Annotated in this window: 57 protein-coding genes and 1 riboswitch (2 of these 58 running past the window's edge); of the genes, 23 read left to right on the forward strand and 34 right to left on the reverse strand. The window is 56.4% G+C overall.

The window, feature by feature from the left end:
* Positions 1–1,310 carry the 3' portion of a tRNA 5-hydroxyuridine modification protein YegQ gene (gene yegQ, locus ACFIOZ_RS01100; protein WP_386081640.1) on the forward strand. Its footprint begins 82 nt before the window's first position, so only the last 1,310 of its 1,392 coding nucleotides appear in the window; the start codon falls outside the window, past its left edge; the stop codon is at positions 1,308–1,310.
* Here yegQ and ACFIOZ_RS01105 read toward each other — a convergent pair.
* The 6 genes from ACFIOZ_RS01105 to ACFIOZ_RS01130 form a co-directional block, all read right to left on the reverse strand.
* Positions 1,303–2,040, reverse strand: coding sequence for a DODA-type extradiol aromatic ring-opening family dioxygenase (locus ACFIOZ_RS01105; protein WP_386081642.1), 738 nt, complete (start codon positions 2,038–2,040; stop codon positions 1,303–1,305). The genes yegQ and ACFIOZ_RS01105 overlap by 8 nt on opposite strands.
* A gap of 156 nt (positions 2,041–2,196) precedes the next feature.
* On the reverse strand, positions 2,197–2,625 hold the full coding sequence (locus tag ACFIOZ_RS01110) for a DoxX family protein (protein ID WP_386081644.1): 429 nt from the start codon (positions 2,623–2,625) through the stop codon (positions 2,197–2,199).
* Positions 2,626–2,688: 63 nt separating this feature from the next.
* On the reverse strand, positions 2,689–3,609 hold the full coding sequence (locus ACFIOZ_RS01115) for a LysR family transcriptional regulator (RefSeq protein WP_386081645.1): 921 nt from the start codon (positions 3,607–3,609) through the stop codon (positions 2,689–2,691).
* Positions 3,606–4,238, reverse strand: coding sequence for a thiamine phosphate synthase (gene thiE, locus ACFIOZ_RS01120; protein WP_386081647.1), 633 nt, complete (start codon positions 4,236–4,238; stop codon positions 3,606–3,608). The genes ACFIOZ_RS01115 and thiE overlap by 4 nt, the downstream gene beginning before the upstream one ends.
* A complete protein-coding gene (gene thiM / locus ACFIOZ_RS01125; protein ID WP_386081649.1) occupies positions 4,228–5,037 on the reverse strand; it encodes a hydroxyethylthiazole kinase in 810 nt (269 codons plus the stop codon). Before thiM ends, thiE begins: the two co-directional genes overlap by 11 nt.
* 23 nt (positions 5,038–5,060) lie before the next feature.
* Positions 5,061–5,159, reverse strand: a riboswitch (TPP riboswitch).
* A gap of 53 nt (positions 5,160–5,212) precedes the next feature.
* Positions 5,213–5,557 carry a hypothetical protein gene (locus ACFIOZ_RS01130; protein WP_386081650.1) on the reverse strand — a complete coding sequence of 115 codons (345 nt, stop codon included), beginning with the start codon at positions 5,555–5,557 and terminating at the stop codon, positions 5,213–5,215.
* Between the two features lie 243 nt (positions 5,558–5,800).
* On the opposite strand from ACFIOZ_RS01130, the gene gloA reads away from it, so the two are divergent.
* Positions 5,801–6,337: a lactoylglutathione lyase gene (gene gloA, locus ACFIOZ_RS01135; protein ID WP_386081651.1), complete on the forward strand. Its 537-nt coding sequence runs from the start codon at positions 5,801–5,803 to the stop codon at positions 6,335–6,337.
* Between the two features lie 9 nt (positions 6,338–6,346).
* The gene (locus ACFIOZ_RS01140) at positions 6,347–6,715 is read left to right on the forward strand and encodes a DUF6164 family protein (RefSeq protein WP_227404105.1); all 369 of its coding nucleotides are present in this window, start codon (positions 6,347–6,349) and stop codon (positions 6,713–6,715) included.
* A gap of 16 nt (positions 6,716–6,731) precedes the next feature.
* Here the strand turns inward: ACFIOZ_RS01140 and ACFIOZ_RS01145 are convergent, their stop codons facing one another.
* Positions 6,732–7,397, reverse strand: coding sequence for a cupin domain-containing protein (locus ACFIOZ_RS01145; protein ID WP_386081653.1), 666 nt, complete (start codon positions 7,395–7,397; stop codon positions 6,732–6,734).
* 154 nt (positions 7,398–7,551) lie between these two features.
* Positions 7,552–8,721 carry a class C beta-lactamase gene (gene ampC / locus ACFIOZ_RS01150; RefSeq protein WP_386081655.1) on the reverse strand — a complete coding sequence of 390 codons (1,170 nt, stop codon included), beginning with the start codon at positions 8,719–8,721 and terminating at the stop codon, positions 7,552–7,554.
* Between the two features lie 148 nt (positions 8,722–8,869).
* Between ampC and ACFIOZ_RS01155 the strand changes: the two genes are divergently transcribed.
* On the forward strand, positions 8,870–9,745 hold the full coding sequence (locus tag ACFIOZ_RS01155; RefSeq protein WP_386081657.1) for a LysR family transcriptional regulator: 876 nt from the start codon (positions 8,870–8,872) through the stop codon (positions 9,743–9,745).
* A 21-nt stretch (positions 9,746–9,766) separates the two neighbouring features.
* Here the strand turns inward: ACFIOZ_RS01155 and ACFIOZ_RS01160 are convergent, their stop codons facing one another.
* From ACFIOZ_RS01160 to ACFIOZ_RS01190, 7 genes are all read right to left on the reverse strand, one after another.
* Entirely contained in the window at positions 9,767–10,897 is a 1,131-nt protein-coding gene (locus ACFIOZ_RS01160) for a metal ABC transporter solute-binding protein, Zn/Mn family (protein WP_386081658.1), read from the reverse strand.
* 35 nt (positions 10,898–10,932) lie between these two features.
* Positions 10,933–11,823 carry a metal ABC transporter permease gene (locus ACFIOZ_RS01165; RefSeq protein ID WP_386081660.1) on the reverse strand — a complete coding sequence of 297 codons (891 nt, stop codon included), beginning with the start codon at positions 11,821–11,823 and terminating at the stop codon, positions 10,933–10,935.
* Positions 11,807–12,541 (reverse strand): metal ABC transporter ATP-binding protein, encoded by a 735-nt coding sequence (locus ACFIOZ_RS01170; protein ID WP_386081662.1) that lies wholly within the window; start codon positions 12,539–12,541, stop codon positions 11,807–11,809. Before ACFIOZ_RS01170 ends, ACFIOZ_RS01165 begins: the two co-directional genes overlap by 17 nt.
* Positions 12,538–12,687 (reverse strand): hypothetical protein, encoded by a 150-nt coding sequence (locus ACFIOZ_RS01175; RefSeq protein WP_170938615.1) that lies wholly within the window; start codon positions 12,685–12,687, stop codon positions 12,538–12,540. The genes ACFIOZ_RS01170 and ACFIOZ_RS01175 overlap by 4 nt, the downstream gene beginning before the upstream one ends.
* Before the next feature lie 178 nt (positions 12,688–12,865).
* Positions 12,866–13,543: a hypothetical protein gene (locus tag ACFIOZ_RS01180; protein ID WP_386081663.1), complete on the reverse strand. Its 678-nt coding sequence runs from the start codon at positions 13,541–13,543 to the stop codon at positions 12,866–12,868.
* 438 nt (positions 13,544–13,981) lie between these two features.
* The gene (locus tag ACFIOZ_RS01185) at positions 13,982–14,284 is read right to left on the reverse strand and encodes a hypothetical protein (RefSeq protein WP_386081664.1); all 303 of its coding nucleotides are present in this window, start codon (positions 14,282–14,284) and stop codon (positions 13,982–13,984) included.
* Positions 14,285–14,341: 57 nt separating this feature from the next.
* Positions 14,342–15,307, reverse strand: a complete 966-nt coding sequence (locus tag ACFIOZ_RS01190; RefSeq protein WP_386081666.1) for an alpha/beta hydrolase — start codon at positions 15,305–15,307, stop codon at positions 14,342–14,344.
* 152 nt (positions 15,308–15,459) lie between these two features.
* Between ACFIOZ_RS01190 and ACFIOZ_RS01195 the strand changes: the two genes are divergently transcribed.
* Positions 15,460–16,491, forward strand: a complete 1,032-nt coding sequence (locus tag ACFIOZ_RS01195; RefSeq protein WP_386081668.1) for an acyltransferase family protein — start codon at positions 15,460–15,462, stop codon at positions 16,489–16,491.
* 63 nt (positions 16,492–16,554) lie between these two features.
* Here the strand turns inward: ACFIOZ_RS01195 and ACFIOZ_RS01200 are convergent, their stop codons facing one another.
* Positions 16,555–17,178, reverse strand: a complete 624-nt coding sequence (locus tag ACFIOZ_RS01200; RefSeq protein ID WP_386081670.1) for a glycosyltransferase family A protein — start codon at positions 17,176–17,178, stop codon at positions 16,555–16,557.
* A 532-nt stretch (positions 17,179–17,710) separates the two neighbouring features.
* Between ACFIOZ_RS01200 and glnA the strand changes: the two genes are divergently transcribed.
* The 3 genes from glnA to ntrC all read left to right on the forward strand — a co-directional run bounded on the left by glnA (position 17,711) and on the right by ntrC (position 22,123).
* Entirely contained in the window at positions 17,711–19,117 is a 1,407-nt protein-coding gene (gene glnA, locus ACFIOZ_RS01205) for a glutamate--ammonia ligase (RefSeq protein WP_088702103.1), read from the forward strand.
* Positions 19,118–19,640: 523 nt separating this feature from the next.
* Positions 19,641–20,699, forward strand: coding sequence for a nitrogen regulation protein NR(II) (glnL, locus tag ACFIOZ_RS01210; RefSeq protein WP_386081674.1), 1,059 nt, complete (start codon positions 19,641–19,643; stop codon positions 20,697–20,699).
* Positions 20,696–22,123: a nitrogen regulation protein NR(I) gene (gene ntrC / locus ACFIOZ_RS01215; protein ID WP_386081675.1), complete on the forward strand. Its 1,428-nt coding sequence runs from the start codon at positions 20,696–20,698 to the stop codon at positions 22,121–22,123. Before glnL ends, ntrC begins: the two co-directional genes overlap by 4 nt.
* A gap of 80 nt (positions 22,124–22,203) precedes the next feature.
* Here the strand turns inward: ntrC and ACFIOZ_RS01220 are convergent, their stop codons facing one another.
* The 7 genes from ACFIOZ_RS01220 to ACFIOZ_RS01250 form a co-directional block, all read right to left on the reverse strand.
* Complete coding sequence (locus ACFIOZ_RS01220; RefSeq protein ID WP_386081677.1) at positions 22,204–23,076, reverse strand: ChaN family lipoprotein; 873 nt, start codon at positions 23,074–23,076, stop codon at positions 22,204–22,206.
* Positions 23,060–23,233: a DUF6435 family protein gene (locus ACFIOZ_RS01225; RefSeq protein WP_007111925.1), complete on the reverse strand. Its 174-nt coding sequence runs from the start codon at positions 23,231–23,233 to the stop codon at positions 23,060–23,062. Before ACFIOZ_RS01225 ends, ACFIOZ_RS01220 begins: the two co-directional genes overlap by 17 nt.
* Positions 23,234–23,322: 89 nt before the next feature.
* Positions 23,323–23,850 carry a YqiA/YcfP family alpha/beta fold hydrolase gene (locus ACFIOZ_RS01230; protein ID WP_386081679.1) on the reverse strand — a complete coding sequence of 176 codons (528 nt, stop codon included), beginning with the start codon at positions 23,848–23,850 and terminating at the stop codon, positions 23,323–23,325.
* A gap of 5 nt (positions 23,851–23,855) precedes the next feature.
* Positions 23,856–23,987 (reverse strand): entericidin A/B family lipoprotein, encoded by a 132-nt coding sequence (locus tag ACFIOZ_RS01235; protein WP_088702107.1) that lies wholly within the window; start codon positions 23,985–23,987, stop codon positions 23,856–23,858.
* Between the two features lie 917 nt (positions 23,988–24,904).
* Positions 24,905–26,359, reverse strand: coding sequence for a sodium/glutamate symporter (locus tag ACFIOZ_RS01240; RefSeq protein ID WP_386081682.1), 1,455 nt, complete (start codon positions 26,357–26,359; stop codon positions 24,905–24,907).
* Positions 26,360–26,474: 115 nt separating this feature from the next.
* Positions 26,475–27,014, reverse strand: a complete 540-nt coding sequence (locus tag ACFIOZ_RS01245; RefSeq protein ID WP_386081685.1) for a phosphatase PAP2 family protein — start codon at positions 27,012–27,014, stop codon at positions 26,475–26,477.
* Entirely contained in the window at positions 26,977–28,140 is a 1,164-nt protein-coding gene (locus ACFIOZ_RS01250) for a glycosyltransferase family 4 protein (protein WP_386081687.1), read from the reverse strand. Before ACFIOZ_RS01250 ends, ACFIOZ_RS01245 begins: the two co-directional genes overlap by 38 nt.
* A gap of 320 nt (positions 28,141–28,460) precedes the next feature.
* Between ACFIOZ_RS01250 and ACFIOZ_RS01255 the strand changes: the two genes are divergently transcribed.
* Positions 28,461–29,465 carry a porin gene (locus ACFIOZ_RS01255; RefSeq protein ID WP_386081689.1) on the forward strand — a complete coding sequence of 335 codons (1,005 nt, stop codon included), beginning with the start codon at positions 28,461–28,463 and terminating at the stop codon, positions 29,463–29,465.
* Between the two features lie 304 nt (positions 29,466–29,769).
* Complete coding sequence (locus ACFIOZ_RS01260; RefSeq protein ID WP_386081691.1) at positions 29,770–31,428, forward strand: bifunctional metallophosphatase/5'-nucleotidase; 1,659 nt, start codon at positions 29,770–29,772, stop codon at positions 31,426–31,428.
* 24 nt (positions 31,429–31,452) lie between these two features.
* Here the strand turns inward: ACFIOZ_RS01260 and ACFIOZ_RS01265 are convergent, their stop codons facing one another.
* The 8 genes from ACFIOZ_RS01265 to ugpB all read right to left on the reverse strand — a co-directional run bounded on the left by ACFIOZ_RS01265 (position 31,453) and on the right by ugpB (position 38,736).
* Entirely contained in the window at positions 31,453–31,821 is a 369-nt protein-coding gene (locus ACFIOZ_RS01265; RefSeq protein WP_386081693.1) for a DUF1428 domain-containing protein, read from the reverse strand.
* Positions 31,818–32,207, reverse strand: coding sequence for a YciI family protein (locus ACFIOZ_RS01270; RefSeq protein WP_386081694.1), 390 nt, complete (start codon positions 32,205–32,207; stop codon positions 31,818–31,820). The genes ACFIOZ_RS01265 and ACFIOZ_RS01270 overlap by 4 nt, the downstream gene beginning before the upstream one ends.
* Complete coding sequence (locus tag ACFIOZ_RS01275; protein WP_386081696.1) at positions 32,204–33,049, reverse strand: YciI family protein; 846 nt, start codon at positions 33,047–33,049, stop codon at positions 32,204–32,206. Before ACFIOZ_RS01275 ends, ACFIOZ_RS01270 begins: the two co-directional genes overlap by 4 nt.
* 95 nt (positions 33,050–33,144) lie before the next feature.
* Entirely contained in the window at positions 33,145–34,389 is a 1,245-nt protein-coding gene (locus ACFIOZ_RS01280; RefSeq protein ID WP_386081698.1) for an RNA polymerase sigma factor, read from the reverse strand.
* A 132-nt stretch (positions 34,390–34,521) separates the two neighbouring features.
* Entirely contained in the window at positions 34,522–35,577 is a 1,056-nt protein-coding gene (locus ACFIOZ_RS01285; RefSeq protein WP_386081701.1) for a sn-glycerol-3-phosphate import ATP-binding protein UgpC, read from the reverse strand.
* A gap of 1 nt (position 35,578) precedes the next feature.
* Complete coding sequence (ugpE, locus tag ACFIOZ_RS01290) at positions 35,579–36,421, reverse strand: sn-glycerol-3-phosphate ABC transporter permease UgpE (RefSeq protein ID WP_386081702.1); 843 nt, start codon at positions 36,419–36,421, stop codon at positions 35,579–35,581.
* Positions 36,422–36,439: 18 nt separating this feature from the next.
* On the reverse strand, positions 36,440–37,324 hold the full coding sequence (gene ugpA / locus ACFIOZ_RS01295) for a sn-glycerol-3-phosphate ABC transporter permease UgpA (RefSeq protein WP_386081704.1): 885 nt from the start codon (positions 37,322–37,324) through the stop codon (positions 36,440–36,442).
* 86 nt (positions 37,325–37,410) lie between these two features.
* Entirely contained in the window at positions 37,411–38,736 is a 1,326-nt protein-coding gene (gene ugpB, locus ACFIOZ_RS01300; protein ID WP_386081705.1) for a sn-glycerol-3-phosphate ABC transporter substrate-binding protein UgpB, read from the reverse strand.
* Positions 38,737–38,968: 232 nt separating this feature from the next.
* On the opposite strand from ugpB, the gene argE reads away from it, so the two are divergent.
* Positions 38,969–40,132, forward strand: coding sequence for an acetylornithine deacetylase (argE, locus tag ACFIOZ_RS01305; protein ID WP_386081707.1), 1,164 nt, complete (start codon positions 38,969–38,971; stop codon positions 40,130–40,132).
* 88 nt (positions 40,133–40,220) lie between these two features.
* Here the strand turns inward: argE and ACFIOZ_RS01310 are convergent, their stop codons facing one another.
* Positions 40,221–40,532: a hypothetical protein gene (locus tag ACFIOZ_RS01310; RefSeq protein WP_144813993.1), complete on the reverse strand. Its 312-nt coding sequence runs from the start codon at positions 40,530–40,532 to the stop codon at positions 40,221–40,223.
* 185 nt (positions 40,533–40,717) lie between these two features.
* Here ACFIOZ_RS01310 and ACFIOZ_RS01315 point away from each other — a divergent pair, with 185 nt between their 5' ends.
* From ACFIOZ_RS01315 to ACFIOZ_RS01370, 12 genes are all read left to right on the forward strand, one after another.
* Entirely contained in the window at positions 40,718–41,191 is a 474-nt protein-coding gene (locus ACFIOZ_RS01315; protein WP_386081709.1) for a YchJ family protein, read from the forward strand.
* Positions 41,184–41,483, forward strand: a complete 300-nt coding sequence (locus ACFIOZ_RS01320; protein ID WP_386081711.1) for a GIY-YIG nuclease family protein — start codon at positions 41,184–41,186, stop codon at positions 41,481–41,483. Before ACFIOZ_RS01315 ends, ACFIOZ_RS01320 begins: the two co-directional genes overlap by 8 nt.
* A gap of 9 nt (positions 41,484–41,492) precedes the next feature.
* On the forward strand, positions 41,493–42,521 hold the full coding sequence (locus ACFIOZ_RS01325; RefSeq protein WP_386081712.1) for a histone deacetylase family protein: 1,029 nt from the start codon (positions 41,493–41,495) through the stop codon (positions 42,519–42,521).
* 84 nt (positions 42,522–42,605) lie between these two features.
* The gene (locus ACFIOZ_RS01330; protein ID WP_386081714.1) at positions 42,606–42,941 is read left to right on the forward strand and encodes a hypothetical protein; all 336 of its coding nucleotides are present in this window, start codon (positions 42,606–42,608) and stop codon (positions 42,939–42,941) included.
* 231 nt (positions 42,942–43,172) lie between these two features.
* Complete coding sequence (locus ACFIOZ_RS01335; RefSeq protein ID WP_386081717.1) at positions 43,173–45,029, forward strand: dipeptide ABC transporter ATP-binding protein; 1,857 nt, start codon at positions 43,173–43,175, stop codon at positions 45,027–45,029.
* 50 nt (positions 45,030–45,079) lie between these two features.
* Positions 45,080–46,609 (forward strand): ABC transporter substrate-binding protein, encoded by a 1,530-nt coding sequence (locus tag ACFIOZ_RS01340; protein WP_386081718.1) that lies wholly within the window; start codon positions 45,080–45,082, stop codon positions 46,607–46,609.
* A 93-nt stretch (positions 46,610–46,702) separates the two neighbouring features.
* Positions 46,703–47,626, forward strand: coding sequence for an ABC transporter permease (locus tag ACFIOZ_RS01345; protein ID WP_386081720.1), 924 nt, complete (start codon positions 46,703–46,705; stop codon positions 47,624–47,626).
* Between the two features lie 2 nt (positions 47,627–47,628).
* The gene (locus ACFIOZ_RS01350; RefSeq protein ID WP_386081722.1) at positions 47,629–48,483 is read left to right on the forward strand and encodes an ABC transporter permease; all 855 of its coding nucleotides are present in this window, start codon (positions 47,629–47,631) and stop codon (positions 48,481–48,483) included.
* A complete protein-coding gene (locus tag ACFIOZ_RS01355) occupies positions 48,480–50,255 on the forward strand; it encodes a peptidase M14 (protein WP_386081724.1) in 1,776 nt (591 codons plus the stop codon). The genes ACFIOZ_RS01350 and ACFIOZ_RS01355 overlap by 4 nt, the downstream gene beginning before the upstream one ends.
* Before the next feature lie 52 nt (positions 50,256–50,307).
* Entirely contained in the window at positions 50,308–51,999 is a 1,692-nt protein-coding gene (locus ACFIOZ_RS01360; RefSeq protein WP_386081725.1) for a VRR-NUC domain-containing protein, read from the forward strand.
* Positions 51,996–54,281, forward strand: coding sequence for an ATP-dependent DNA helicase (locus ACFIOZ_RS01365; protein ID WP_386081727.1), 2,286 nt, complete (start codon positions 51,996–51,998; stop codon positions 54,279–54,281). The genes ACFIOZ_RS01360 and ACFIOZ_RS01365 overlap by 4 nt, the downstream gene beginning before the upstream one ends.
* A 136-nt stretch (positions 54,282–54,417) precedes the next feature.
* Positions 54,418–55,605: a glycosyl transferase gene (locus ACFIOZ_RS01370; protein WP_386081729.1), complete on the forward strand. Its 1,188-nt coding sequence runs from the start codon at positions 54,418–54,420 to the stop codon at positions 55,603–55,605.
* On the opposite strand, the gene ACFIOZ_RS01375 is transcribed toward ACFIOZ_RS01370, so the two are convergent.
* Positions 55,596–56,471, reverse strand: a complete 876-nt coding sequence (locus ACFIOZ_RS01375; RefSeq protein WP_386081731.1) for a glycosyltransferase family 2 protein — start codon at positions 56,469–56,471, stop codon at positions 55,596–55,598. The genes ACFIOZ_RS01370 and ACFIOZ_RS01375 overlap by 10 nt on opposite strands.
* On the reverse strand, positions 56,468–56,606 hold the end of the coding sequence (locus ACFIOZ_RS01380; protein ID WP_386081733.1) for an HAD-IIB family hydrolase. The gene runs 1,946 nt beyond the window's last position; 139 of the gene's 2,085 nt are visible here — the last part of the coding sequence; its start codon lies off the right edge, out of view — the gene reads right to left on this strand; the stop codon is at positions 56,468–56,470. The genes ACFIOZ_RS01375 and ACFIOZ_RS01380 overlap by 4 nt, the downstream gene beginning before the upstream one ends.

The raw sequence follows: 56,606 nt of genomic DNA on the forward strand, positions 1-56,606 counted from the left end.
CCTATGGGGCCGATGCGGTTTACGCGGGGCAGCCGCGCTACTCTCTACGGGTGCGCAACAACGATTTTAAAATTGATAACTTACATCGTGGTATCGAGTACGCCCATGCCCGAGGCAAGCAGTTTTACGTCGCTTCCAACATTGCCCCTCATAACAGCAAGCTGAAAACCTACCTACAGGATATGGCGCCGGTGATCGAGGCAGGGCCCGATGCGCTGATTATGTCGGATCCCGGTTTGATTATGATGGTGCGTGATCGCTGGCCCGATCAACCCATCCACCTCTCGGTGCAATCGAACGTCGTCAACTGGGCTGCCGCCCAATTCTGGCAGCGGCAGGGTATTAGCCGCATCATTCTATCTCGTGAGTTGTCACTGGAAGAGATCGGCGAAATACGTGACAAGTGCCCAGGCTTAGAGATCGAAACCTTTGTTCACGGCGCGCTCTGTATCGCCTACTCCGGCCGCTGCCTGCTATCAGGCTACTTCAATCATCGCGACCCTAACCAAGGCACCTGTACCAACGCGTGTCGCTGGAAATACAACACCATAGCGGCAAGCCAAGATGATAAAGGCGACTTGATCGCCGTCCAGGGAGTTGGCACCGCAACAGCCGACAACCAGGACGAGTTCTCGGCGCTGATTGAGGACGTTTCCCGCCCCGGCAAGCTGATGCCTGTCTATGAAGATGAGCACGGCACCTACATTATGAACTCCAAGGATCTGCGCGCGGTGCAGCATGTCGCTCGGTTGACGCAAATGGGCGTGGCATCGCTAAAGATCGAGGGGCGCACCAAGTCCCATTATTACGTCGCGCGTACAGCGCAAGTCTATCGGCAAGCTATTGATGACGCCGTCGCTGGGCGACCCTTTAATAAACGGCTAATGGATGAGCTGGAAAACTTGGCGAATAGAGGCTACACCGAAGGCTTCTATCAGCGCCATGTCCACGGTGAGTTCCAACGCTATGAGCAGGGGCACTCCATTGGCGTTCACCAACAGTTCGTCGGTGAAGTACTGGGGTTTGACCCGGCTCGTGGCACCTTGGAAGTCGAGGTGAAAAATCGCTTTGAAGTGGGGGATGGCATGGAGCTTATGCTGCCAGGTGGCAATCACCGCTTCGTGCTCGAACATATCGAGAACTTACAAGGCGAAGCGCAGAGTGCAGCCCCTGGCTCGGGGCATCGCGTACGAATCCCCCTCCCCAAGGTCAGCATTAGCCCTGAACAGCTTGAGTTTGCGCTGTTGATGCGTGATCTCGCGCCTTCCAAAGCAGCACAGCCTGAATCGTTAGGGGTAGCGATCAGCTAAACGCATAAACGTCCATGGCAAGCACCCCGTGCTCCACGCTGTGGTGCAGCTGACTAGCTTCGCCTCCTGCCCCCATGGCCACCAGCAGCGGCTGGAAATGCTCTGGGGTTGGATGGTTCTTCTGGGCGTTGGGAGCGCGCTCCCAGCTAAGCAGTGCCTCGCGATCATTGGCGATAAGGCGTTCGCTTACCCAAGTGGCGAACTCATCGACCCAGGCGGGCATGGGGCTCGCCTGGGGCATGAGTTCATGCAGGTTATGGGTCAAGCTGCCCGAGCCGATAACTAATACTCCTTCTCCCCGCAGTGCCGACAGGCGCTCGCCCAGTGCGACCAGATCCTGATTGCTCCAGCGTACCGGTAGCGACAGGGAAACAACGGGCACATTGGCATCAGGAAACATCAACGAAAGGGGCACCCAGGCGCCGTGGTCAAGGCCTCGCTCTACTCGCTCGGCGCCCAGTAACATGGCCAACCGTTCAGCCAGTTCCGGTTCACCAGGAACAGGATACTGGCACTCGAAAAGCGCCTGTGGGAAGCCGCCAAAGTCGTGGATGGTCTCCGGCTTAGCGCTGGTGCTGACCTTGAGCGTTAGGCTCTCCCAGTGTGCTGAGACCACGATCACCGCTTTGGGCGAAAGCTGCCTGCCCAGTTCGCGTAGAAAGGCGTGAGCAGGAGTTTTAGTGAGCGCCAGCATGGGCGAGCCATGGGAGATAAACAGGCTAGGTAACATGGGGTGAGTCTCCTCAGCAGCATTGCCAACGCTGGCGGTGAGGCGAGCGCTGGCGATAGGATGTGTTAGGTGTTAGGTGTTAGGTGTTAGGTGTTAGGTGTTAGGTGTTAGGTGTTAGGTGTTAGGTGTTAGGTGTTAGGTGTTAGGTGTTAGGTGTTAGGCTAGGCGAGGGCTTAGCACCCAGCGGCCGCTGCCCAGGCCCGCTTGAACTATTAGCGCCACTGTCCAGAACACCGGGAATTCCCAACCGCCGCCGGCATTGGAGAACATCCAGCCGTTGCCAAGATGCACCCAGGCAGCGCCAAGCAGCACCGGCACCAGTGCCAAACTCACCCAGCGGGTATAAACCCCCAGAATCAGGGCGGCTCCACCGACTACTTCGGCAGCAATGGTCAAGTAAGCCAGAAAACCGGGTAAGCCCAGTGATTCAAAATAACCGACGGTGCCCGGCAGGGTAAACACAAACACCTTGAGTAAACCGTGGGCAAGGGCCATCACACCCAGTGCAATACGCAGTAGCGAAATGGCATGGGGCTGTAAAGAGGGGGTGGAGTGAGTATGCGTTGTCATCGTAGTAGCTTCCATCGAGTGGTTGATGGCGCTACTTTACAGCTGGATCAGATCGAGATAATCAGCTTATTTAGCACATCACTGTTGCGTAATAGGCGACAATCCAATGCTCTGCTCCCAAGCTGGCGGATCGCCCCACGCCTCGGTGAGCAGGTCGATAAAGCGTTCCACCTTGGCGGGCAGGTAGCGTCGGGCGGGGTAGAGCGCGTGGACATCGAGCCGCATCGCTGGCTCATGGGTCAAAATGGGCACTAAACGCCCGCTAGCGATACTCTCAGTGACCAGAAAGCTGGGCTGCTGAGCGATGCCCAGGCCAGCTTCCGCGGCGTGGGTGATGACATCGCCATTATTGCTTTCCAGCGGGCCACTGACCGTCAACGACTGTGTGGCAATCTGCCAGTCAGCGCTGTGCTGGCCGCTGCGATAGCGCAGGCAGCGGTGCTCGGCAAGGTCTTTAACGCTGCGAGGTTCTCCGTGGGTGGAAAGGTACTCCGGCGAGGCACAAAACAGCAGGCGGCAGCGGGTCAGGCGGCGCGCCACCAGGCTTGAGTCTGGAAGGCTGCCGATACGAATCGCGACGTCATACCCCTCTTCCAGCAGATCAACGCGGCGGTCGTTCAGATCCAATCGCACTTCAAGCGCGGGATGGGTCTGCATAAATTGAGCCACGAGAGGCGCTAGGTAGCGGGTGCCAAAACTCATTGGCCCATTCACACGTAGCCGCCCGCGCACATCGCTGGTGCCTTGGCCCACCTCGGCGGCGGCTTCATCGAGCGCTTGCAGTACGCCTTGGGCGCGGGCTAAATAGCGCTCCCCCGCTTCCGTAAGATGTAGCCGTCGCGTAGTGCGCTGTATCAGTCGCGCACCTAATGCCTCTTCCAGTGCCATCACCTGACGGGATACCCGCGTGCGGGAAATATCCAGCGCCTCGGCGGCTCGGGTGTAGCTACCCAGTTCAGCTACCCGCACAAAAGCGACGATATGCTCTAACTGATTCATGACGCCGAAACAGCTTGGAAAACCTGAAAAGCACGCGCTGCCTGGTAAGGGTCGGGCTGACCGCAAATGGCCGAGATCACCGCTAAGCCGTTCGCCCCCGCTCGCTGCACGCTAATGGCATGTTCAGCCTTTAGCCCGCCAATGGCCACGCTGGGCAGTGGGCACGCTTTGACCAGCGCAGCCAAGCCACCAAAGCCGATGGGCTGGGCGTGATCCTGTTTGCTCTCGGTGGCAAACACCGGGCCAATCCCCACATAGTCAAGCAGCTCAAACGGAGTGGCTTGCAGCTGGGCGATAGTATTGATCGACAGACCAATAATCGCCTGCTCACCTAACAAACGGCGCGCTTCCTGAACGGCGGCGTCGCTCTGGCCGACATGCAGGCCATCTGCCTGGCTTTCTAGTGCCACCGGCAAGCGGTCGTTAATGATCAGCGGCACACCAGTGCCTGCGAGAAGCGTTTTTAACCGTTTGGCTTGGGCGGTCATCTGTTCATCGCTGGCATGCTTATCACGTAATTGGACGATGGTGACACCGCCTTTTACCGCGGCCTCAACCGTTTGTTCCAAGCCTTGGTCTCGGCAGAGCGCGGCATCGGTGACCAAATAGAGCGATAGATCAAGCGGCATGAATTGCCTCCAGCTGGGCATGAGTGGTGAGGTCGTCAGGGGTGAGTTGATAAAGCGCATCCAGCAGTGCCACTTGAAAGCTACCAGGCCCCTGGGCATTGCCGCCCGCACGTTCACCAGCGACGGCAAAGCAGCCCAGCGCGGCTGCCGTTGCGCCCAGTGGGGCGTCGCGGTTGGCAGCCACAAATCCTGCCACTAGCGCACTCAGCCCACAGCCAAGCGTTGTTACACGGGGCATCAAAGGGTGGCCTCCGTTAATACGGTAGTGTTGAGCGCCGTCCGTTACCCAGTCACTTTCGCCAGTCATCGCGACAATACAGCCGTTTTTTTGCGCTAATGCTATCGCGGCATCTACGGCTTGGTCGGTGGTGGCGGTAGAATCCACGCCGCGCCCTTGGCTGGCTAAACCGTTAAGGGTAAGAACTTCAGACGCATTGCCACGAATCACGCTGGGATTATTGGCCAGCAGTTTCGCACACAGCGATTGGCGATAGCGGGTGGCGCCAACGGCGACGGGGTCTAGTACCCAGGGCACGCCATGCTCATGGGCGGTCGCGGTGGCAGTCAACATAGCGTCAGCCCAGTGGGCAGAGATCGTGCCTATGTTAATCGAGAGCCCTGCGGAAATAGCCGTGAACTCCGCTACTTCTTCATGCGCATGCAGCATGGCGGGAGATGCGCCAGTGGCCAGTAACAGGTTGGCTGTGCTGTTCATGGCCACATAGTTGGTTATGCAGTGAACCAGTGGAGTTGTGGTACGCAACACATCAAGGTAATCGCCAAGCGGGCGTAGGGTCATAGCATCCTCCCGGCAGGGAGGTGGTCAACGGCACCACGACTCCCTACGCCGGTATTATCCGGTTCAGGTTCAAAGGGTGCATCTCAGCCCACTCGTAACGGTGGGCGCCCCTGTCGAACAACTACTATCCTTGCCGGAGGCGAGCCTGTAAAGAGCTGGGTACAAGCAATGCAGACTAACGAAACGAAATACGCGTACCGTAGGTAAGCATTTCATCAGGGGTCATCGCTTTACCTTCTACCCCAATCATCTCGTCACCACACTGGTCGGCGAAGGTCAGCACACCGTGGGTCAAGCCCAGTTGACCGAGCGTGTCGCGAATCTCACCGGTGCCTAGAAAAGTGCTGACATGACCTTTGTTGTCGCTAAGGTCAGACACGCCGTTGGCGTGATGAAAACGCACTTTGTAAATGCCATCCATGGATTCTACTTCGACAATCGGCGAAAAGCCGTTGTGAAGGGCATTGGAAAGCTGTTTTAACGTTAGTTGATTACCCAGCGTCATATCAATCGAGCTCATGGAAAACTCCTGGTGGACGCCTCAAATTGGACATCGCACATGCGGCGGGAACGGCTATTTGTAGAGCTTATGAATAATAAGTGTAGGATTTTTGTTTAGTATTGCCAGTGCGCTTAATGTGACACTGCGTTGGCGAATCCTACATGCTTGTAAGGGCTGGTATTATGGCCTTAAAGCCCCCATGGTAAGCGGTAAGTGAGGCTCAATGGATTCAATGATCAGCATTAGCGACAGGAGAGCGAAATGAGTTTTCAAGGCGAGCAGCACCCAGGCGTCGTTGCCACACCACCCCAGACCCAAGGGTTTCGTTTAAATCACACCATGCTGCGGGTGAAAGACCCCGAGCAGGCGCTGACGTTCTATTCAAACGTCTTTGGCATGCAGGTGATGCGGCGGCTGGATTTTGAAGAGATGCAGTTCTCGCTCTATTTCCTTGCCAATCTGGAGCCCAACGACAGCGTGCCGGAGGAGGCCCAAGCACGTACCGCTTGGACGTTTAGCCAGAAAGGATTGCTGGAGCTGACCCACAACTGGGGGACTGAAGACCAGGAAGATTTTGCCTACCACGATGGCAACGCGGAGCCCCAGGGCTTCGGGCATATCTGCTTTAACGTGCCGGATTTGGCAGCGGCCCAGGCGTGGTTCGACGAGCACGACGTGACCTTTGTGAAACGCGCCGATCAGGGCAAGATGAAAGATGTTATCTTCGTTAAAGACCCGGACGGCTACTGGATCGAAGTGATTCAGGCAGATCTGATGGTAGGGAAAAGCGACGCTTGAGGCACGCCAATGGCTGAACTACTGTTCCGGCTGCGCCATGTGACCGACGAAGAAGCCATGGAAGTGCGCGACCTGCTCGCTGCCCATGGCTTTGACACCTATGAGACCCAGGCGGGCTTTTTCCGCCTGGGGGTCGATGCTATTTGGCTGCGCAACCCGCATCAACACGACGCTGCCATCGCGGCGTTAGAGGCCTATCAGGCGGAACGCCTTGAGCGCGCCCAACGCGAGCACCAGGCGGCGGTTGAGCGGGGTGACGCCGAGACTCTGTGGCGTCGCTTGGCCGCTCATCCGTTGCAGGTCGTGCTAGTGCTACTAGCCGTGGGGCTTATTGCCGCCCTGACGTTACTGCCGTTTTTAGGCTTGTCCCGCGCCTGACACTGAACCTATCAGCTTAAGCGGGCGGCAGGTGCCCCCGTTTGAGGTACATCATGACCCCATCCTCACCGGCCGTTAGCGCCGGAGCTGCACCACTCGGGTAGCGGCACCAGGTGCCCGCCGTGTAGCTCTGCTCGCTATCGCTTAGCGTGCCTTCCAGAATCAAAAACTCGAGTCCGCCCAGCAGCGTGGGGTAGGTAATGGAAGTGCCCGCCGACCAGCGTTCCAGGCTGGTGCGCTCCTGCTTGTAGGTATGCAGCATCTTGTAGGCGATGCGCGGCCGCCGGTCTGGCTGCCAGGGCAGCCGGTGTGCGGGCACCGCCAGCTGGAGCGTGTCGTTGGGATCGAACTGGTGCAGTTTGACAAAAATCAGCGCGCCCTCTTCGCCAATCTGCGGGGTATGGCCGGTGCCGATGGGGTTGCGTAAGTAGCTGCCGGCTGTGTAGCGCCCATGCTCATCGGCGAACACACCTTCTAGTACCAGAATTTCTTCGCCACCACCGTGGGTATGCCGCTCAAACTGGGTATTGGGGGCGTAGCGAACGAGGCTGGTGGCGCGGGCAACTTCGTCACCAATTCGGTCAAACATCATGCGCTCTACCCCCGCGCTGGGGGAGTCGACCCACTGGTACTCTTCCGGGGTAACACAGGCAAAGTGGCTAAAATCGGCGTTTAGACGCATGGGAATGGCTCTTCGCAGTGAAGGTAAGTGACGGGGAGGAGGGGGACTAGTCTCCTTATTGATAGCAAAAAATGCAACTTTCGGTTGTTTGATCTTCGCTATCTGGCCATAAAAAAGCCGCCCGCAGGCGGCGTTAGGTTGTCGGGTGGCCTATTTAAGGCGCTCCAGTCAGCTCGGAAAGAATATGGTGGGCCGCCTCAATACGCGCCTGGTTGGGATAGTTGCGGTTGGCCAGCAGCACAATGCCAATCTGCTCGCTGGGCACAAAGGCTACATAGCCGCCAAAGCCGTTGGTAGCACCCGTCTTGTTGTAGAGCGCTTCCTGCCTGGGGGCTAATGGTGGGGTTAAGCGGTTGGCGGGGTTGGGCTCTAAAATCATCTCAAGGGAGTTGCCTTCCAGCAGCTGTTCAAGCGTTACCGGGTAGGCGTAGCTTTCCCAGCCCAGCCCTTGAGTCATATTACCGACCTCAAAGTAGCCTGTGCGTGTGGTTGCCAAGGCTTGGCTTAGTGGCTCGTCTATTGTGCTATTCATGTTGGCTTCCACGAACGTCAGCACGTCGGCGGCTGTTGATTTCAAACCGTAGGCTTGAGCATCCAGCATGCCTGGGTTGACCCGAATGGGCTTATCCTCTTTTGAGTAGCCGTAGGCGTAGTGCGCCTGCTGCGATTCCGGTACCTGGTAATAGCTATGCTCAAGCCCTAGCGGGGCGAACAGCGCTTCTTCCATAAGCGTCTCGAACGGTTTGCCAAGGCGTTGGGCGGTTAAATAGCCCAGCAGGCCTATGCTCGGGTTGGAGTAGAGGCGATGGCTGCCGGGGGGAGATTCAGGCTGCCACTGGCGATAGTAGTCGAGCATCTGCGCTTCGCTTTGTACCGCATCGGGAAACTGCAGCGGCAGCTCGCCTGCCGTATAGGTGCCCAGTTCCAGCAGCGTGATCTCATCGAAGGCGCTGCCTTCAAGGGCTGGTAGATACTGGCTGGCCGGGTCGGAAAGCGAAAGCGTGCCGCTGGACTGGGCATAGCCTGTTAACGCCGCCGTGAAGAGCTTACTGATTGAGCCGAGTTCGAACAGCGTCTCCTCCGTGACTGGAGTACCCGCTTCTTGATCGGCTTCCCCATAATTAAAATAGTGCTGCTGGCCGTTGATGCTCAGCGCAATCGCCATGCCTGGAATACGGTGCTCGGCCATCAACGGCGCGATAGTATCGTTCACCAGCGCTTCAATGTCGGCGCTTTCAAGCGTGTCGGATGCCCAGACAGAGCCATTGAATAGAAGCGAACCTGTCATGATAAGGCCGCAGTTTGCTGCTAACATCTTACGCATACCAAAATCCTGTTGTGATGATTGATGGGAAAATGCTGGGCGTTATGTCCAGCCGCAAAGCGTATGACAGTGGTTAACTTACGGGGCGCTGCGGCAATCCACAAACAGTGAAATTTTGCATAAGCCATTAAAAAAATTTGGGGGTCAAGTGGTGCGTCCCTATTTGCCATTGAAGGCGCTGCGCGCTTTTGAGGCCTCTGCCAGGCATTTAAGCTTTACCCGTGCGGCAGAAGAGCTTCACGTGACCCAGGCGGCGGTTAGCCACCAGGTCAAGCTGCTTGAAAGCTCGCTGAAGGTACCGCTGTTTAAGCGTTTGCCTAGAGGGCTAATGCTTACCCAGGAGGGGGAGCTGCTGCTGCCGGTACTGAAGAGCTCATTCGATCAGATCTCTCACACACTGGAGCGGGTGGGCGAGAGTAGCTATCGGGAAGTATTGCATGTCGGGGTGGTGGGCACCTTTGCCGTGGGTTGGCTGCTGCCGAGGCTGGGAGATTTTCAGCGCCAGTACCCTTACGTTGATTTACGGCTCTCCACCCATAACAACCGCGCGGATATTGCTGGTGAAGGGCTGGATTTTGCGATCCGCTTTGGCACCGGGGCTTGGCACGGTACAGCAGCGCAACCGTTGCTACCGGCGTCGCTCTCGGTAATGTGCATACCCGGTATCGCCGCGCGGCTTAACACACCCGCCGATGTATTAGGCGAGACTTGGCTGCGCTCTTACCGCGCCGACGAATGGACAGAGTGGTTGCTGGCGGCGGGGCTACCGCGCAGCTTTCCCATGACCAATAGCATTGTGTTTGACTCTTCCATTGCCATGGTGGAAGCAGCCCTGCAAGGGGCCGGCGTAGCCCTGGCGCCACCATTGATGTTCTCCCGGCAGTTGAGCAGTGGTGCGTTGGTACAGCCTTTCGACACCACTGTCAGTCTGGGCGGTTACTGGCTGACTCGCCTACAAACACGCCCGGAAACCCACGCCATGGCGTCCTTCCGGGAGTGGTTGCTCACGGCCATCAATGCCTGACCGCGCTATTGACGTTAATGGCTAGTGGCTATGACCATGATCGTCGTGGTCGTGGTCGTGGTCGTGGTCGTGGTCGTGGTCGTGGTCGTGGTCGTGGTCGTGGTCGTGGTCGTGAGAATGACCATGATCGTTATGACCCGGCTGGGCTAGCGCGTCGTGCAGCACCTGGGCATTGTGGCGCATCATACCCAGGTAGCTACTGGCGTCTCCCTCAGTTGCCAGCGCATCGGCGTAAAGCGTGCCGGCAATGGGTAAGCCGGTCTCTTCGGCTAGCTGGGTGATGATCGACTGGTTGGTCATGTTCTCGTGGAACAGCGCCTTTACGTTCTCCTGCTCAATCACATCCACTAGCGCCGCCATGCTGGCGCCACTGGGGTCGGCTTCCGTGGAAAGCCCTACCGGCGAGAGGAAGGTCACCCCATAGGCACTTGAGAAGTAGCCAAAGGAGTCGTGGCCGGTAATCACGCTGGTGGAGGCCGGAATTTCGTCAATCAACGCACGAATCTCAGCGTCTACCTCGGCCATTTCCTGTAAGTACTGCTCCGCATTGGCGCGGTACGCCTCAGCATTGTCCGCATCGGCGGCGATCAAGCCATCGCGGATATTGGCGATATACACTTCGGCTTGGTGCATATCCTGCCAGGCGTGGGGATCTTCATCACCATGATCATGGTCTGTATGCGCGTCGTGGCCAGAGTCGTGATCATCATGCCCGTGTTCGTCATGACCATGATCGTCGTGGTCATCGTGGCCATGGCCGTGATCGTCATGCCCATGCTCGTCATGTCCGGCGAAAGCCAGCGGCTCGATACCGTCGGTCGCAGTCACCAACGCGCCCGAGTAGTCGCTGGCGCTAATTAAGCGCTCCATCCAGCCTTCAAACAGCAGGCCGTTGAAAACCACTAAATCAGCATTGGCCAGGGAACGGGCATCGCCGGGGCTGGGGGAGTAAACGTGGGCATCGCCATCGGCAGCCACCAGGGAGGTCACCTCGACATGCTCGCCGCCTACGTTTTCCACCATATCCGCGAGGATAGAGAAACTGGTCACCACCTGAACGCGCTCATTAGCCATGGCAGCAGGTAGCGCCAGAATAGCGGAAACACCCACTAACCAGCGCGACGACCGAGATGATAAATAGGCAAGCGACATACAACACTCCTTACGATAAGCATGAAGACTGACAGTTAAGCCCTTTGCTCCACTTCCAGCGGCGTTGTTTTACGCCGTAGCTTGGCAGCCAAGCTGTGGTAGCGACCAAACAGGGCCGAAAAGAGGTACCCCACCCCAGCCAGTAGAATAATGCTCGGGCCGGAAGGGATATCCAGATGAAAAGAGAGCAGCAGGCCCCCGGTACTCGCCACCATGGCCAGCACAATCGCAATGCCGATCAGGCCCTCTAAGCGCTTACTCCAAAAGCGCGCCGAGGTGGCGGGCAGCATCATCAAACCCACCGCCATCAGCGTGCCCAGGGTTTGGAAACCGGCGGTTAAGTTCAGCACCAGCAGCCCCAAAAACACACTGTGCACCCAACTGCTGCGGCGGCTCTGGCCGCGCAAAAACAGCGGATCCAAACACTCCACCACCAAGGCGCGGAACACCACCGCCAGGGTGACTACAATCAGCGTACTGATCCCCGCGATCAGCAGCAGTGCGGTGGAGTTGATCGCCAAAATCGAGCCAAACAGCACGTGGGTAAGATCCACGCTACTGCCGCCCAGCGAAATCAGCATCACGCCTGCGGCTAGCGAGATAATAAAAAAGCTCGCCATGGCGGCATCTTCCCGCTGGCCGCCCATTTTCGAGACCGCCCCCGCCAGCAGCGCCACCATTAATCCAAACAGCACCCCGCCAATGCTCATAATCGGCAGCGAAAACCCCGCCAACAAAAAGCCCAGCGCCACGCCGGGCAGAATCGCATGGGCCATGGCGTCGCCAATCAGGCTCATGCCGCGCAGCACCAAAAACACCCCCAGCGGCGGGGCGGCTAGCGAAAGCGCTAAACCACCCACCACTGCGCGGCGCATAAAGCCGTAATCAAAAGGGCTGAAAAACCACGCGTTAAGCAGATCCAGCATGGCGTCCTCCCAGAGTAAACGGCACCACTTGGGCGGGTGCATGTTGGTGATTGAGCGCACTGGGCGCGACCCAGCGGCCATGGCCGCCATTGAGCATCAGCACTTCATCGGCCAGGCGGCGCAGGTGATCCATATCGTGGAGCACGACAATGATCGTCGCGCCGTCATCGGCCATCTGGCGAAGAATGCGGATCAAAATATCCACGGTTTCGCTATCCACGTTGGCAAACGGCTCATCCAGTAGTAGCAGCTCGGCTTCCTGCATCAGCGTGCGGCCAATCAGTGCGCGCTGGCGCTGACCGCCGGAAAGCTCGCCCAGCGGGCGGTGGGCCAGGTGGGAAATACCCAGCCGCGCCATAATCTCGCGCCCCTTGCGGTAGTGCGCCGCGCAGTAGCCGGTTAATGCACCGTGGCTGGGCCAGCTGCCGGTCATCACCAGCTCCTCCACGCTCATGGGGAAGGTCAGGTCTAACGCCAACTGCTGGGGCAGCCACGCCCGGCGCTCCTTGGGCACGGTGCATATCACTTCGCCGCTAATAGGCCGTAGTTCGCCCATAATCGCCTGAATGAGCGTGCTTTTGCCTGCACCGTTCGCGCCGATCAGCGCGGTAATGGCACCCGGCTTAAAGTCGCCTTCAACATGCTCCAGTACCGTGCGGCGCGCCTGGGCCAGGTGCAGGTTGTGCAGCTGTAAACGTGATAAAGAGCGCTGACTCATCCCAGCCACCCACCAGCCCACACCACTAGAACCCAAAGCGCCAACAGCGGCACGGCAACAAACAGCAGCCGTTTAACAGCCGATAGCGACATCAAGGAGAAGTGGCAGGGGCCCTCCTTGTTGTGACGGTGCGTATGCTCACTCATCAAGTGGCCTCGTATCGTATTAAATAGGTTATAACATAACGTTTGGCAACGCTAAAAAATTGCTGATTATTTTACTCTTTCACACCTTGCTGGCAACGATTAAGCGCTGGAGGCAAACTGCCGTCAGCGCTTGAGAGGCATATCATAAGAGAGGGAGTGGGCAGTTTTGTAAAAAAACCTAGTAACGCCAGGTAGCGCCAACTTGTTGAGGCGCCACATGCAGCGCGTACTCGCCGGGGATCGTGATCGGCCCAAGGGATAGATTAGCGGGTTGAAAGCGGTTAATCGCGGAAGACGCCTGATGGGGCTGTGTCCAAATTTGCAGCTCGTTGACCAGCATGCCGGTGGCAAAGTTGATAGCACCATCGCTTTCCCGGCCATCGGCGGCAATCACTGCACCTGCCACGCCATTCACCACGAGCGAGCTTACCCGGGCACCCCAGCCGCGCCGCTCACGTTCGGCTTGGGCGAGCTGCAAGCCCAGCGCCTGCACGCCGCTTAAATCGCCGCTGGCTTTCAAACGCTCATACTCCGCCAGTGCCGCCGGGTGCGGCTGGCGGTCGGTCAGCATGCCGGCCACGGCCAGGGCGGATTTCACCACGCCCACCCGCGCATCAAAGCGGTCATCCGGGTCGCTCGCCTCGCTAGATTGGTACGCGTTCACCGCCAAGCTGGTGGTGTAAATCCCCGTCCAGCCCCACTGCCAAATATCGGCGTGGTGTGCACCGCCCTCAAATACCTCATCGTACTCACTCCACTGCCCGTTGGTTTGGGCTTGGGCTTGCGCTTGTGGAGAGACAGGCAGGGCGATCACCAGGGTAGTAAACAGCGCGGTAAAAAGACGAAAAGCATGCATGATGAAGTGCCTATATAAGGGGAGCAGTAGCGCTAAGCGTAGCACGCAAAACAAATGAAACTAGGTGGATTAGGCCTTTGGGCTGGTGCGCTGCAGCCCAGGCAGTTACAGATAAACTTAAGATATGTGCACTTGGCACCGCTGTGCGGTGCTCCCGCGGGTGCGCTGACGCTTACGCCGCGCTACTCGGAATGTGCGTGACTCGTAATAGGTGGCAAAGTTGGTGTTGCCGCTTAGGCAGCTTAGAAAAGGTGTGGGAGTTCGAGTCTCCCCCTCCGCAGTACGTTTCAGCCGAGGCAGTTTTAAAGCTGGCTTTAAGGTTTGTGCCCGTGGCACCGCTGCTCTGGTGTTACTCGATGTGTTGCTTGGTTGTTTAACTTTGCGCAAAAAAGCCACCGTGTTGGTGGCTTGTCTGGTGAGTTTAGAAAACGCGAAGCTTTAATCTTCTTTCGACGGTGTTTCCATGGCGCGTTTATCGTCAGGTACTCGGACGATGTGGCCGACTTCCAGCTTGTGGTGGCTTTGGTGGCGGCCGCCTTTGGTGTCGATGATGGCGGCGACTTCGCCAATGCTGACGGCGTCATCTTCTCGGTAGGCTTCTACTTTGATGCGCACCATGGCGCCTTGGTAACGGGCGGAAATAATGTCGCCTGGGTCGGGGGCGTTGTGGTCAGGGTCGTTTTTAAAGTACTCCGCTACGCTGGCGCTGCCGGGTTCGTCCCATTCGATATGCTGGTGCATCGCTGTCTTCCTTGTGTTGGAAAGTGCTTTGAAGGGTGTTTCTTTAGTGTAGTGCGCTCAACCGCTTACTTCCTCCGCGTCTTCTTCAGTTTGTGCTTCAACTACCGGCTGCCCCACGTACTGAAACAGGAAGTTGAGTGCTGCCGGTAGGCTGGCCCGCCATACACGCCAGGTGTGGCCACCGGGGTAGAGGTCAAGGCGCACGTCGTTGGGTTGAATGCGCTCCATGGCTTGGCGCAGGATGCGGGCGTGGAATTCCGCGTCGTAAACGTCGCTACGCCCGGCGCTGATATATAGCGGTACGGGGGAGAGGTCGCCCTCTTCTTCAGTGCCGCGGGGTGTCACGCGCAGGCGATACTCTTCCAAATAGGCGGTGTAGTTAAGGTTTTGCCATAGCTCGCGATCAAACTGGCCTTGCTCATTGCGAAAGGCCGGATGGCGCCAGGCGGAGGAGTTGCGCGGCGGTAAGGGGGCGTAGCTGGCCGGGCTTAACGCGGCTACCGCAGCAAACAGTTCAGGCCGCTCCAGGGCAAAGTTGAGCGCCCCGTAGCCGCCAGCAGAATAGCCCGCCACGCCGCGTAGATGACGTTCTTGTCCGACGTGGTAAGTGGCTTCTATATGGGGCATTAGATCGTTAAAAAATGCGCTACGGGCAGGTTCGTTGTAGCCATCCACCCACCAACTGCGACTGCCGGGCATAATGAAAACGCTCGGAGGAATATGCCCAGCACTGATTAACCTATCCGCTACCTGCTGCAAGTTGCCGCGAGAAACCCAGTCCCGGTCAGTGTTGAATGAGCCGTGCAGCATATAAACGACTGGATACGCGTCTGTCGCTTGGGCGTCATAATTGTCGGGTAAATAAATACTATAGGGGTAGTCGTAACCTAGCGTGGGCGAGAAAAACTGATCGTGTTCAACCTCGCTGGCCAAACTATGGCCACTGAACGTTAGCCAGCCAATAAATGCCGTCAGTAGGGCGTTAAATCGGTACGAAAGTAGCGGTCGCTTGGGGATGAACACGTTTCCTCCGGGAATTAAAACTGTTCACTAGGGTCGGACAGCGTGAAGGCTCTCATTGTTCATCATCGCCAAGTAAGACAGTCAGTTAGCAACGTCACCCATTATCGCCATGCAAAATGCCAAGGTAGGAGTAGGTAGCGGCGGGAGGCCCAATGCGGAAAATTGAAGAGATCTATTGGTTACGTGCTTACGGCTGTATAGCCGTTTTTTTGTTTCATTTATTAGATCACGTCAATCAACGCCTCGATAACGTCGCGACCGATTTGATGCGCATACCGCTGGTTTTGGGTACCCCAATCTTTCTGTTTATTGCCGTCTTTGTGTTTGCCCTGCGCTACGATAAATCTGTGCCGGAAGGTTTTCTAGCTCAGCGCGTAAAGTATGTGATGGTGCCGTATTTTGTGTATGGCTTTATTTATTCGACGGCTGAATGGGTAAAGTTACAGGCCTCAGATGAGCCAGTGGGGTTTGTGGCCAATGCCATTGAGTATTATGTGTACGCGGGCTGGCATGGATATTTTTTGATTATTGCAATGCAGTTTTATGTGGCCTACTGGCTATTTACCCGCTGGCAGCTGTGGCGTCTGAACCCGGTGCCGTGGCTGTGGGGCTCTTGTATCATCAGCATGGGGTATTGGGGGTTGGCTTACTGGTTTGACGTTGACCTGCCCGGCTACCTGCTGTGGATCGCTCCGCTGGGGTGGATTTATGTGTTTTTCCTGGCCCTGGTACTGGTGCGCTACTACCCGCTAGCCCCTGAGAGCGTGCTGCTGGCACGACCCGCCTGGATGCAGCAAATGGCTCGCCCGCTGTGGTTGACGCTGATGGTGGCGCTGATTATTGCGGCGACTTTCGCTGGCTGGCTGGCGTTCTCTTCCAAAGAGGTGTGGGTCGTTCCGTTCTTCGTGCTGTTTACGCTCTGCGCTATGCGCTACTTGGCGGGGCGCCCCGCGCCTTTGTGGGTGCGCCACGTCAATGCATACTCGTTCGGTATTTACTTGGCTCACCCCATGTTCTTTGTGCTCACCGACCTGGCTGTCGAGCCGTTATCGTTGCCCATTGGCGTCTACGCGCTGTTGCTTATGGTGGTTGGGGTGGTGGGGTCAGTGGGGCTTAATAAACTGGCGAATACCACCACACTAGGCGCGATGCTATTCGGCAAGCAGTTGAAGGTAAGCCATTAGAGGTAAGTAAATTAAAGACGACGGCAATAAGGCAAGCGGTAGTAGGAACTGGCAGAGCGTGTATCAGGGGCGTGACGTGACGACCGCTTCGGGGTTAGGCAGCATAGGGTCGTCGTCTGGTTCATCCATTTGGCTAAGCAAGTGTCCGCTGTAGGTTTTCAAGCGGGTGGGGCAGGCGTGTAAACGCTGCAGAAAATCGTCTATCGCGTTGTTATCGTCAAGCTCTGGGTCAAACCCTCCCAAGCGCTCTAGCCAGGCGCGTCTGACGGCAATATAGGGCGGGAAGATTAAAGCACTTGCTAATAAGCGCCGCAGGATGCGTTCCGACAGCGTTGGCCGGGTGAAGCCAATGATCAAGGCATCAAGGGTATACGTGTTGAGCTGTGGGTAGAGTGCGCCCCAGAGGTCGGCAGATAGCGGCTTTTTCTGCAGCGCAATGATGAGCCACTCCGCTTGACTGGCAAACGCAGCTTTATTGAGGCGGGCACCCAGTGGCCGCGCTGGCGTAATCAGCGAGTGCGCATGGTAGCGCTGTTCAATAGCGCTGAGGCGCTCCTGGGCTTGAGTGGCTGTTACCAAAATAGGTAGTAAGTGATCGGCCACACCAGACTCACGTATGGATTTTAAGTGGCGTGGCAACATCTCACCCGTCACCATGGCATCAACGATAAAGCAGACCGATCCCATTTGCCGACTCCATTTGTGAGCAAATCTATCAATTTGTAATTTATTGTAGTAGCTGGTTTATTTGAGTAGCAAGTAAAAAAACTTGCGAGCCAAAAAAGAGTGCTCAGCACATTGCCTGCACTACAAAAGAGCATTAATCGTTATTTTTGCTCTATTTTGGTGCGGTATGAGGTTTTTAGGCGACGCTTGAGGCCGTGTTTAACCGTTATGCGTCATCAAGAGGCATTTAAATCCATTTTTTATTATTTATAAAACAATCAGTTGTTGTTTTTTGATGCCATATTGGTGCAGTGTTGGCATGCTCTCTGCATTGTATTTGCAAGCGGCTAGCGTGTCGTAGGCATAACCCTTGCGGCGTGCTAAAACAATAGCCGGTCTGAAATGCTCGCTGAGCGATTTGTTAAAAAAGTCAGGCAAACGTTGAGCGAACAAGAATGACAAACGTGCGGTTTAGCACGTATTTTGTCGAACAACACTTTTATCGGTAGCTTACTGTCGTTAGCTTTAAGCCACGCTCATACCGGAGGACACTATGTCAGCCAAGACTCTCGCGCTAATTGAAGAACACGATGTTAAATGGGTAGACCTGCGTTTTACTGATACTCGCGGTAAAGAGCAGCACGTAACCGTGCCTGCCCGCGATGTTGACGAAGAATTCTTCGAGAATGGTCAAATGTTTGATGGCTCTTCGATTGAAGGCTGGAAGGGCATTAACGAATCCGACATGATTCTGCGTCCGGAAGACGGTACGGGTTACCTAGACCCCTTCACAGAAGATGCGACGCTGGTGCTGCGCTGCGACATTATCGAGCCGGCCACTATGCAGGGCTACGATCGTGACCCGCGCTCTATTGCTAAGCGTGCAGAGGCTTACCTGCAATCAACTGGCCTGGGCGACACCGCTTTCTTTGGTCCTGAGCCTGAGTTCTTTATCTTTGATGAAGTGCATTGGAAGTCTGATATCCAGGGCTCCATGTACAAAATCACCTCTGATGAAGGCGCTTGGGCAACCGACAGTGTCGTTGAAGGCGGCAACCTGGGCCACCGTCCGCGTGTGAAAGGCGGCTACTTCCCGGTTCCTCCGGTCGATAGTTTCCACGATATCCGTGGAGCGATGTGTAATACCCTGGAAGCAATTGGTCAGACCGTTGAGGTTCACCACCACGAAGTTTCCAACGCAGGTCAGAACGAAATCGGCGTTAAATTCAACACGCTGGTGAAGAAAGCTGACGAAGTTCAGGAAATGAAGTACGTGATCCACAACGTGGCTCACGCCTACGGCAAAACCGCGACCTTTATGCCGAAGCCGCTGGTCGGTGATAACGGTTCGGGTATGCACGTTCACCAGTCGTTCTGGAAAGATGGTAACAACCAGTTCGCCGGTGATGAGTATGCTGGTCTGTCTGAAATGGCGCTGTTCTACATCGGTGGCATCATCAAGCACGCCCGCGCCCTGAACGCTTTCACCAATGCTTCTACCAACTCGTACAAGCGTCTGGTGCCTGGCTTTGAAGCGCCGGTTATGCTGGCTTACAGTGCCCGCAACCGCTCGGCATCGATCCGTATTCCTTACACTGCTAGCCCGAAAGGTAAGCGTGTTGAGGCGCGCTTCCCTGATCCGACTGCCAACCCCTACCTGGCGTTCTCTGCCATGTTGATGGCGGGTATCGACGGTATCAAGAACAAGATCCACCCTGGCGATGCCATGGACAAAAACCTGTACGACCTGCCGCCAGAAGAAGGCAAGTCAGTACCGACTGTGGCGCACAGCCTGGATCAGGCCCTGGAAGCCCTCGACGCTGACCGTGCCTTCCTGACTGAAGGTGGCGTGTTCACCGACGAGATGATCGATGCCTACATCGAACTCAAGATGGAAGAAGTGGAGCGTATTCGTATGACCACTCACCCCATCGAGTTTGATATGTACTACAGTTGTTAAGTACAGCTGTTAAGCACAGCTGCTAATCAGCGTTACTCGCCTTTGACTGTGACTATCAGTCAGGCGGTGGTAACAATGATTATTAAGAGAACCCCGCTACGGCGGGGTTTTTTGTTGGGGCTGAGGAGCACAGCGATGTGTTTTGGCTAACGGGGCTTCCCCTGGGCGGCACGCGCTTCAAGCGGAGCTACTCGATAGTTGTCAGCGTGTGCAGCACCGCACGGCAGCAGTGATGTTTACGGTTCCTTAAAAGCGCCTTTATAGACGCAATTAGCAAAGTGCTACCAGAAAAACAGCTCGACATACTCCTTTCCAAAACCTGAATGCACTAAAGTGGTGCATTGACAGGGGCATTTGGCGCGACAAGTGCGCTAAAACGATCCACTCTCTTCCGCTGCGATGCCCGCAAGCCGTGCAAATGGGCGTGGGGGCGTAGTTGGCGCGCTTTTTGCAGTTCCCTCATGGAGCATCCACCTGTAGGTCTGTATCGGCGATGGAAGACGTGATTTTTCAGGACACCACTATGCACCAGCGTTTGATTGAGCATCTCACCACGGCGGTATTGCTGCTAGACGGCGAGCTGCGCGTGCGCTGGATGAACCCTGCTGCTGAAGCGCTGTTAGCCGTCAGCCTTAGCCGTGTTCACGGCATCAGCCTGGATACGCTACTGGGCGGGGATGAGAGCATTGACGATGTATTGGCCAAAGCGCGGGATGCGTTTCACCCTTATACCCAGCGCGAAGCGCGCATTACTCCGCTGAATAGTGAACCGCTGACGGTTGACTACACGGTGACGCCGTTATCTGACGATGAGCTGTTGCTGGAAGTAGAGCCACGGGATCGGTTGATGCAGATCTCCCGTGAAGAGGCGCTCACCACCCGCCAGGAGACCATCAAGGTGCTTGCCCGGGGGCTTGCTCACGAAGTCAAAAACCCCCTGGGTGGCATCCGCGGGGCGGCACAACTATTGGAGCGGGATCTAGATGACCCGGCGCTGCGCGAATATACCCATATCATCGTCGAGGAGGTGGATCGGCTGCGCGATTTGGTCGACTCCATGCTCGGCCCTAACCGCATTCTTAAGCATGAGCCGGTCAATATTCACAAAGTGCTCGAGCGGGTGCGGGCGCTGCTGATTGCCGAGCACCCTTGCGTGACGATTAGCCGTGATTACGATCCCAGCTTGCCCGACCTCTCCGGCGACGAGTCGCAAATGATTCAGGCGGTGCTCAACGTGGCCCGTAATGCGGTGCAGGCCATGAGCGACGCGCAAACACCGGAACCTTCTTTAATACTGCGTACCCGCGCTCGTCGCCAATTCACCCTGGGGGCTGAACGCCACCGGCTGGTCAGCGAAGTCGCCGTGGTCGATAACGGTCCAGGTATTCCCGCTGCGCTGCAGGAAACGCTGTTTTACCCCATGGTGTCGGGGCGCGCAGAGGGCAGTGGTCTTGGGCTCTCTATTGCCCAGTCGATATTGCACCAACATCAAGGGTTAATCGAATGCGACTCACGCCCTGGACACACCGAATTTCGTTTACTGATTCCCATGGTTGTTAATTTCACCGGAGAAGCGTCATGACTGAGGCTGCACGTAATGATGTTGCGCGGGTGGTCATTGTCGATGATGACCGCGCTATCCGCTGGGTGCTGGAGCGCGCCTTAGCGCAACCCGATCTGGACGTTGAGTGCATCGAGCGGGCCGACGTTGCCCTGCCCCGTTTGTTGGAAAGCCCGCCCGACGTGCTGGTCACCGATATTCGCATGCCGGGTATCGATGGGCTGGATCTTATGTCGCGGGTACGTGAGGCGCATCCCGACCTGCCGGTGATCGTGATGACCGCGCACTCTGACCTGGACAGCGCCGTGGCCTCTTATCAGGGCGGGGCGTTTGAGTACCTGCCCAAGCCGTTTGACGTAGACGAGGCCCTGGCGCTGGTGCGTCGCGCCGTGGCCCACGCCCGTGAACGCCAGCGTCCGGTTACCGTGCCGGAAGGGCTAAACGCCGAAATCATTGGTGAAGCGCCCGCTATGCAGGAGGTGTTTCGCGCTATTGGCCGCCTCTCTCACTCCCATATCACGGTGTTGATTAACGGGGAGTCGGGTACTGGTAAAGAGCGCGTTGCCCAGGCGCTTCACCAGCATAGCCCTCGGGCGGGGAAGCCGTTTATCGCCCTCAATATGGCGGCCATTCCCCGCGATTTGATTGAGTCCGAGCTGTTTGGCCACGAAAAGGGCGCCTTTACCGGGGCCGCTCAGCAGCGCCAGGGACGCTTTGAGCAGGCCAATGGAGGCACGCTGTTTTTAGATGAAATTGGCGATATGCCGTCTGAAACCCAAACGCGCTTACTGCGGGTATTGGCTGATGGCGAGTTCTATCGTGTTGGTGGACATACGCCGGTCAAAGTGGACGTACGTATCATCGCCGCTACCCACCAAAACTTGGAAGTGTTGGTAGATGATGGCCGCTTCCGGGAGGATTTGTTTCACCGCCTAAACGTGATCCGCATCCATCTGCCCAAGCTTGCCGAGCGGCGGGAAGATATTCCCCGCTTAACTAGACACTTTTTAGCCGAAGCGGCGAAAGAGCTGACGACCGATATCAAGGTGCTGACCAGCGAAGCAGAGGCTCACCTAACGCGTTTGCCGTGGCCCGGCAACGTGCGCCAGTTAGAGAATATCTGTCGCTGGCTCACCGTCATGGCGTCGGGGCGGGAAATTCTGGTTGAAGATCTACCGCCGGAGCTGCGCTCCCCCAGCGCTTCGGAAAACAGCGCCCACGGCGATTGGCGCACGGCATTTCGTGACTGGGCGGATCACGCCCTGGCCGAAGGCCATACCCATTTGTTGGAAGAAGCGGTGCCCGACTTTGAGCGGATTCTGATCGAGACAGCGCTAAAACATACAGGCGGGCGCAAAGGCGAGGCCGCCGAGCTGCTAGGCTGGGGGCGCAATACGCTCACGCGCAAACTGAAAACATTGCTACCGGCTCTTGCTGACGAGTAAGGGCGAGCAGCCTGTCTGGCTTAACGCTGATCTACTGCGAACCCTGCTTCTTGCTACGATCGGCCAAGCCAGACAGGCTCCTAGTCGTCAGCGAGTATATATACCGCATCTGCTAGGGTGGGATCAGGCAAAGAGCAGTCGCTCATTTGCCAGGGCAGCAGGCTAATGGTGTCATTAACGCCCAAGGCGTTGAGCTGGTAGGCAACGCCTTCGTTATAGGCCACATGCCCTAGTCCCATTAAGCCCACCGCCAGGGCGCCGCCCTTCGTCGCCTCGGCCAGGCGCTGGGCCATGGCGGTATCCCAGGTGATCTGTGCTTGAATAAAGCGCGACAGCGCTTCAGGGTCGCCGTCCATGGAGTGCTGGTTAAACACCTCGGTGAGCCTAGCGCGATAGCTGGCGTTGGCAGGCTGAGGAGGTGGGATTGCATGGCGCTCATCCGCGGGCACGCCCTCCCAGCCTTCATTAACCAGCCGCTGGCGCAGGTCGGGATCAATGTTAAGGGCGATCAGCGGGATTTGTGCCATCCGGGCAAACGCTAAAATCGGCATATAAAGCGCTGAATCAAACCCCCACGCCTCGTCCCATTGGGTCTGCTCCAGTAGCGCATTGTCATCTAACTCACCGGCTATCCAGGCATCAAGCGCCGGTTGAGCGCTGCGCGGCAGCATCTCCAGGCCAATCACCAGATCGTCGCGCAGGGCATACAGCCCTGCCAAGGTGTGCAATTGCCAGCGGTGGTGGGCTTTTTCATCGTGCTGTTCACCGAGCAGTACCACTTGTTGCAGGGCCGCCGTCGGCAGCAGCGCACTACTGGTGAGTGGTTGCCCTTCTTGCCACCACTGCCCTGGGCTTGGGCAAGCCGCCAGCGTTACGCTGGGTAGCAGGCTTACAAGCGCTAGAGCCGCTAGCAAGCCATAGCGCTGTCTATTGCGGTTATTGTGTCGCTTCAATGCGCCTGATCTCGGCAAGCAATGCTTCCGCTTCTTCAGTAAGGGTGGCATTGGCGCGCATATCGCCATTACGTGAAGCCTCCATGGCGGCTTGAAGTTTGCGCTCATACTCTTGCTGCAGCTTCTTTTTTGGGTCGCGCTTAAACATGCCTAACATGAGCAATCTCCTCGCTATCTACGCTATGGTGTACACCATTTGTATAGGTTTTGAGGGCGTGTGTCGAATATTTGTTTTAGCTAGGCTTGCTAAGCGCACTGCTTAGGTGCGCTGCATTGGCGTAAAAAGCGCTCAAAATCCCACAAAATAGTCTCCAGACTGGCGTGTAGGCGGTGGTCGTCATCAACCATGCGCAGCGATAGGCGCTGCAGGCGGGCACGCTCGATCACCGGTCCCGGAGCCACGACGTCATCCCGCCAGCCGTGAATAATATGGGTGTGCTGCGCCTGAATAATCGGTGACGTTTCCGGGTAGTCGGCTAGACCCAGAGCGGGAGCCAGCAGAAAGCAGCCCAATACCGGCTGTTGAGCGCTAACCGCCGCACTTAGCCAGCCCCCCAGGCTTGAGCCTGCCAGCACGCACTGGGCAGGGTTGTCTCCACGTTGGGCTAACATCTCCTGCAAATGTTGAAGGCGCTGCTGCGGCTCTGCCATGCCTCGATAGTCCATGACCACGGGTTCACAGTCATCCAATTTTTCAGCGATGCCTTTTAATGCCTGGGTTTTCAGTGCACCAGGCCCGCTCTCGAGGCCATGGGATAGGAAAACGGTCATCATGGCGTTTAGCTCGCTGCGCGCTGGATAGCTTCGCCACCCTGCTGAAGGTCTTCACCTGCACCACGAATGGTATTACAGCCACTGACCAGCAGCAGTGTCACCATTATTACGATGCCAAGAGCGATAGTGCGATTCATAGTGGTCTCCTTGAAGGCAAGTGAGTAGATAGAAGCAAAATACCCCCAACGGTGACGATTCGCTACGCTTTTCAATGTGTTTCATTTTAAGGAGCGCTCCAGTGTGTCCCGAACGGGGATGCTTATGTCGCATGTGTCAGTTCTATACACGGAAATGAGTAGTAGTGAACGGTTTTTGGCATGCTGATTGTTTTATAAGTCATTGTTTTTAAATTTTTTATTTTTATTTTGGCATAAATTGGCTCAATACCTGCAAGTATTGGATAGTCACATAGAGATTTATTCACTGTTCAGTAGTTACAGTTTCAGTTGATTAGAGCTAAAAGTATAGATTAGGAGTCAGCAATACTGAGTGAGTGGGCTGACGGGCAGAAGGAAGGCAGGGAGCCAATAAGTAAGTTAACAGGACGTTAAAGGACAATCAGCCCACTCACTGGTTGCAGCGCAAGGAGGCGTTGTTCATCAAGCAAAGGAGTGGACTGATGCAAAACGACCATCTCATGAAAATGAGGTGGTTTTTTTGCGTGCTAAAATTTTTTTAAGCAATTGATTTTATTTGCATTTTATTCTTTGTCTGGTTGTGCGGCACTTGCGTACAGCGTTACCCCACAGATTAATGCGTTGTTTTGGTCTATCCTTCGATGAAATCAAAAGGCAGCGGTTAGAAAACGCAAACGTAACGACCGCTCACTATCAGGGACAAGATTATGGCGATGGCATTGATGTTATGCATGTTTGTTTTGTTCTTAGGATTTTCAGGCGTGGGTGTCTATATGATGTTTAAGACATCATTTATGGCTAGAATAGATGAGCGTGATGATATGCCGCCCGATGTTTAAGTTTCTGTTTTTAAATCATAAAACCGCTGCGCCCGCTAATGCGGGCGTAGCGGTTTCTGGGCACAGCCACTGGTTGTATTAGCCCTTCTTCCAGCGGCCTTTGCCGCGTGCTGGCACCATGCGGCCAAAGTAGAACAAGCCAAACGCTAGCCATCCCACTGTTAGTAGAGCGGCAAAAATCAGTACGGCCAAGGCGCCAAATTCGGCAATCAGCGGTAAGGCGGCGGCTGTAAAAAGACCTCCCCCCACAATCGGTTCAAACATCAGCTGTTTATAACCAAAGCTCTCTAATGCGCCAGACTCATTTTTGGGATCTGCCATGCGCATCAGCAGCAGGCCGGTCACCGTAACCCCCATTGATTGGCCGAAATCGCCCACCCCACGTTCAAACCAGTTTTCTGGTATCACTCGGGGCGCTATAACGATCAGCACGAACAGTCCCCAGGCAATCCCCGCCACAGCGAGCAGCAAGAAGGGCAGGAAGTGCTCGCCTAAGGTGGTCAGCGAAAGGGTGGCGAGCGCGGCCACGATGGTAAAGTCCAGCGCGGTGCCTGCAATGCGCGACATGGTACGGCTAGACACATGGCGTTCTAATCCAAATCGCATCACAATCAGTTGCACAATTACCCCGCCAATCATGGCAATAGGGAAAAGTGGTACATGGGCGAGGATCTCTAAGCCGCCGTCTCGTGCCCAGGTCATTTGCTCAATCCATTGCAAGGCCGACAGAATCAGCCAGCCGATCACAATGGCGATACCGACTAAGCCGATATGCAGGCTAAGCGGATCGGTGGTGCCTGACTCTTGCTCCAGATCTTTTTTAAATTCGCTGAACTCTTCGGTAGAAGGGCGCTCATCCTCGCGCATTAATTCGTCCGGATCGTCCGGCTGGTTGTTCTCATCGTTGAGTGTGATGATCCCACGGCGCGCGGCAATATTGATCAGTACCGTACCTATCAGCACCCCTGCTACGATGCCTACTGTCGCCAGCCCTAAGGCCAGGTCGGCGCCTTCTTCGAAACCTAGCTCTTCAAAGGTGTCGGCCATGCCCGCCGCCGTGCCATGGCCGCCTTCAAAGCCGATTTCGATTAATGCCCCCACCATGGGGTTCATATTAAACACCGGCACTAACACCAGCAGCGCCAGGCTCAACCCAACAACATACTGGCCCCATGCCATGGTTTGCCCGACGACGACTTGCGGCCCTGCGCGTAACCAAATAGTGCGCAGCCCGGGGATCGCTTTACCAATAAACAGCGCCGCGAAGACAACATTAATCAACAGCCCCGGTAGCGCTGCCCAACTCTCCTGAACATAAGCTGGAAACAGGCCGGGGCTTTCTTCAAAAAAGGTAGGCAGGGCTTTGCCTAGCACATCAGGGCCCATCAGTAAGAGTAACAAACCACCGATTACCGAGCTGGGTAGGAAGAGGCGTCTTAACCAGGGAAGCCATAGACGCAGGGCATTGCTGGCTAGCAGGACTAACCCAATGAGGACTAGCGCTATAAATAATTCACCAACCGTCATGGTCATCACATCACTCCTTGATGCTGGCGCACCGCTACTGCCGCTAAGCAGGTGCGTTCAAAAAAGACAAGGTTGGATTAACCATAGCGCTTAGTCATCAATTACGCGAAAACGGGTGGGGTTATCCCATCCAATAGAGGCTAGCCAAGGCAAATGCGTAGCCCATCGCTGCGCCAGCCAGTACATCGCTGACATAGTGAAGCCCTAAGCCCACCCGTGAGATCGCTATCAGCAGTGTTAATGGCAATACCACTGGCAGTAGCCAGGGCGTATGTGCGGCGACTAACACGCTAAACATCACCGCGTGCATGGTGTGGCCGCTGGGGAAGCTATAACGGTCACGGGCCGGCTCACAGCACTCGATGCCCTCCCCGTAAGTAATGAACGGCCGTTCACGGCACAAGCGGGTCTTCACCAGCCGATAAATGGCCACAGCAAACAGCGCAATCACGCTGTACTGCAAGACACGCCAGGCGCCATTTGGTTGCAGCCAGGGCTGGGCGAGAATGAGCAGCACCCAGACAGGCCAGTCGCCTAAGCGGCTGGCAGCCTGAAGCGTGATGCGCCAGGGGCGATAGATCGATAGCCGAGAGATACGCTGGCAGAATTGCCACTCCAGCAGGTCAAGACGATCGAATACGACAAGCGGACGCGGGCGCATGATGAGCCTCCTGGGCTTGGTGTAGGTAAGTCAAAAACTGCTCGGTGATGCTCGTCCAGCTTTGCTCAAGTGCGCGTAAGCGCGCTACGCGACCTAAACGAGCGTAGTCAGCGGGGTGTTGGCACAACTCCACCGCGGCTTGTTGGAAAGCGGCGCTGTCGCCAGCGGGCACGGTGACACCGTTGTGGCCGCTGCTAATCAGTTCGGCGCTGGCCGCATGCTTGTAGGCCACCACGGCCAAGCCGCTGGCCATGGCTTCCGCCACTACATTTCCCCAGGTTTCGGAAAGCGAGGGAAAAATGAACAGGTCGGCGCTGGCATAGTGGCGAGCAAGCGACTCCTGCCCCACGAAACCGGTGAAGTGGGCATCGGGCAGCGACTTTTCCAGCTGAGTCCGTGCGGGGCCATCGCCGACGATCACTTGGGCTATATCGGGCCGCACCTCACGCATGGCTTGAAGGCTTTCATGCAGCAAGGTGAGGTTTTTTTCTGCGGCTAATCGGCCTACGTAAAGCGCCACCGGCTGGTGTTCGCTAACCCCCCAGCCTTTGCGTAATGCTGGGTCACGGTAGGCGGGTGAGAAGCGTTCGCCGTCCAATCCCCGTGACAGTATATGGACATTACGTATTCCCTGACCTCGCAGCGCTTTTGCCTGCTGGTGGGTAGGCACTAACGTCAGGTTACAGCCGTTATGGAAGTAGCGCAGGTAGCGCCGTGTGGTCGAGGCCAGCCAATTGACGCCATAATCTTCGCAGTAGTGGTCAAAGTTGGTGTGCCAGCCCGCTACCAAGGGAATATTGAGCTGCCGCGCCGCTTGGCGGGCCGCCCAACCGAGGGGGCCTTGGGTCGCTACGTAGATGATGTCGGGACGGTATCTGCGCCAAAAGCGGCGCAGCGTAGCGGGCCTGACCAGCCCCACTTGCACATCGGTGTAACCGGGTAAGGCAAAGCGATGCACTTGTAGTTCCCGGCTAATAGCGGTTGCGTTACCAGCGCTGCGAGGGCGCGGGCGGATCACATCAACTGGCACTCCTTGCCGGTTGAGTTCATAGCTTAACCGGCTCAGCGTATGGGCAACGCCATTGATGTCCGGTGACCATGTTTCACTAACGATGCAGAGCCGCATGAGCGATTCATCCCTTTATCACGTTTTCATAAAGTGTGGGTGGGGCGAATGACACTGCCGAGTCAAACAGGTGAATAAGTGATGACAGGCTTGAGTAGGGATAAGAGGCGAAGCGCTACATCAGACTTTTTAATATCATGTCAATGTTAAATTTGGATGGCAGTTTTATGTATTAACGCATAAAAAATAAGTTCCCTAAAAAATAAAACTTTAAAGTAAATGAAATATAACTCCTTTAAGGTTTGCTGCGTTGAGGCGTTATTCGTCCTTCATTGTGCCTTCGCAAAGCGCAAGCATTAACTACTTCAATGGGAACGATCATGTTTAAAAAAACGACTCTGGCATTAGCCGTTAGCGGTTTATTGGCCGCCTCCGCAGCACAAGCTGCCACTGTTTATGATCAAGATGGTACCGATCTTGAAATTTATGGCCGTATCGCCATGGGTATTGAAGGTGGCGGTATTGATAACGGTGTTGATAACGGCGAAGAGTTCCGTAATTTCGGCTCGCGTTTACGGATTACCGCTGGCCACCAGATCTCTTCTGACCTGCGTGCATTCGCCCGTGTAGAGTGGCGCTTTACAGGTGATGAACGTAATACCTCCTCTGGCTTCGATGAGGTACGTAACAGCTACCTGGGTCTGGAAAGCCAGCAGTTCGGTACCTTTATGGCCGGTAATTACAACAGCTTCTATGATGACTACGTTATGACTCCGTTCGATGTCTACGTAGAGCGAGGCTACGAGTTTGCGGGTGGTGGCCTACAGGCACGAGGCGACTCTATTGGCTATAAAACGCCTAAAATGAGTGGCTTTCAGGCGGTTATTTCTGCCAAGCACTTCTCTGAGCGTGGTTTGACTGAAGCCGAGCAGAGCAGCGAAGGATCCGTTATCGCCACTCAGGGTGGTGTTGTCTACGAAACAGGCCCCGCTCGTTTAGCGCTTGGTTATGTGGAAGATACGGTACGCGGTGGCGGTAACGGTGAAGTGCGTTATGGTGCTACGGGCGAGTTTGCTATTACGGATGCTTTCGCTGCTCGTGTAGGTTATGAAACCCGCGGTGATGACGATGTTAACGGTGGCGGCTTCGATAAAATCGGTGTTGGTGCTACGTACGCTATCGATTCCTGGAAGTTCTTCGCCGACTACTACAACATCGATGTAGATGGCGCAAGCGACGAGCGTAACGCTTGGGCGCTAGGCTCCATGTACAAGCTGTCTAGCAATTTCGATATGTTCCTCGAGCTTAACGACCGCAACCTGGATGCTGTTAATGACTTCGAAGAAGATATGTACTACGCATTAGGCGCTCGCTATCACTTTTAATTAATAGAGTGATATTGGCGGTAGTGTTGTCTTAGTTATTGCATTAGTTCTTTAGCTTTTAGTTAGCTCGCATGTTTCGATCTTTACCGGTGTGGATAACTCCACACCGGTTTTTGGCGTTTTTGGCTTTAAGTTTTACTTGACTGATTTCAAAGGGGTGCTCTTTTCTCGGTGAATTGTCTCTTTAACAATAAAATTAGGGAGAGAGTTGAAGGTAACAATTTCATCATGGAGACGAAACGTCGCTGATAGGCTATCTTTGCTGCTAAGGTGTCTGCACACCGTTATGAAAGGAGTCATTTAAATGCGTTTTCACCGCTTTGGTATGGCGCTAGGGACAGCGTTATTCGCCACCGTGCCTCCCGCCTTGGCTGATAACTACACCCTAACGCTGTTCCACACCAATGATCTACATGGGCGCACCGATCAGTATCCCCATTTGATCACCACGCTGAATGAGGCACGGGAGCGCTATGGGGAAGGATTACTACTGGAAGCCGGTGATATCTTTTCAGGCACGCTCTATTTCAATGAGTTTCAGGGCCAGGATGCGCTGGAATTTATGAATTTGATGGGCTACGACGCCTTTGTGCCAGGTAATCATGAGTTTGACTTGGGGGACGCAGAAGCGGGGCATCAGGCGTTAGCGGCGTTTTTTGCGGGTGCCGAGTTTCCTGTTTTAGGCGCTAACCTGGACTTCTCAGGAGGCTCAGAGTTTGCTGATATGCTGGGCGAGTCAATCAGCGCTGCCCCCCAGGCGGGGATGCTTTATGACGGTATTATCGTTGAGCATAACGGTGAGCCAATCGGTATTTTTGGATTAAGCACTCAGGATAGCGAAACGATTTCCAGCCCTGGACACGTCACCATTAGCGATTATCGTGAAGCGGCTGAAGCCATGGTGGCGGCGTTTGAAGAGCAGGGCGTTAACAAGATTATTGCCCTTACCCACCTGGGCTACGACAGCGACCCCAGCGTGGGCAATGACCTGCTGCTGGCTGAACACGTCGAGGGGGTCGACATTATTATTGGCGGCCACAGCCATACCCAAGTGTCGCCCCCCAAGCTGTTAAGTGGGGCCCGTACTGGTGAGGAGCTCCCATCGCCGACGGTGATTGGCCAGGCAGGCGAGTATGGCCAGCACCTGGGCGTTATGCAGGTCACCTTCGACGAGAACGGCGTGGTGGTTGATGCCAGTGGTGAACTGCTCGCTGCCGATGATCGCGAAGCAGATGCTGATGCCGCGAAGCGGCTTGAAACCTACACCGCGAAAATTGAAACATTGCGGGACACCTTGATCGGCGCGAAGGCGATCTCAGCGCTGCCCAACCCCCGCCACGGCAGCGGCGATGAGCAAAGCGTGCGAGCCAATGAAACAGCACTAGGCAATTTAATCACCGATGCCCAGCTACATGCCGCACAGAAAGTGGCCCCCGACACGGTTATGGCGATCCAGAATAGCGGCGGTATCCGTGAAGCGATTGAAAGGGGTGATGTGTCTGTAGGCGATCTAATCGCCGTACAGCCATTTGGCAATCGCCTGACGCTGCTCGACGTCACCGGCGCCGAGCTGTTGGAAACCTTCGAGATTGCCCTGGCCAACACACCCGGCGAAGACGGCGGCTTTCTGCAGGTATCAGCCGGTGTTGAGCTGGTGTACGACAGCAGCAAGCCGTCGGGCGAGCGGGTGGTTAGCTTAAGCGTTGCCCAGGAGGGCGCGATGCAGGCGATTGATCCAGAACGTACTTACACCATCGCCACCAATAACTTTACCGCTGCTGGCGGCGACGGTCATACGGTACTCGGAGAAGCCTACGCTGATGGCCGTAACACCATTGTCGGCAATACGGATTGGGAAATGCTGCGCGACTATATGGTGGAACGCAAAGAAGTGTTCTATCAGGTTGAAGGGCGGATTACCGATGTGGCTCAAGAGGATGTGGCCCAGGACGATTCGGCGTAATTTGCTGGGCCACTTATTTAATGCTTATTCATTGATGATGCTTTCAAAGCCCCCATAAATGAGACGCTTACCATCAAACGGCATCGGGTTAACGTCCATCTGCAAACGCGGATCCTGCATGACTTTGGGCATGGCTTCATCGCGCACGGCTCGGGATGGCCACTCTATCCAGGAAAAAATAACCGTCTCGTCATCCCTGCGCTTGACCGCCATGGAGAAGGAGGTCACTTCTCCTTCGGGGACGTCGTCGCCCCAGCACTCCATGACCCGCAGTGCGCCGTGCTCCTTGAAAACAACGGCCGCGGCGCGGGCATGCTCAATAAATTCCGCTTTATTAGCGGTAGGTACGGCAGCGACGAAACCATCGACATAAGGGTGGGCGAGTTTGCTCATGGCTGTTCTCCTGTTGTTTTGTTGGGTTCTGCTTTAGGGGGGAGTTCACGAACGGGGCGTACCTCAATGCTACCCATCCGGGCGGGAGGGATACGGCTAGCTAGCTGCAGCGCCTCATTCAGGTCATGGGCTTCAAGCAGATAAAAGCCCGCCAGTTGCTCCTTGGTTTCTGCGAAGGGGCCATCGGAGATCAGCGTTTCGCCATTGCGCACGCGTACGGTAGTGGCGGTCTCCGTCGGTTGTAACGGCTGTCCACCCAGGTAATGGCCGCTGGCGCTCAGGCGTTCTACGCCGGCGATACACTCCTGGTTAAGGTCATGCCACGCCTGTTCACTCATGGCGTTGATAATCTGTTCTTGGTAATAGACCAGCGCAACGTACTTCATGGGGAGTCTCCTTCTGTGGCCAAGGGGCAGTTGTCTGAAGAAACGTTTACCATCCAGCCGACGCCAAAACGATCTACCGTCATGCCGAATCCTGGTGACCAGAAGGTCGCTTCGAACGGCATGATGATCTTTCCACCCTCTGCGAGCTGGGCAAAGGTTCGTGCGGCCTGCTCGATATCCTGATACTCCAATTGAACCTCTACCCCTTGCGGCGGTGTATAGCACTCAGCGGCCATATCGGCACCCATCAAGCGGCGTCCACGCAGGTTCAGCGAGGCATGGATGATGCGGTCATGAAGGGCGGGCGGCGTGTGTCCAGCGGCGGGCGTTTCTGCGTAGGTCAACAGGCACTCCAACTGCCCGCCGGTCACGTCGGCATAGAACTGCATGGCCTCCCGGCAGTTGCCGGGAAAGGCAACGTGCACGTTCATGGCATCCGGTACACGAGCAAGGTTACGGTGCTGCTCAATTCCAGCGCCGGGTTCGAAATCCTCCAGCGAAAAGTAGCGCCGAAGCTCAAGGGTTACGTTGCCATCGGCATCCTGAGTGGGCCACTGCTGGGCCCACTCAATGGCCGCCTGCAGGGAAGGGGCTTCGAGCACGCTGTAACCGGCGATCTGCTCACTGGCTGGCGATAAAGGCCCGGGGATAATGGTGGGCTCACCGTTTTTGAAACGGATCAGACATCCATCGCTGGTCGGATGTAAGCCATCGCCGCTCAAAAACACGCCAGCCTCGGTCATTCGCTGGTTATAAGCGGCCATGTCGGCAAGCATTTCCTGGGACGGCATAGCACCATTTTCGGTATTGGCATCGGCGCGGCGTATCAGCATAAATTTCATTGAGAGCCTCCTGGGTAGTCAGGATGGGTAGTCAGGATAGTGACTCTCTATAGTCGTTTTGCATCGTTTTGAATCGACATAGCCTAAGCATTTTTTTATGAGGAATTTTCGAGCTCTGCCAACCGCTTGTTCAAAAAGCGTTTTTCTGGTTCCAGGGTAGCCAATTGCAGCGCCTGGTGGTAAGCATTGCACGCGGCCTCATGCTGGCCTTGGCGGCGCAGTAAATCCGCTTTAGCGGCATAAAACAGGTGATAGCGGCTGATTTGCGGGTGATGGGCGATGTCGTCGAGTAACTTCAGCCCGGTATCGGGCGCACCGTTCATGGCAATGGCGACGGCGCGATTCAGCCTCAGGATTGGCGAAGGAAAGCGTCGGCAGAGCGCATCGTAGAGCCTGGCGATGCGCCCCCAATCAGTCAGCTCGGCGCGGCTAGCCTGGGCGTGTACAGCGGCAATCGAGGCTTGTAGGGTGTAGTACCCGGCGGGGGTGAGCGCCAGCGCCTGTTCCAGCCAGGCAATGCCGGTCTGAATATCTTCCTGGCGCCACAGGCGTCTGTCTTGCACATCCAGGGTTACCAGCTCCCCATCGTTATCCTGGCGTGCATCCCGGCGGGCATCATTAAGCAGCATCAAGGCCATCAGCCCAAACACCTCGCCCTGGGGTAGTAACCGTGCCAGCTCATTGCCTAGCCGCATGGCTTCTTGGGTCAGGCTGATATCGACCACATTGGCGCCCGTGCTGCGTGAGTAGCCTTCATTGAAGACCAGATAGATGACTTGGAGCACATCGGGTAGGCGCTCGGGTAGCTCTTTCTGGGTAGGCACGGCATAAGGGATATGCGCATCGCGAATTTTGCGTTTGGCGCGCACGATACGCTGTGCCAGCGTCGGAGGCTTCATCAGCAGGGCGCTGGCGACCTGTTCGGTGGTTAGGCCGCACATCTCGCGCAGGGTAAGAGCAACCCGTGCTTCCATACTTAAGCTTGGGTGGCAGCAGGTGAACAGTAGCCGCAGCGCATCATCTTCGATGGTGGTGGGCTCAAGATCCAGCGTCTCTTCTGTGAGTAACCGCTCTGTGGGTAACAACAAGTGGGCCCGGCGGCGTGCGGTACTGCGCTGGCGAATTTGATCGATTCCGCAGTGGTAGCCGGTGCGAATTAGCCAGGCGGTGGGGTTGTCAGGTTTGCCGTTAATCGGCCACTGTTGAACAGCCGCCACAAAGGCATCCTGCATGGCTTCTTCGGCTAGCTCAAAATCCCCCAGCAGCCGGATCAGCGTCGCCTGCACGCGCCGGGAGTGATCGCGATACAGGTCATCAACGTATAAAGGTTCAGTACTCATCAAAGGAGATCCGTACGCGACTCGGAGAAAGGGCTGAATGCGCAGAAATGCGTCATGCTCGCTATCTCAAACGTAGCGCATGGCTTCTCCGTTGACTTGTTTTTTATTGTCTTGTTTTTTGGAGGTAGGCTTTCAATCTCCCGTCCGCTTCCCCGTGATGCTATTGAAAGGGTGCAGAGCGTCGCGGGGCACAAAAAACCGCAGGGTTTCGCCTTCGGCGACAGGTGGTTGCCCTGAAACGCGGATGACTGTGGGTTGATCGCTATCGGCGAGGTTTACATACAGGTGGCTTTCGGCCCCTGCGGCTTCAAACAACGCAAGCGTTGAATCGACGGTTAAGTGAGGCGCTTCGGGCGGCGTTAAGTGCATATCATCCGGGCGGATGCCGACGGTATCGGTGCCTTCGGGCAGGTTATCCAGCAGGCCATTGGCGCCTTGTGTTTTTAGGTAGTCCACCGGCAGCATATTCATGGCGGGGGAGCCGATAAACCCGGCCACAAACATGCTGGCGGGACGGGAGTAGATCTCCATCGGGGTGCCCACCTGCTCGATCTGCCCGGCGTTCAGCACTACCAAGCGGTCACCCAAGGTCATGGCTTCCAACTGGTCGTGGGTCACATACAGGCTGGTGGTTTTCAAGCGCCGCTGTAGCTGCTTGATCTCCACACGCATCTGCACGCGAAGCTTGGCATCCAGGTTGGAGAGCGGCTCATCGAATAGAAAGGCTGCCGGATCGCGCACCAACGCGCGGCCCATGGCCACCCGCTGTCGCTGACCGCCGGAGAGCTTGCGCGGTTTGCGCTCAAGAAACTCCTCGATCTCCAACATTTTGGCGGCGATTTGAACGCGCTTTTCAATCTCATCTTTTTTGAAGCCGCGGTTTTTCAGCCCATAAGCCAGGTTGTTGTACACCGTCATATGCGGGTAGAGCGCGTAGTTCTGGAACACCATAGCGATATCGCGCTCGGCGGGTTCGAGCTTATTGACCACCCGTTCGCCGATTTTGAGCGTGCCTTCGGTAATGGTTTCCAATCCTGCCACCATGCGCAGCAGGGTGGATTTGCCGCAGCCGGAAGGCCCAACTAGCACTACGAATTCGCCATCTGCAATCTGTAAGTCAATGCCCTTCACGGCGTGAACATCGCCGCTATAGGTTTTCTTTAGCCCTTCCAAGGTAATGCTGGCCATCTTATTTCTCCGTCTCGGTCAGGCCTTTCACAAATAGGCGTTGCATAAACAGAATCACTAAAACCGGCGGCAGCGCTGCCATCACCACCGCGGCCATCACCAGTTGCCACTGGGGGTTCTCTTCCGAGGTCATGCGCTGAATGCCCATCACGATGGTGTAATAGTCAGGGTCGGTGGTGATAATGAGCGGCCAGAGGTACTGGTTCCAGCCGTAGATAAACATGATCACAAACAGCGCAGCGATATTGGTCACCGACAGCGGCATCAAGATGTCTTTAAAAAACTTCAGCGGCCCGGCGCCATCGACGCGGGCGGCTTCGAGCATCTCTTCGGGGATGGTCATGAAGAATTGGCGGAACAAAAACGTCGCGGTGGCCGAGGCGATCAGCGGAATCGACAGCCCGGCGAAGCTATTGAGCATTTTAAGATCCGCAACGACTTGAAACGTCGGAATAATGCGCACTTCCACCGGCAGCATTAATGTGACGAAGATCACCCAGAAGAAGAACATTCGGAAGCGGAAACGGAAGTAGACGATGGCAAAGGCGGAAAGCAGCGAGATAGACAGCTTACCCACGGTAATTGCCATGGCCATGATAAAGCTGTTCCAGAGCATTTGGGCGGCGGGCGGTGCGCCGGCATTGGAAACGCCCGACTGCCACATGCGTGTGTAGTTTTCGATCCCGTGGCCGCCGGGCAGCAGTGGCAGCGTGCCCTGCAGCAAGCCCGAGAGGGAGTGGGTAGAGGCGACAATCGCGACATATACCGGAAAAGCCACCAGTGCGACGCCAGAGATCAAAACAATATGGGCTATCAGGTTTGCCCAGGGGCGGTTTTCAACCATTAACGTTCTCCCTAAGGCTTAGTAGTTGACTCGGCGCTCAATAAAGCGGAACTGAATCATGGTTAAGGCCACCACAATCACCATGAGAATCACCGACTGAGCCGCCGAGGAACCGAGGTTTAGCCCGACAAAGCCGTCGGCATACACTTTGTAAACCAGTATGTTAGTGGCCTGAGCGGGGCCGCCCGCGGTGGTGGCATGAATGATCGCGAAGGTGTCGAACATGGCGTATACCACGTTAACCACCAGTAAAAAGAAGGTGGTCGGCGTGAGCAGCGGGAAAATAATCGTCCAGAAGCGCTTCGTCGGGCTGGCGCCATCAATGGAGGCGGCTTCAATCAGCGATTGCGGGATGGACTGTAAGCCCGCCAGGAAAAACAGAAAGTTATAGGAGATCTGCTTCCAGGCGGCGGCAAAAATCACCAGCAGCATGGCATCATTCCCCGAGTTGCGGTGGTTCCATCGGTAACCCACCATCTCGAGCATATAGGGCACAATGCCGATGGAGGGGTTGAAGATAAACCACCACAAAACGCCGGCAAGCGCAGGCGCAATAGCATAGGGCCACACCAGTAGCGTGGTGTAGGTAGTGCGTGAGCGAATCATCCGGTTGACGGTGCTGGCCAATAAAAGTGCCACCGTCATTGATAGCAGTGTGGTACCGATGGCGAATACCGCTGTGACCGACAGAGAGTTGACATAGCTGCCGTCGCGGAACAGGCGAGCAAAGTTCTCAAGCCCTACGAACGTCGAGCGCAGCCCAAAGGCGTCTTCGCGCAGTAGCGACTGATACAGCGCCTGGCCTGCAGGCCAGATAAAGAAAATCAGCGTCACAATCACCTGGGGCGCCAATAGCGCGTAGGGCAAAAAGCGACCAGGGTAGGTCATGCGTTTAGTTTGCATGGTGAGCTCTGGACAGTATTAATAAATAGGCATTAAAACGAAATCGCCGCCTACCCAATAGGGTAAGCGGCGAAGTAAGCGCTTATTTACTGGTTGGCAGCTTCAAAGTCACGGAGCAGATCATTGCCGCGTTTCACTGCGTCGTCAGCCGCTTCCTGGCCCGATTTGCCACCGGTCATTACGGCTTCCATCTCTTCGGAGATGATGTCGCGAATCTGCACGAAGTTACCAAAGCGTAAGCCCTTGGAGTTCTCGGTCGGCTCGTTGAGGGTCATCTGCTTCAGCGAAATATCCGCACCGGGATTCTCATCGTAGTAGCCCTGCTCTTTGCTCAGATCCCAAGCGGCCTGAGTGATGGGCAGGTAGCCGGTTTGCTGATGCCACTGCGCCTGTACTTCGGGTTGGGAGAGGTACTCGAAGAAGGCTGCAACGGCTTCGTACTCTTCGTCGCTATGGCCCTGGAGTGCCCACAGGGTGGCGCCACCGATAATTGAGTTTTGCGGTGCGCCGTCTACATCGGCGTAGTAGGGCTGCATGCCAAAGCCGACTTCAAATTCTGAATTGGCGGCGACATCCGCACGTGAAGCAGAAGAGCCGAAGAAAATCGCGCAGTCCTGGGAGTAGAACAGCGGCTCTGAGTCGGGGCCAGAACCGGGGCCGCCCCATTTAAACACACCCTCTTCCTGCCAGTCGTGGAGGTTGTCCCAGTGGCGAGCGACCAGCTCATTGTTGAAGGTAAGCTCGGTTTCCATACCGCCAAAACCGTTTTCCAGCGTACCTAGCGGCACGTTATGCCAAGCGGAGAAGTTTTCCAGCATGACCCAGCTCGGCCAGGAGGTGGTAAAGCCACAGCTGGCCGCACCAGCGTCGACGATCTGACGTGAAAAGTCGGCCACTTCTTCCCAGGTTTGCGGCGCTTGATCAGGATCCAGGCCCGCTTCCTCAAACATGTCGCGGTTGTAGTACATGATGGGCGTAGAGGAGTTGAACGGGAACGACAGCATGTTGCCGTTGGTGTCGGTGTAGTAACCCACCACGGCGGGCAGGAAGGCATCGTTATCGAAAGCGCGGCCGTGCTCTTCCATCAGCTCGTACACTGGGTAGATGGCGCCTTTGGCGTTCATCATGGTGCCGGTGCCGACTTCAAACACCTGCAGAATATGCGGCTGCTCATTGGCGCGGAAGGCGGCGATCGCGCCCGTCATCGTTTCGCTATAGGTGCCGCGATAGCTGGGGGTAACGTGGTAGTCGTCCTGAGACTCGTTAAAGTCCTGGGTCATCTCTTCGAGAATTTCGCCCAGTTGGCCGCCCATGGCGTGCCACCAGTTAATCTCTGTTGCCGCCTGAGCAGACAGGCTGAGGCTGGCCGTCGCCACCCCTACGGCAAGCGCGTGCAGTGTGAAACGAGACATACAGAAGCTCCTTATGGGCCTGAACTTATTCAGGCGTGCAATGCGTTTATTGAGTTTTTGGATGCACTGAACAGTAAGAAGTGTAGATGACGTTTTGGTGAATGCACGATGAACCTGCCGTGACAGTCAACATTACGCTGCCTGTAGACCTGCTGAGTAGGAAAAGGAGTGAGGGCGGTGATAGGGTGATATAAGCTAGGTTGAAATAAAGAGTCCAACTAACGAGAACAGCATGACTGACGTGACCACGTTGCTGACGAAACTGGTGTCCTTCGATACCACTTCCAGTGAATCCAATTTGGCGCTGATTGAGTATGTGGAGGGCTATTTGGCCAAATACGGCGTCAGCGCCGAGCGGGTGATGAGCCCCTGCGGTACCAAAGCCAACCTGATCGCAAGAATTGGCCCAGAGGCGCCGGGTGGGGTAATGCTTTCCGGGCATACCGATGTGGTGCCGGTGGCGGGGCAGCCCTGGTCGAGTGATCCGTTCACCCTGCGTGATGGCGATGACGGTCGCTTATACGGTCGCGGCACCTGCGATATGAAAGGCTTTATCGCCTGCGTGCTGGCTATGGTGCCCGAGTGGGTTGAGGCGCCTCTGCAACAGCCTATTTATCTCGGCTTCTCTTACGATGAAGAGATTGGCTGCGTGGGGGCGCCGAGCCTGATCAAGCGCTTCTACGAGCACTACTCCACGACGGCTCACGTTATTGTCGGCGAGCCCACCAGCATGCAGCCGGTAGTGGCGCAGAAAGGCGCAACCAATTTACGCACCACGGTGATTGGCCGGGAAGCCCACAGCAGTCAGGTCTACCAGGGTACCTCGGCGATTCATGTGGCCGCTCGGCTGGTGACTTTTATTGAGGACACCATGGCTGCGTTGGTGGAAGAGGGGCGTGTCGATGAGGCGTTTAATGTGCCTCATACCAGCCTACACGTTGGCAAAATAAAAGGCGGTACGGCGATCAATATTATGGCGAGAGAGTGCCAGTTCGAATGGGAGATCCGCCATCTGCCGACCGATACTTTTGATGAGATTTACGCGCGCTTTGAGGCCTGTTGTGCCCAGCTAAGCGCTGAGCTGCAGGCCAAAGGTAAGCACGTTGAAATCATTACCGAGCCCCTTAACGTTACCGTGCCGGGGCTAGCAGATCGCGATAATGATCGGGTGTTGCGTCTGGCCAAAGACCATTTGCCAGCAGGGTGCTGCGACCACGCGGTGGCCTATGCAACCGAGGCCGGGCAGTTCCAGGGGCAGGGCCTGCAAACCATTATTCTTGGCCCCGGCAGTATTGCCCAGGCACACCAACCCGATGAGTATATTGATATTGAGCAGCTTGAAGAGTGCGAGGACTTTCTAATTAAGATGGGTAGGGCGCTGGAACAGCCCGCCTAGCACTCGTGATCGCAAGAAAAATCCCACCCTTTAAAAGGAGTGGGATTTTTTTATACCGTGCCCATGCATATCAATTCATGCATATCAATTAATGCTGAGGATGTTGTTCAAACAGCTCAGCTTTGGCATGGCGCATCACATCTTCGCACGCCTGCTGTTGGGCTAACTGCGTTAGCAGGCGTTGAGTCACTTCGAAGCCCTTGCCTAAGCAAGTATCGACTTCCTGTTGGCTAACCGCTGGCGTCACTCGGTAATCGATTTTAACCGTGCGCCCACCACCTTCCAGCCGATCCGCAACTCCCCTGAGTCGCCACGCGATTCTCTCTTTCCAAGTTGCTGATTCTTCCGCGCCTTCGTTTACGCTAAACGTGCACTGCCATTCCGGTTTAAAGACCTTCATAGGAGAACCTCCAAAAATTTTGGAAAGAATGATCAATCGTGATTCGTACCCCATCGTCTGAATGTATTGCCCTACCACTATATACCTAACACCGCACAAATATCGAAACAATAGTCATACACGCCGGGGGACGCGCATAGGACGTATCGGTTAGGCTATAAAAGATGTGACTAACGAGCTTGTTTATGACCCCTAAGACTGACCTAAGTTGCCCCTGTGGTAGCCATTTAACGCTTGAACAATGCTGTGGCCGCTATCATCAAGGCGAACTTGCGCCTACCCCTGAAGCCTTGATGCGCTCTCGCTATGTGGCTTTTGTGTTAGGGCGCAGCGACTATCTGTTGGCGACATGGCACCCCTCTACCCGACCTGCAGAGCTTGCGCCTGATCCTGACGCTGAGTGGAAGTCGCTATCTATCGTCTCCGCAGAACCGCCGCTCGATACTATCGGTTACGTGCATTTTCGTGCCTTTTTTTATGAAAGGGGGCGAGTGCAAAAAGGGTGGCATGTATTAGAAGAGGCCTCCCATTTCGTTAAAGAGCAGCAACGCTGGTGGTATATAGACGGAACACCCTCGCTTACACGCTTAAAACCACGCCGCAACGACCCGTGCTTATGTGGTAGCGGGCGCAAATTAAAGGTATGTTGCGGTGAGTAGTGGCATCGTTCAGCCTCAGGAAGCCGAACCGCAATGGTATCTCTATTTGCTGGAGTGTCAGCGCGGCACCTATACGGGCATTACCAATAATCTGGCAAAGCGCTATCAAGCGCACTGCACCGGCAAAGGGGCGCGCTATACCCGTGCAAATCCACCTGTTGCGCTGCTGGGTGCTGAACCGTTTAATGACCGCGCGGCCGCAAGCCGAGCTGAATATCAGTTAAAGCAACAAACGCCAAGTCAAAAGCGCCGCTGGGCCAAGCAGTGGCCTGTTCAGTTAGATGCCGATTAAGGAGCCCACATGCTGACGTTTTACTCAGAGAATAGCCGTTTGCGCCAAGCGCGCACGGAGTTGCATGACGGCGCATTGGTAACCCCGTTTGAGTGTCCTGAACGGCTGGATCTAGTGCTTAAGCATCTTCGCCAGTCTGGGCTTGGCGATATACGTACCCCTAGCGCTTATGGGTTAGACCCGGTGCTGGCGGTGCATGACAAAGAGTACGTGACGTTTTTAGCCAACTGCTGGAAAGAGTGGGGCGCCGCCGGGCATAAAGGTGAGGCTATTCCCAATATTTGGCCAGCGCGAAGCATGCGTGGTGACCGCATTCCCCGCTCTATCAGCGGCCAGCTAGGTTACTACGCCTTGGCGGCGGAAACCTCGATCTCAGAGGGCACCTTTGAAGCCGCCATGGCGAGTAAAGATGTGGCGTTAGGCGCGGTAGAGCATACCCTGCAAACCGGTGAACCCAGTTTTGGGCTGTGTCGGCCGCCGGGCCACCACGCGGCCTATGATCAGTTTGGCGGGTACTGCTTCTTCAATAATGCCGCCATTGCCGCGCAGAGAGCGTTGGATGCAGGCAAACGCCGGGTCGCCATTCTTGATGTCGATTTCCACCACGGCAATGGCACTCAGCAAATCTTCTATCAGCGTGACGATGTGCTGTTTATCTCGCTGCATGGCGACCCTGAAGTCACCTTTCCCTACTATTTGGGCTACGCTGATGAAAACGGCGAGGGAAAAGGCGAGGGCTTTAACGTCAACTACCCATTGCCCCCGGGAACCAGTGTGGCTACTTGGATGGCCACACTTGAACAAGCCTTGGCGCAAATTAAAACCGCGGAGTGTGAGTGTCTCATCGTATCGCTCGGGGTCGATATCTTTGAGGGTGACCCGATAAGTGCCTTCACTTTTACCAGCGCAGATTTCACCGTGTTAGGTCAACGCCTGGCCCAGGCAGGCCTGCCCTGCGTATTTCTGATGGAAGGGGGCTATGCGGTAGACGCAATCGGTGTCAATGTAGTCAACGTGTTACAAGGTTTTGAACAGTAGGCATTAAAGGACACAGGTTAACCGTGACAGCGGCCCCTAAATCGGGCAGGCTAATGCCCTTTCAACGGGGCAGGGAGCTCAAGCGTGGCAGTGTATGGTGGAATTCAGGCACATGAACTGGAGCGTTGGCTTAATGCGTTAACCAACGCCGCCTATGATAGACGCTGCCCGCTGGTAAAAGTGCACGGTGGCAATGCCCGTGCGCGTACTGCCCGGCAGAACTTATTACTCCTCGCCCACGACTATCGCAGCGGTCAGCTCACCCGCGAAGAGTGCGCTTCAGACCTCGGTCACTGGTGCCAATCCTACCTTTCTGAAGCAGAGTGGTACGTGCTGGTTGGCACCCGCCAAGCCCCTTCCCATCCGCAAAGCGAAGAGGAGCGAAGCCTTGCCGTGCTTAAGCAGCATCGGGTGGGGTGAGGCCGCCAATTAACCTACATGTGACCAAAAGCTCCTGCGACGGGGCTTTTTTTTGTGCGCGATAAGTACGTTTTTTTGCCGTTAGCCGTTTTTTTAATGGCAGCAGCATCAGTGGGTGCCTAACAGGGATGTGTTGACAAAAGCTTAGCAAGATGAGTAATTTGAAACGATATGTCTACTCGACTAACGTTTTATAAACACGCTATATAAGGGCAGGGGGCAATACATCTTGTGACCACTACTCCAGCGCTATCGGTTCGCTCCTTGGGCGTGAATTTTGGCTCCAATCAGGTTGTTAAGAATCTGAGTTTTGATGTTTATTCCGGTAAAACGACGGCAATCGTTGGCGAATCTGGCTCGGGTAAATCGGTAACTTCACTGGCTATTATGCGCTTGGTGGAGTACATGAACGCTGAGATTACCAGTGGCACCATCACTTTCCACAGTGAGTCCAAGGGCTCGCCACCACAAGATCTTACCCAGCTTTCGGATAAGGCGATGCGTAAGATACGTGGCAAAGAGATTGCCATGATTTTCCAGGAGCCAATGACGTCGCTGAATCCGGTTTACACCATTGGCGATCAGATTACCGAAGTGCTGGTATTGCATGAAAAGCTTTCGAAAGAGTCTGCCCGTGCGGAAGCAGTAAAACTGTTGAAGCTGGTGCGGCTGGCCGATGCCGAAGCGCTATTAAAACGCTACCCTCACCAGCTATCCGGCGGCATGCGTCAACGAGTGATGATAGCCATGGCGCTGGCCTGTCGGCCTAAAGTGTTGGTAGCGGATGAGCCCACCACCGCACTGGACGTCACTATTCAAGCGCAGATTCTTACCATTATGCGCGACTTGCAGCAGGAGCTAGGCATGGCCGTTATCTTCATCACCCACGATATGGGGGTGGTGGCGGAGATGGCCGATCAGGTAGTGGTCATGCGTCATGGCGAGAAGGTCGAGGAAGGCTCTGTGGAGGAGATTTTCGCCCGCCCCCAGCACCCCTATACCCAAGCACTGTTAGCAGCGGTGCCTAAACTTGGCAGCATGCAGGGCGAAGCCCTCCCACGCATGGATCCATTAGTGGTGCTGGAGGGGAACGTTGCGCGCACCCTGGGTGAAAGTCGTCAGCAGGATACCGCGAGAACCGATGCAGCCCCTGTGGTAGAGATAGAAAACTTAGTCACTCGTTTTGATATTCGTAAAGGCTTCTTTGGTGGGATTAGCCATCGCGTCCATGCGGTCGAAAATGTCAGCTTTGCTATTTTTCCGGGGGAGACGTTAGCACTGGTAGGGGAGTCGGGTTCCGGCAAGTCGACCATTGGGCGCACCATTCAACAGTTGCAGGAAAGCACCAGTGGCACGATACGCTTTGGTGGCAAGGCCGTGGCCGATATGTCCCGGGCAGAAAAAATGCGCCTGCGCCAAGAAGTGCAGTACATTTTTCAAGACCCGTTTGCCTCCTTGGATCCCCGCAAAACCGTAGGCTTTTCGATAGCCGAGCCCATCCGTACGCACGGTTTATTGCACGGTACTAAAGCGATTCGCCAGCGGGTAGACCAGTTACTGGAACGCGTTGGTTTGAGTGCTGACCAAGCCGAGCGCTATCCCCATGAGTTTTCCGGTGGACAGCGCCAACGAATCTGTATCGCCCGCGCCTTGGCCTCCAAGCCTAAGTTGATCATTGCTGATGAGGCGCTATCCGCCCTCGATGTTTCTATTCAGGCGCAGATCATTCATCTGCTCATGGAGTTGCAGCAAGACGAAGGCTTAGCCTATCTGTTCATTAGCCACGATATGGCGGTGGTGGAAAAAATGAGTCACCGCGTGGCGGTACTGCACCTTGGCCAAGTCGTTGAGCTAGGCGAGCGTCGGGCGGTGTTTGATTCGCCTCAGCACTCCTACACCCGCAAGCTCTTAAGCGCTGTGCCAGTGGCCGACCCGGCTCAGCGGCGGGAGCGGGTGTTGCTGCAGGGCGATATTCTTAGTCCCATCCGTAAAGTCGGTGATGAGCCAGAACATTGGCCATTAGTGCAGGTGGCTACCGGCCATTTCGTTGCCCAGGAAGTAGGCCGCGCCGAGCGTTTGGCGTCATAGTAAGTTTCCTGATGGTACAAAAGCTGTGAGACAACAACAGGAGTAATTCCATGAAGAAAAATAAACGCGTTCTCAATGGCGCCATCGCCGGTATGGCACTGAGCGTTGCCTTCTCTGCCTCTGCACAGGCTGGCTCATTAACGATTGCTTCGCCGCAAGATCCCGGTAGTTGGGATCCCATTGATACTTTTTTGGTCAACTGGGCATCGGTCGCCACCAATATTTTCGATGGTTTGACCTATCGAGGCCCTGATTTAGAGCTGGTGCCCGGCCTTGCCACCGAATGGGAAGAGCTGGATGACGGTACCCGTATCCGTTTCACTCTGCGTGAAGGCGTCACCTTCCATAACGGCGAGCCCTTCAATGCGGAAGCGGTAAAGTTCACTTTTGACCGTCTGCTGGGTGATGAAGGCGCCCAAGGCCCCCAGCGCTCCAATTATACGGCGATTGAAAGCGTGGAAGTGATCGATGACTATACGGTCGATTTTCACCTCAGTGAACCCGACCCGGTATTGCTTACCAAGCTGGCGGGCTACGGCGCCATGATTGTGCCACCGGAGTATCTAGCTGAGCATGGCGATGACCACTTCAATAATCATCCGGTAGGCACTGGGCCCTTCAAGGTGGTGGAGTATAATCCTCGTGAGGACGTGCAGTTAGAGGCCTTTGCTGATCACTGGGGCGGCGCGCCGAAACTTGACGAGGTGACCTACCGCTTTATCTCTGAACCTTCCACTGCCGTGGCTGAGCTGCAGGCTGGGCGAGTCGATATTGTTATTCCGCCGACGATTCCGATTGGCATGATCGACACGATCAATAACCACGATGGGGCCAGCATCGTCAGCGTGGCTTCGCCAACGGTGGAAGCGATTCGTTTCAACACTCAATCAGGTATTACTGCCGACGAACGCGTGCGCAAAGCCATGATCATGGCGGTGGATCGCCAGGCGATTATCGACGCCATCCTGGCGGGTGAGGGGGAAATGATCGCCAGCTTCCAGGGCGCTCAGTCCTTCGGTAACGACCCTGATATGGAGCCCCTGCCGTACGATCCGCAGCAGGCTCGCCAACTGCTGGATGAAGCGGGTGTTGAGCAAGGCGCAACGGTGCAGATAGATGTGCGCGGTAACGACGCCACCTTTGGTGAAGTTGCCCAGGTAGTGGCGTCTTACCTACAAGGGGTGGGCATTACCGCCTCTATTCAGCCTTATGAAACCAATGTGCTGCTTAACGACATTATTCCGGCAGGCCGTACTGGGGAGATGTTCCAGCAGAAATGGGGCGGCTGGACGTTCGATTTCGACAATACCGCCTACCTGATGTACCACACTGGCGAACGCTGGAATCCTTATGACAGCGACGCTGAGTTAGATGAAATGCTTGAAGCCCAGCGCAGTATTACCGATCAGGATGAGCGTGAGGAACTGCTCCAGGCTATTGCGCGCTACACCCAGGAGCGGGCCTTGGAAATGCCGCTCTATAGTATCAATGCCCTTTACGGTGTCAGTGACCGGGTGGAGAATTTTGAACCTGCTCCGGATAACCGTATGCGTTTGACCGACGTGGACGTTGCTGACTAAACGTAGCGTCATCCGGCCGCTTGAAAGGCGGTCGGTTCTTCATACTGACACTTTACAAAAGCTTCATGTAAGCGTTACGGGCTTGGGGACATAGTGGCAAAATTTCTTCTCTATCGAATACTGCAGGCCATCTTTGTGGTGATCGCCGTGACGCTGATCGTCTCTTTTGCGATCAGGTTAACCGGTGACCCGGCGGTTATGCTGGCGCAAGGGGCGGGGAGTATTACCGAGGCGGATCTGGAAAGGATTCGTGAAGCCCTCGGCTTGAACCAATCCTTCCTGGCTCAATACGTCGGCTTCCTGCAAGGTCTAGTAGTGGGTGATTTTGGTCGTAGTTTTATGGGTGGTACACCCGTCAGCGATCTAATTGGTCGGGCCTTACCCGCCACTTTGGCGCTAGCTTTTGCTTCGCTGCTTGTCTCTATCGTGGTTTCGATACCGCTGGGTATCAAGGCAGCAGTATCGCGGGGGAGGTGGCCCGACCAGATGATCAGAATTTTTTCCCTGATCGGGCTCTCTTTTCCTAACTTCTGGCTGGCCATCATGCTGGTGCTGCTGCTCTCTATCACGTTTAATCTGCTGCCGCCCAGTGGCATGGAGGGCTTCTCCAGCTTCATTATGCCCGCCGCAACGATGGGGATCATTCTAACCGCCACTAACGTGCGCCTAGTGCGAACCACTATGTTGGACACCCTGCGCTCTCAGTACATCATGGTGGCCCGGGCAAAAGGCCTTTCCAACACGGTCGTACTCTACAAACATGCGCTGCGTAACTGCTCCATTCCGCTGATCACCTATTTTGGTTTGCAGTTTGGTGGATTGCTGGGCGGTATCGTGGTTGTCGAGCGCGTCTTTAACTGGCCGGGATTAGGCACCTTGGCTTTCGAAGCCGTGTCGGCCCGGGACTACCCTGTCTTACAAGGCGTTATTACCGTGCTCTCGTTAATGATCATCTCCATCAACCTTCTCGTTGATATCGCCTATGGCCTGGTCGACCCCAGGGTGCGCAAGGAATAACCATGACGGCAGCTATCAAAAGCGACAAATTGAAACGCTTTAAAAACCTTGAATTTATCCTTGGCGTGCTGCTTGTGGGCGGTATCGGTTTAGCGGTGATCTTCTCCGGCTGGCTGTTTCCCGGGGGAGGTTCAGAGCTGAACTTGGCCTACCGCTTAACGCCGCCGCTGCTAGAGCCCAGCTTTCCGCTAGGCACTGATCCGTTAGGCAGAGATGTACTAGCGAGGGTGATTATTGGCGGTGAAATCTCGTTAAAAGTCGGCGTCTACTCAGCCCTCGGTGCGGTGGTGATCGGCATCATTATGGGCTTGGTATCCGGTTACTACGGTGGGTTTCTGGATATGATCGTGATGCGCTTTGCCGACGTGCAACTGGCGCTGCCCTTTATCCTGCTGGCGATTACCTTTATCGCCGTGATTGGTGGCGGGTTAACCAATATGATTATTCTGCTGATTATCTCCCAGTGGGTGCAGTACGCGCGCTTGGTGCGCGGCTCGGTGCTATCGCTGCGCGACCGCGAATTTATTCTGGCGGCCAAAGCGATTGGGGTGAAGGATATCCGTATTCTGTTCCAGCATCTGTTGCCGAATCTGATTGGCCCCGTCATCGTGCTGATGACCCTCAATGTGGCCAATAATATTCTGCTGGAGAGCAGCCTGACCTTTTTAGGCTTAGGCGTGGATCCGGTGATTCCCAGCTGGGGCGGCATGCTGGCTGAAGGGCGCACCTACCTGCAAACGGCGTGGTGGGTTAGCGTGTTCCCTGGCTTGGCTATTCTGTTAACCGTGCTGGGGCTGAACCTGCTGGGTGACTGGCTCCGGGATGCCCTGGATCCCACAGGACGTACTTCCTTATGACCAACGATCCCCGTATCGAGATCTTGTTAGAGCGCTTTTTCCCACGCACCACGCGATCTTTGCTTGATGAGTACGCCACACCTGCCTATCACGGTTATCAGTTGGAGGCGTGGGTCTTCGACGATGAAAGCGAACGCCAAGCCACAGAGACGGCCTTCAAGGCCGCGGGTATCAGTGCGCGCCTGCGCAGTGCCTATAAGCCCCTGGTGCACTTCTTTTTAGAGGAGTTCTCGTGGGCGGCGCTGCAGTCGTTGGTCATTGAGTATCCGGTGTTAGCACATGCGCCGCGCCGCTTTCTGCTGGAAGCCTACCCGCTTGCGGGGCTGCTTCCGCAAGGTGTAGCGCTACGCTGGGAGGAAGTTAATGTCACGCCCTCCACTGACCCTACGCCTCTCTATTATCGCGTCCGTGTGGAGCGTAGCACTGGGGAGCTGGAAACGTATTGGGTTGAAGCACCTAACCGTCAACATTTAGATCATGTAGACGAAGCACAGTGCTCGCCCTGTGGCTGGCTGCGGCTTACCTCTCCCAATGGCGAGGTGAGCGAGTCGATTGTTGAGACGGATTTTGAGGCGCTGTTTCAAGCGGCAATGGAGACGTTATCCTCAACCCAGTGGCAGGCAGCATCTCCCTACTTCGAAGAGCTCAACTTTACGGTGCAGTTGCCCTGTAGCGACCGCCGCCTAGTGCTGGGCGATGAGCATATTAGCCTTGCCGAGGCGCTTCATGAAGAACTCTATTTTTCTAGTCTGGAGTATTTCCAGCGGAGAGCAGGGTTGGCGCTGGGGGATCGATCCATTCAGCCGGGGCAGATTGTGCCGGAAGTCTTCTCTCACGGTGAGCAAGCCTATTTGAAGGTTAGCCTACGGCCTTTGGATGCTTCTCAACTGCCGCGTGCAGAGGTGGAGCTGGAGAGCGCTGGGCAGGCTATCGGTGTTGAGCAAATAGAGGCGTTATTGGCAGAGATGGGGGGGCAGTCGTTAGGCGCCAAGACACGCACGGGGAGAGCGGTAGAGGCGCGTTATATCGTCGGTGGTGACCGCGCCGTGATGATCAGTGCGGGTCAGCATGCCAACGAGACCTCCGGCGTGGTGGGGGCGTTGCGTGCCGCTGCGAAGCTTAGCGGTAAGCCAGAGGCCCACTTCGTTATCTCGCCCTTGGAAAACCCTGATGGCTACGCGTTGCAAGGTCGGCTCATCGCCACTCAGCCGCGGCATATGCACCACGCAGCGCGCTACACCGCCTTTGGGAATGACCTACAGAGCCAGCCGCTTGGGCAGCCATTTGAACATGCTATTCGTGAACAGGCATTCGCTCTCAGTAGTGCCGGACTGCATGTCAATCTGCACAGCTACCCGGCCCATGAATGGACACGGCCGTTAAACGGTTACGTGCCCCGTGGTTTTGAGATGTGGACGATTCCCAAGGGCTTCTTTCTGATCTTGCGCCACCAACCAGGCTATGGCACAGCGGCTGAGCAGTTGGTGGAAGCCGTTACCGAGGAGCTTGCGCAAGTGCCTGGACTGGTCGAGTTTAATGACGCGCAAATTGCACTGTTTGAAATTCATGCGGGGACGTTAACTTTCCCGATATTGAATGGCTTCCCCTATCTTATCTCGGAAGACGCCGATCAATTAACGCCACTGATGCTAATTACCGAATACCCTGATGAAACCCTAACCGGCAAACCTTATGTACAAGCTCATACCGCGCAAATGGCAACGGTGGTGGCGGCCTACAACGCCTTTCAAACGCTCTCACTGAATCGCTAATCTCCATGACGGCGTGAATGTCACAATGGCGTCGCGCTGTTACAATGGATAAATGAACAGTGCTTTCGCAACGCCTACCGCCTCCCTCGACGACCCCTTCTACTACCTGACGAACTTCCGCTTCGTTTTGGTCTGGGTGGGGGAGCGCCACGCTGATCTGCTCGCAGCAGACGAACTCGCTTTTGTTGAACAGTTTGAAAGCTTACCGCAGTCCTCCCAAGCACTGCTGGTGCGCATGGTGATGCGCAAAGGTGAACTGTTTCGGCTCAGCAAGCTCAGTTATGCCGAGGTCGGTGACAGTGCCGCTGCGATGGCGCCCTTGATCGCGCTAGGTTGGGTCGATAGCGACCCGGCGCTTAGCGTCGATGAACTGTTTAACCAGCTACGCCTGGCCGAACTGCGCCAAGCGTTGGCGGCGGATATACGCGCCGCCGGGCTGAGCGCCTCTAGCGCCAAAACCGCGCTCTACGACACCCTGGCAGGCCGACTGACACAAACCGTACCGCTGCAGACATGGTGGCCCAACGCGCCTGACCGTGTGGTGCGCCTCACCGTCATGGAGACCTGTGACCGGCTGCGGTTGATGTTCTTTGGCAACCTGCGCCAGGACTGGGCGGAGTTCGTTCTAACCGAGCTTGGTATGCAGCGTTTTGAGGTGGTGCCTTTCACGCCGCACTCCCGTGCTTTCCAGTCGCGCCAGGAGGTCGATACCTATTTAGCACTCCACCGCCTGCGCCAACGCCTTGATGCAGGGGAGCTGCCCGCCGACCTGTACCTTGAATTGCCGCCAGCGTCGGACAACCGCTGGCTGGCCACGCGGCGCGCTCGGTTACTGCTGCAACTGGGTCGCGAGGCGGAGCGCAGTGGTGACTCGGCGCTTGCGCTGACACTCTATGGCGATGCAGAGAGTAGCGAAGCGCGCATTCGACAGCTACGTGTGTTGGAGCGAGTGGGCGAACATCAAGCGGCTTTTGAGCTGGCGACCCAGGCGCTGAATAGCAGCCCTAACGAGACCGAACATCAAGCTCTGGCACGGCTGCTGCCCCGTTTGCAGCGGCGGCTTAAAATGCCTGTTGTACCGAGTGAGCCAGAGCCTGCCCATGAGCGTTGGGAGCTTACATTGCCAGGGCCGCAAAGCGTGGAGCGCGCTGTAGTTCAATCACTTAGCGAGCCCCAGGCACCGGTCTGCTATGTGGAAAACAGCCTGCTGACCGGACTGTTTGGACTGCTCTGCTGGTCGGCTATTTTCGCCCCGCTGCCAGGTGCCTTCTTTCACCCTTTTCACAACGGCCCGGCGGACTTGTATCGCGACGATTTCGTGGCGCGGCGGCGTCATGCCTTTGATGCTTGTCTGGGGTGCTTGGAAGACGGCAGCTACCGGGAGGTTATTCGGGCGACCTGGCGGGAGAAACAGGGGCTGGCCTCCCCCTTTGTGCACTGGCCAATTGTCGATGAGCCGCTGGTTGAGCTGGCGCTCAAGTGTATCCCCGCTGAGCATTTAAGGGCCTGTTTCGAACGCTTGCTGGGTGACTTGAAAGCCAACCGGGCAGGGCTGCCGGATTTGATTCAGTTTATGCCCGACGCACCCGCGGGTGAGCCGCGCTACCGGATGATCGAAGTCAAAGGCCCCGGCGACCGGCTGCAGGATAACCAGCGCCGCTGGCTCGCGTTCTTTCATCGTCATGAGATGCCCGTCGCGGTGTGTTACGTGCGCTGGGCAGATAGCGCCGAGCCGACGTCATGAGCGCGACCTATCGCGTCGCCGTGCGTGCGCTGTGCGAATTCACCGCCCGTGAAGGTGATCTTGATCACCGCTTTACCCCAGCCCCCAGTGCTCAGGAAGGTATACAAGGACATACGCTGGTGGCTAGCCGACGCGGGGCAGACTATATCGCCGAACTGCCCCTGTCGGGCATCTTTGAGGGGCTGACGGTGACGGGGCGTGCCGATGGCTTTGACCCAACGGCCAACCGCTTGGAAGAAGTCAAAACCCACCGCGGCAGCCTTGAGCGCATGGCCGATAACCAGCGCGCTCTGCACTGGGCGCAGGTAAAAGTCTACGGCGCGCTACTCTGCAAAGAGCGCGGCCTGGGGCACATCACCTTAACGCTGGTGTACCTAGAGATCGCCAGCGGCAAGGAGACCCTGCTCAGCCAGGAAGCCAGCGCCGAGGAACTGGAGGTTTTTTTTGCCGACCAGTGCCAGCGCTTTCTCGCCTGGGCGGAGCAGGAGGCCGGGCATCGCCTGCACCGCGACAGCGCCCTACACTCTCTGCGTTTTCCCCACACTGCGTTTCGCAGCGGTCAGCGCGAACTTGCCGAAGACGTTTATAAAGCCACCAGCACAGGACGCTGCCTGCTCGCTCAGGCGCCCACCGGGATTGGCAAAACGCTGGGTACGCTGTTTCCCATGCTCTCGGCCATGCCGCGGCAACGGCTTGATCGGATCGCTTTTCTGACCATGAAAACCCCCGGTCGCCGGTTGGCGCTGGATGCCCTGGCGACGTTGCGTACCCGTCATGACGATGAGGAGGCGTTGCCGCTTCGCGTGTTGGAACTGGTAGCGCGGGAGAAGGCCTGCGAATACCCTGATCGCGCCTGTCATGGCGAGTCCTGCCCGTTAGCGGCGGGCTTCTACGACCGCCTGCCTGCCGCCCGCCAAGCCGCGGTGGCGCAGCAGTGGCTGGATCGCGACGCGCTGCGCGACGTGGCGCTGGCTCATGACGTGTGCCCGTATTACCTGGGCCAGGAGCTGGCGCGCTGGGCGGATGTGATCGTTGGCGACGTTAACCACTGGTTCGATAGTCATGCGCTGCTGCACAGCTTGGCCCAGGCGAATGACTGGCGAACGGGCGTGCTGGTCGACGAAGCACATAACCTGGTGGAGCGCGCCCGGGGTATGTACAGCGCCGAACTCGACCAGCAGCGCTTGAGCCGACTGCGGCGTGTTGCCCCTAAAGCGCTCTCCCGGCCACTGGGGCGCTTGGCCCGCCAGTGGCAGGCGGTGTTCAAAGACGCTGGCGTGGAAGACGTCGGCGAACCGGGTAAACCCGTCTATCGGCTGCTGACGACGCTACCCGATAAGCTGGTAGCTGCCGCTCAGCAAGTGGGCGCTGCGATTACTGACCATCTGGGTGAGCACCCCGAGGATGCGACGCTTGAGCTCCAGGAGCTGCTGTTCGAGTCGCTGGCGTTCTGCCGCTTAGCGGAGCGCTTTGGGGATCACTCGCTATGTGACCTTACCCGCCATGGCCGTGGGCGGGCGCTGCTGGGGCTTCGCAATCTGATACCCGGTGATTTCCTGGCCCCGCGGTTTAACACTGCCCACTCAGTGGTGCTGTTTTCTGCCACGCTCTCACCCGCTCACTACTATCGAGACCTGCTGGGGTTGCCGGGTAATACGGTGTGGCAGGAAGTAGCGTCGCCCTTTGCTGCGCACCAGCTTGAAGTGCGCGTACGCAGCGATATTTCGACGCGCTTTCGTGATCGGGAGGCGTCCGTTGAGCCGATGGTGGCGACCATGGCGCAGCAGTATCAGCGCAAGCCCGGCCACTATTTAGCTTTCTTCAGTAGCTTTGCCTATTTAGAGGCGGTGCTGGCGAAGTTTCGCGAGGCGCATTCTGAGATAGCCGTTTTCAGCCAGACCCGCGGAATGCCGGAAGCCCAGCGCGAGGCATTTTTGGCGCGCTTTACGCCCGGTGGAAAAGGCATCGGCTTTGCGGTGTTGGGCGGCGCCTTTGCCGAAGGGATCGACCTGCCCGGCGACCGGCTAATCGGCGCCTTTGTCGCCACCCTGGGCCTGCCACCGTTCAATGACTTCAACGAAGCGCTCAAGGCGCGGCTCTCCGCGCGGTTCGGTCAGGGTGACGACTACACCTACCGCATTCCCGGCATGATTAAAGTAGTCCAAGCCGCCGGCCGGGTGATTCGCAGTCCAGACGATGAAGGCGTTGTGGTATTAATGGATGATCGTTTTGCCCAGACCAGCGTGCGTGCGCTACTGCCACGCTGGTGGTCGCCGGGCTGAGCATGCTAAACGGGGCAGGTGTTTTTCGTTCCGGCGGCTATGCTTAAGGGACGATGCTAAACGACCATCAGGCCACGGAAGCGGCCACGGTAGCCAGTCAGGCTGGGCACCGTTCAACACAAGGGAGTGTTACGTCATGAAGAAGCCCATCAGCTTTTTTGTTCACCATCAGGGGCGCGGCCATGCGCGGCGCACCATGGCGATTATCCGCCAGTTTTCGGCCGACCGCCCAGTCAGCGTGATGACGGCGGATCCTTCGCTGTTTGATGGTTTCGAGCGCGAGATTGAGCTTGTACCGTTGCCTGACATGATCGGCGCAGAAGTGCCCACCCAGGCATTGTTTGACCAGCCCACGCCTTCGGTTATGCACTGTGTGCCCATGGGCGTGGTCGAAATGCGCCAGACCATGCGGCGCATTCTGGATCATCTGGACGATAGCGACGCCGGACTATTTGTCATTGATGTCTCGGCGGAGCTGGCGCTGCTGTCGCGTATCGCGAGTATTCCAGCGGTCAAGGTTCGCATGCACGGCGACCGTAACGACCCGGGGCACCTGGGCGCGTATGAGGCGTGCGTCGGCATGTTGGCGCCCTATGATGAGCGCCTTGAGCAGGACGATTACCCTAGCCACCTGCGCCAAAAGACGTTTTACACGGGAGGGCTGTGTACCACCGCCGCCGAGATACCTGAACGCGTCGAAGCACGCCGCCGACTGGGGCTCGACCCGAACCGGGAAATCGTTTTAGTGCTTACTGGAGGCGGCGGCTCGGGCACCCCCTATGCGCCGTTGACCGTGGCAGCGCGTGCCGCGCCTAATACATTGTTCGTGACAATTGGCCCGCTGCATCGGGAGGGTCACGAAACCGATTTTGCCAACCTGATCAACGTTGGCTGGGTCGATAACGTGGTGGATTACCTGGCAGCCAGCGATAGCGTGCTAGCGTCCGCTGGTGACAATACCGTACATGAAATCGCCATGTTGAAACGCCCCTATATCGTGGCGCCGGAGTGGCGCTACTTCGGCGAGCAGACCCGCAAAGCCGAACGGCTGGCGGAGCTGGATGCAGCGGTCAACATGGCCGTCTGGCCCGGCGACTATGCCGGCTGGCAGGCAGTGTTAGAAAAAGCCCGGGGGCTGGATGTCAGTGTGCTGGCCGAGCTGTATAGCGCGGACGCCGCCCGGCATGCAGCCGAGTGGCTGGAAGCCTGCGTTGACCGGCTCTGGGCAGGGGTGCCCACCGCAACCTCTTCAGGGAGTCGGTCTGCTAAACGCCTGGTCGCCGAGTTTGCCACTCAGGTCGCGGCGTCTGAAGTTCAGCCATAACGGGCGCTGGCAGGTAGGCGCGCGGCAGCAATCTCCTCCTGGGTGGGGTGCCTAACGATCTCGATGACCTCTGCTACCGGCGACCAGCGAATGGCGCCGGCTTCGTGAAACTGGTTTAGCCAGTACTCCATGCACCACTGCTCCCAGCGTGCGTAAAAGCGCCTCGCGTTGGCAATAATCGCCTCGAAGTGCGGCCAGGGTGGGGCATACATCGGGTGGTGCTGGTGCCAGGCAAGCGCACCGCCCAACCAGTAGAGCGGCACGTTGGCCGCTGCCAGTCGCCAGGCGTAGTCGGTCTCCTCTCCGCCGTACCCCCTGTACTCTTCATCCATGCCGCCCGCGCGATGGTGATCCTGGCGCATCAGAGCAAATGAGAGCCCCCAAAGATTGCCATGGTCAGGCTCATGTCGTATCTCATCGTCTTCAATGGCTGGACGCGCCGGGTGGCGTTCGCCCAGGGCGGCTAGGCGCGCAAGATCCAATGTACCGTCTACGCCGTGGCGCACCGCGTCTGCGGGCAGGTAGTGCACTTCGCTGATATAGAGCGCTGGTCGTTGGATAAGCGCTTCACGGTAGCGCGCAACCAGCGTGGGTGAGGCGATGCAGTCAACATCCAGAAATATCAGCGCATCAAAAGCGGCGGCATTGACCGCTTCGTTACGCGCCTTGGCCAACGGCAGGGCATCGCCTTCAACCATGATGTGACGAACCGGGAAATGCGTTTTGGGTAGGTCTGTTTCGACTTCGGGCTGCATCCAGGCAATCACCAACTCGTCCGGTTGCTGCGTCTGGGCTTCCAGGCTCAGCATGAGGTTGACCAGATGTTCGTGGCGGTTTCTAACCAGCGTCAAAGCGCTTACCTTCATGCCGCGCCCCCCATTTTTTGTCGGCGCTGAAAGTGCTGAACGCCCTCAATAACGCCCATGGCGTGGCGTGCGCGGGCAGTGTAGACGTGGGCCACTTCGGGCCCGTCCAGTAGCCCATCGCAGTGGTTGGCCACC

The organism is Vreelandella sp. F11 (assembly GCF_042466685.1).
Lineage (GTDB): Bacteria > Pseudomonadota > Gammaproteobacteria > Pseudomonadales > Halomonadaceae > Vreelandella.

Coding starts and splice junctions, on each gene's coding strand:
- ACFIOZ_RS01265 (WP_386081693.1), bottom strand. CDS start 31,821: ATGAGCAAACTCGCCCACCCTTATGTCGATGGTTTCGTCGCTGCCGTA.
- ACFIOZ_RS01280 (WP_386081698.1), bottom strand. CDS start 34,389: ATGAGTACTGAACCTTTATACGTTGATGACCTGTATCGCGATCACTCC.
- argE (WP_386081707.1), top strand. CDS start 38,969: ATGACTGACGTGACCACGTTGCTGACGAAACTGGTGTCCTTCGATACC.
- ampC (WP_386081655.1), bottom strand. CDS start 8,721: ATGCGTAAGATGTTAGCAGCAAACTGCGGCCTTATCATGACAGGTTCG.
- ACFIOZ_RS01195 (WP_386081668.1), top strand. CDS start 15,460: ATGCGGAAAATTGAAGAGATCTATTGGTTACGTGCTTACGGCTGTATA.
- ACFIOZ_RS01240 (WP_386081682.1), bottom strand. CDS start 26,359: ATGACCATGACGGTTGGTGAATTATTTATAGCGCTAGTCCTCATTGGG.
- ACFIOZ_RS01200 (WP_386081670.1), bottom strand. CDS start 17,178: ATGGGATCGGTCTGCTTTATCGTTGATGCCATGGTGACGGGTGAGATG.
- thiE (WP_386081647.1), bottom strand. CDS start 4,238: ATGCCGCTTGATCTATCGCTCTATTTGGTCACCGATGCCGCGCTCTGC.
- ACFIOZ_RS01285 (WP_386081701.1), bottom strand. CDS start 35,577: ATGGCCAGCATTACCTTGGAAGGGCTAAAGAAAACCTATAGCGGCGAT.
- ACFIOZ_RS01275 (WP_386081696.1), bottom strand. CDS start 33,049: ATGAAATTTATGCTGATACGCCGCGCCGATGCCAATACCGAAAATGGT.
- ugpE (WP_386081702.1), bottom strand. CDS start 36,421: ATGGTTGAAAACCGCCCCTGGGCAAACCTGATAGCCCATATTGTTTTG.
- ACFIOZ_RS01375 (WP_386081731.1), bottom strand. CDS start 56,471: ATGAAGGTAAGCGCTTTGACGCTGGTTAGAAACCGCCACGAACATCTG.
- ACFIOZ_RS01360 (WP_386081725.1), top strand. CDS start 50,308: ATGAACAGTGCTTTCGCAACGCCTACCGCCTCCCTCGACGACCCCTTC.
- ACFIOZ_RS01325 (WP_386081712.1), top strand. CDS start 41,493: ATGCTGACGTTTTACTCAGAGAATAGCCGTTTGCGCCAAGCGCGCACG.
- ACFIOZ_RS01115 (WP_386081645.1), bottom strand. CDS start 3,609: ATGAATCAGTTAGAGCATATCGTCGCTTTTGTGCGGGTAGCTGAACTG.
- ACFIOZ_RS01130 (WP_386081650.1), bottom strand. CDS start 5,557: ATGAGCTCGATTGATATGACGCTGGGTAATCAACTAACGTTAAAACAG.
- thiM (WP_386081649.1), bottom strand. CDS start 5,037: ATGACCCTACGCCCGCTTGGCGATTACCTTGATGTGTTGCGTACCACA.
- ACFIOZ_RS01180 (WP_386081663.1), bottom strand. CDS start 13,543: ATGCATGCTTTTCGTCTTTTTACCGCGCTGTTTACTACCCTGGTGATC.
- glnL (WP_386081674.1), top strand. CDS start 19,641: ATGCACCAGCGTTTGATTGAGCATCTCACCACGGCGGTATTGCTGCTA.
- ACFIOZ_RS01340 (WP_386081718.1), top strand. CDS start 45,080: ATGAAGAAAAATAAACGCGTTCTCAATGGCGCCATCGCCGGTATGGCA.
- ACFIOZ_RS01140 (WP_227404105.1), top strand. CDS start 6,347: ATGGCTGAACTACTGTTCCGGCTGCGCCATGTGACCGACGAAGAAGCC.
- ACFIOZ_RS01185 (WP_386081664.1), bottom strand. CDS start 14,284: ATGCACCAGCATATCGAATGGGACGAACCCGGCAGCGCCAGCGTAGCG.
- ACFIOZ_RS01105 (WP_386081642.1), bottom strand. CDS start 2,040: ATGTTACCTAGCCTGTTTATCTCCCATGGCTCGCCCATGCTGGCGCTC.
- ACFIOZ_RS01110 (WP_386081644.1), bottom strand. CDS start 2,625: ATGGAAGCTACTACGATGACAACGCATACTCACTCCACCCCCTCTTTA.
- ACFIOZ_RS01250 (WP_386081687.1), bottom strand. CDS start 28,140: ATGCGGCTCTGCATCGTTAGTGAAACATGGTCACCGGACATCAATGGC.
- ugpB (WP_386081705.1), bottom strand. CDS start 38,736: ATGTCTCGTTTCACACTGCACGCGCTTGCCGTAGGGGTGGCGACGGCC.
- ugpA (WP_386081704.1), bottom strand. CDS start 37,324: ATGCAAACTAAACGCATGACCTACCCTGGTCGCTTTTTGCCCTACGCG.
- ACFIOZ_RS01160 (WP_386081658.1), bottom strand. CDS start 10,897: ATGTCGCTTGCCTATTTATCATCTCGGTCGTCGCGCTGGTTAGTGGGT.
- ACFIOZ_RS01370 (WP_386081729.1), top strand. CDS start 54,418: ATGAAGAAGCCCATCAGCTTTTTTGTTCACCATCAGGGGCGCGGCCAT.
- gloA (WP_386081651.1), top strand. CDS start 5,801: ATGAGTTTTCAAGGCGAGCAGCACCCAGGCGTCGTTGCCACACCACCC.
- ACFIOZ_RS01235 (WP_088702107.1), bottom strand. CDS start 23,987: ATGAATCGCACTATCGCTCTTGGCATCGTAATAATGGTGACACTGCTG.
- ACFIOZ_RS01255 (WP_386081689.1), top strand. CDS start 28,461: ATGTTTAAAAAAACGACTCTGGCATTAGCCGTTAGCGGTTTATTGGCC.
- ACFIOZ_RS01260 (WP_386081691.1), top strand. CDS start 29,770: ATGCGTTTTCACCGCTTTGGTATGGCGCTAGGGACAGCGTTATTCGCC.
- ACFIOZ_RS01350 (WP_386081722.1), top strand. CDS start 47,629: ATGACGGCAGCTATCAAAAGCGACAAATTGAAACGCTTTAAAAACCTT.
- glnA (WP_088702103.1), top strand. CDS start 17,711: ATGTCAGCCAAGACTCTCGCGCTAATTGAAGAACACGATGTTAAATGG.
- ACFIOZ_RS01315 (WP_386081709.1), top strand. CDS start 40,718: ATGACCCCTAAGACTGACCTAAGTTGCCCCTGTGGTAGCCATTTAACG.
- ntrC (WP_386081675.1), top strand. CDS start 20,696: ATGACTGAGGCTGCACGTAATGATGTTGCGCGGGTGGTCATTGTCGAT.
- ACFIOZ_RS01365 (WP_386081727.1), top strand. CDS start 51,996: ATGAGCGCGACCTATCGCGTCGCCGTGCGTGCGCTGTGCGAATTCACC.
- ACFIOZ_RS01225 (WP_007111925.1), bottom strand. CDS start 23,233: ATGTTAGGCATGTTTAAGCGCGACCCAAAAAAGAAGCTGCAGCAAGAG.
- ACFIOZ_RS01310 (WP_144813993.1), bottom strand. CDS start 40,532: ATGAAGGTCTTTAAACCGGAATGGCAGTGCACGTTTAGCGTAAACGAA.
- ACFIOZ_RS01170 (WP_386081662.1), bottom strand. CDS start 12,541: ATGAGTCAGCGCTCTTTATCACGTTTACAGCTGCACAACCTGCACCTG.
- ACFIOZ_RS01245 (WP_386081685.1), bottom strand. CDS start 27,014: ATGCGCCCGCGTCCGCTTGTCGTATTCGATCGTCTTGACCTGCTGGAG.
- ACFIOZ_RS01175 (WP_170938615.1), bottom strand. CDS start 12,687: ATGAGTGAGCATACGCACCGTCACAACAAGGAGGGCCCCTGCCACTTC.
- ACFIOZ_RS01145 (WP_386081653.1), bottom strand. CDS start 7,397: ATGCGTCTAAACGCCGATTTTAGCCACTTTGCCTGTGTTACCCCGGAA.
- ACFIOZ_RS01165 (WP_386081660.1), bottom strand. CDS start 11,823: ATGCTGGATCTGCTTAACGCGTGGTTTTTCAGCCCTTTTGATTACGGC.
- ACFIOZ_RS01230 (WP_386081679.1), bottom strand. CDS start 23,850: ATGATGACCGTTTTCCTATCCCATGGCCTCGAGAGCGGGCCTGGTGCA.
- ACFIOZ_RS01355 (WP_386081724.1), top strand. CDS start 48,480: ATGACCAACGATCCCCGTATCGAGATCTTGTTAGAGCGCTTTTTCCCA.
- ACFIOZ_RS01270 (WP_386081694.1), bottom strand. CDS start 32,207: ATGAAGTACGTTGCGCTGGTCTATTACCAAGAACAGATTATCAACGCC.